The 57,572-nt window shown below is 67.3% G+C and carries 44 protein-coding genes (1 of these 44 only partly in view); 20 read left to right on the top strand and 24 right to left on the bottom strand.

Annotated elements, in window-relative coordinates:
• Positions 1-140: 140 nt before the first annotated feature.
• On the top strand, positions 141-491 hold the full coding sequence (locus M1248_RS06250; protein WP_163733173.1) for a zf-TFIIB domain-containing protein: 351 nt from the start codon (positions 141-143) through the stop codon (positions 489-491).
• Positions 492-500: 9 nt separating this feature from the next.
• On the opposite strand, the gene M1248_RS06245 is transcribed toward M1248_RS06250, so the two are convergent.
• Together M1248_RS06245 and M1248_RS06240 are read right to left on the bottom strand one after the other, a co-directional pair.
• Positions 501-1,259, bottom strand: coding sequence for an aminoglycoside phosphotransferase family protein (locus tag M1248_RS06245; protein ID WP_317147846.1), 759 nt, complete (start codon positions 1,257-1,259; stop codon positions 501-503).
• A 12-nt stretch (positions 1,260-1,271) separates the two neighbouring features.
• Entirely contained in the window at positions 1,272-1,742 is a 471-nt protein-coding gene (locus tag M1248_RS06240) for a carboxymuconolactone decarboxylase family protein (RefSeq protein ID WP_317147845.1), read from the bottom strand.
• Here M1248_RS06240 and M1248_RS06235 point away from each other — a divergent pair.
• The 9 genes from M1248_RS06235 (at position 1,741) to M1248_RS06195 (ending at position 18,553) form a co-directional block, all read left to right on the top strand.
• Positions 1,741-3,210, top strand: a complete 1,470-nt coding sequence (locus tag M1248_RS06235) for a PLP-dependent aminotransferase family protein (RefSeq protein WP_410506625.1) — start codon at positions 1,741-1,743, stop codon at positions 3,208-3,210. The genes M1248_RS06240 and M1248_RS06235 overlap by 2 nt on opposite strands.
• A 24-nt stretch (positions 3,211-3,234) precedes the next feature.
• Positions 3,235-3,633, top strand: coding sequence for a GtrA family protein (locus tag M1248_RS06230; protein WP_163738010.1), 399 nt, complete (start codon positions 3,235-3,237; stop codon positions 3,631-3,633).
• A gap of 64 nt (positions 3,634-3,697) precedes the next feature.
• Positions 3,698-5,098, top strand: a complete 1,401-nt coding sequence (locus tag M1248_RS06225) for an FAD-binding oxidoreductase (protein ID WP_163733161.1) — start codon at positions 3,698-3,700, stop codon at positions 5,096-5,098.
• A gap of 2 nt (positions 5,099-5,100) precedes the next feature.
• Positions 5,101-5,883, top strand: a complete 783-nt coding sequence (locus M1248_RS06220) for a decaprenylphospho-beta-D-erythro-pentofuranosid-2-ulose 2-reductase (RefSeq protein WP_317147843.1) — start codon at positions 5,101-5,103, stop codon at positions 5,881-5,883.
• Between the two features lie 2 nt (positions 5,884-5,885).
• Positions 5,886-7,754, top strand: coding sequence for a galactan 5-O-arabinofuranosyltransferase (locus tag M1248_RS06215; RefSeq protein WP_317147864.1), 1,869 nt, complete (start codon positions 5,886-5,888; stop codon positions 7,752-7,754).
• 11 nt (positions 7,755-7,765) lie between these two features.
• Entirely contained in the window at positions 7,766-10,984 is a 3,219-nt protein-coding gene (locus M1248_RS06210) for an arabinosyltransferase domain-containing protein (protein ID WP_317147842.1), read from the top strand.
• A gap of 188 nt (positions 10,985-11,172) precedes the next feature.
• Positions 11,173-14,445: an arabinosyltransferase domain-containing protein gene (locus M1248_RS06205; RefSeq protein WP_317147841.1), complete on the top strand. Its 3,273-nt coding sequence runs from the start codon at positions 11,173-11,175 to the stop codon at positions 14,443-14,445.
• A complete protein-coding gene (locus M1248_RS06200) occupies positions 14,442-17,645 on the top strand; it encodes an arabinosyltransferase domain-containing protein (RefSeq protein WP_317147840.1) in 3,204 nt (1,067 codons plus the stop codon). Before M1248_RS06205 ends, M1248_RS06200 begins: the two co-directional genes overlap by 4 nt.
• Entirely contained in the window at positions 17,642-18,553 is a 912-nt protein-coding gene (locus M1248_RS06195; RefSeq protein WP_317147839.1) for an MBL fold metallo-hydrolase, read from the top strand. Before M1248_RS06200 ends, M1248_RS06195 begins: the two co-directional genes overlap by 4 nt.
• A gap of 1 nt (position 18,554) precedes the next feature.
• Here M1248_RS06195 and M1248_RS06190 read toward each other — a convergent pair whose 3' ends face one another.
• The 15 genes from M1248_RS06190 to glf form a co-directional block, all read right to left on the bottom strand.
• Entirely contained in the window at positions 18,555-19,994 is a 1,440-nt protein-coding gene (locus tag M1248_RS06190) for a serine/threonine-protein kinase (RefSeq protein WP_163733140.1), read from the bottom strand.
• Between the two features lie 28 nt (positions 19,995-20,022).
• The gene (locus M1248_RS06185; RefSeq protein ID WP_317147838.1) at positions 20,023-21,033 is read right to left on the bottom strand and encodes a DUF4331 family protein; all 1,011 of its coding nucleotides are present in this window, start codon (positions 21,031-21,033) and stop codon (positions 20,023-20,025) included.
• Between the two features lie 16 nt (positions 21,034-21,049).
• A complete protein-coding gene (locus M1248_RS06180) occupies positions 21,050-22,600 on the bottom strand; it encodes an acyl-CoA carboxylase subunit beta (protein WP_163733134.1) in 1,551 nt (516 codons plus the stop codon).
• A 4-nt stretch (positions 22,601-22,604) separates the two neighbouring features.
• The gene (gene pks13, locus M1248_RS06175) at positions 22,605-27,998 is read right to left on the bottom strand and encodes a polyketide synthase Pks13 (protein ID WP_317147837.1); all 5,394 of its coding nucleotides are present in this window, start codon (positions 27,996-27,998) and stop codon (positions 22,605-22,607) included.
• Between the two features lie 17 nt (positions 27,999-28,015).
• A complete protein-coding gene (gene fadD32, locus M1248_RS06170) occupies positions 28,016-29,905 on the bottom strand; it encodes a long-chain-fatty-acid--AMP ligase FadD32 (RefSeq protein WP_317147836.1) in 1,890 nt (629 codons plus the stop codon).
• Between the two features lie 175 nt (positions 29,906-30,080).
• Positions 30,081-31,091 carry a cutinase family protein gene (locus tag M1248_RS06165; protein ID WP_317147835.1) on the bottom strand — a complete coding sequence of 337 codons (1,011 nt, stop codon included), beginning with the start codon at positions 31,089-31,091 and terminating at the stop codon, positions 30,081-30,083.
• Positions 31,092-31,145: 54 nt separating this feature from the next.
• A complete protein-coding gene (locus M1248_RS06160) occupies positions 31,146-31,637 on the bottom strand; it encodes a DUF732 domain-containing protein (protein WP_163733122.1) in 492 nt (163 codons plus the stop codon).
• Between the two features lie 82 nt (positions 31,638-31,719).
• Entirely contained in the window at positions 31,720-32,604 is an 885-nt protein-coding gene (locus M1248_RS06155; RefSeq protein ID WP_163733119.1) for an alpha/beta hydrolase-fold protein, read from the bottom strand.
• Between the two features lie 145 nt (positions 32,605-32,749).
• Positions 32,750-33,835: an alpha/beta hydrolase family protein gene (locus M1248_RS06150; RefSeq protein ID WP_317147834.1), complete on the bottom strand. Its 1,086-nt coding sequence runs from the start codon at positions 33,833-33,835 to the stop codon at positions 32,750-32,752.
• Between the two features lie 129 nt (positions 33,836-33,964).
• Positions 33,965-34,960 (bottom strand): alpha/beta hydrolase, encoded by a 996-nt coding sequence (locus M1248_RS06145; protein WP_174262135.1) that lies wholly within the window; start codon positions 34,958-34,960, stop codon positions 33,965-33,967.
• An 81-nt stretch (positions 34,961-35,041) separates the two neighbouring features.
• Positions 35,042-37,078 (bottom strand): flagellar motor control protein ZomB, encoded by a 2,037-nt coding sequence (gene zomB / locus M1248_RS06140; RefSeq protein WP_317147863.1) that lies wholly within the window; start codon positions 37,076-37,078, stop codon positions 35,042-35,044.
• A 37-nt stretch (positions 37,079-37,115) separates the two neighbouring features.
• Positions 37,116-38,078 carry a decaprenyl-phosphate phosphoribosyltransferase gene (locus tag M1248_RS06135; protein ID WP_410506624.1) on the bottom strand — a complete coding sequence of 321 codons (963 nt, stop codon included), beginning with the start codon at positions 38,076-38,078 and terminating at the stop codon, positions 37,116-37,118.
• Positions 38,078-38,599: a phosphatase PAP2 family protein gene (locus M1248_RS06130; RefSeq protein WP_163733112.1), complete on the bottom strand. Its 522-nt coding sequence runs from the start codon at positions 38,597-38,599 to the stop codon at positions 38,078-38,080. The genes M1248_RS06135 and M1248_RS06130 overlap by 1 nt, the downstream gene beginning before the upstream one ends.
• Positions 38,592-40,526, bottom strand: a complete 1,935-nt coding sequence (locus tag M1248_RS06125) for a glycosyltransferase (RefSeq protein ID WP_317147833.1) — start codon at positions 40,524-40,526, stop codon at positions 38,592-38,594. Before M1248_RS06125 ends, M1248_RS06130 begins: the two co-directional genes overlap by 8 nt.
• Positions 40,523-41,740, bottom strand: coding sequence for a UDP-galactopyranose mutase (gene glf / locus M1248_RS06120; RefSeq protein ID WP_317147832.1), 1,218 nt, complete (start codon positions 41,738-41,740; stop codon positions 40,523-40,525). The genes M1248_RS06125 and glf overlap by 4 nt, the downstream gene beginning before the upstream one ends.
• Before the next feature lie 161 nt (positions 41,741-41,901).
• Between glf and M1248_RS06115 the strand changes: the two genes are divergently transcribed.
• Together M1248_RS06115 and M1248_RS06110 are read left to right on the top strand one after the other, a co-directional pair.
• Entirely contained in the window at positions 41,902-42,843 is a 942-nt protein-coding gene (locus M1248_RS06115) for a hypothetical protein (RefSeq protein WP_163733103.1), read from the top strand.
• A 166-nt stretch (positions 42,844-43,009) separates the two neighbouring features.
• Entirely contained in the window at positions 43,010-44,611 is a 1,602-nt protein-coding gene (locus tag M1248_RS06110; RefSeq protein WP_410506630.1) for an N-acetylmuramoyl-L-alanine amidase, read from the top strand.
• A gap of 1 nt (position 44,612) precedes the next feature.
• Here M1248_RS06110 and M1248_RS06105 read toward each other — a convergent pair whose 3' ends face one another.
• From M1248_RS06105 to M1248_RS06095, 3 genes are read right to left on the bottom strand one after another with little or no spacing between them, the layout of a single operon-like run.
• Entirely contained in the window at positions 44,613-45,434 is an 822-nt protein-coding gene (locus M1248_RS06105) for an HAD family hydrolase (protein ID WP_163733097.1), read from the bottom strand.
• Entirely contained in the window at positions 45,431-46,183 is a 753-nt protein-coding gene (locus M1248_RS06100; protein ID WP_317147830.1) for a lysophospholipid acyltransferase family protein, read from the bottom strand. Before M1248_RS06100 ends, M1248_RS06105 begins: the two co-directional genes overlap by 4 nt.
• Positions 46,184-46,187: 4 nt before the next feature.
• Positions 46,188-46,973 carry a 1-acyl-sn-glycerol-3-phosphate acyltransferase gene (locus M1248_RS06095; protein WP_317147829.1) on the bottom strand — a complete coding sequence of 262 codons (786 nt, stop codon included), beginning with the start codon at positions 46,971-46,973 and terminating at the stop codon, positions 46,188-46,190.
• A gap of 110 nt (positions 46,974-47,083) precedes the next feature.
• Between M1248_RS06095 and M1248_RS06090 the strand changes: the two genes are divergently transcribed.
• Together M1248_RS06090 and M1248_RS06085 are read left to right on the top strand one after the other, a co-directional pair.
• Positions 47,084-48,646 (top strand): MBL fold metallo-hydrolase, encoded by a 1,563-nt coding sequence (locus tag M1248_RS06090; RefSeq protein ID WP_317147828.1) that lies wholly within the window; start codon positions 47,084-47,086, stop codon positions 48,644-48,646.
• Positions 48,643-48,978: a hypothetical protein gene (locus tag M1248_RS06085; RefSeq protein ID WP_163733084.1), complete on the top strand. Its 336-nt coding sequence runs from the start codon at positions 48,643-48,645 to the stop codon at positions 48,976-48,978. Before M1248_RS06090 ends, M1248_RS06085 begins: the two co-directional genes overlap by 4 nt.
• On the opposite strand, the gene M1248_RS06080 is transcribed toward M1248_RS06085, so the two are convergent.
• On the bottom strand, positions 48,975-50,096 hold the full coding sequence (locus M1248_RS06080; protein ID WP_317147827.1) for a dihydrodipicolinate reductase: 1,122 nt from the start codon (positions 50,094-50,096) through the stop codon (positions 48,975-48,977). The two genes, M1248_RS06085 and M1248_RS06080, sit on opposite strands and share 4 nt — an antisense overlap.
• A gap of 87 nt (positions 50,097-50,183) precedes the next feature.
• Here M1248_RS06080 and M1248_RS06075 point away from each other — a divergent pair, with 87 nt between their 5' ends.
• The 3 genes from M1248_RS06075 to M1248_RS06065 are packed head-to-tail and all read left to right on the top strand — an operon-like array spanning position 50,184 to position 52,785.
• Positions 50,184-51,059, top strand: a complete 876-nt coding sequence (locus tag M1248_RS06075; protein ID WP_410506623.1) for an SDR family NAD(P)-dependent oxidoreductase — start codon at positions 50,184-50,186, stop codon at positions 51,057-51,059.
• A 13-nt stretch (positions 51,060-51,072) separates the two neighbouring features.
• A complete protein-coding gene (locus M1248_RS06070; protein ID WP_163733074.1) occupies positions 51,073-52,146 on the top strand; it encodes a dihydrodipicolinate reductase in 1,074 nt (357 codons plus the stop codon).
• 3 nt (positions 52,147-52,149) lie between these two features.
• The gene (locus M1248_RS06065) at positions 52,150-52,785 is read left to right on the top strand and encodes a TetR/AcrR family transcriptional regulator (RefSeq protein WP_197905586.1); all 636 of its coding nucleotides are present in this window, start codon (positions 52,150-52,152) and stop codon (positions 52,783-52,785) included.
• Here the strand turns inward: M1248_RS06065 and serS are convergent.
• Positions 52,782-54,041, bottom strand: coding sequence for a serine--tRNA ligase (gene serS, locus M1248_RS06060; protein WP_317147826.1), 1,260 nt, complete (start codon positions 54,039-54,041; stop codon positions 52,782-52,784). The genes M1248_RS06065 and serS overlap by 4 nt on opposite strands.
• A gap of 115 nt (positions 54,042-54,156) precedes the next feature.
• Here serS and M1248_RS06055 point away from each other — a divergent pair, with 115 nt between their 5' ends.
• The 3 genes from M1248_RS06055 to M1248_RS06045 are packed head-to-tail and all read left to right on the top strand — an operon-like array spanning position 54,157 to position 56,202.
• Positions 54,157-55,590, top strand: coding sequence for a septum formation family protein (locus M1248_RS06055; protein WP_317147825.1), 1,434 nt, complete (start codon positions 54,157-54,159; stop codon positions 55,588-55,590).
• Positions 55,591-55,594: 4 nt separating this feature from the next.
• Entirely contained in the window at positions 55,595-55,948 is a 354-nt protein-coding gene (locus M1248_RS06050) for a metallopeptidase family protein (protein WP_163733063.1), read from the top strand.
• A gap of 59 nt (positions 55,949-56,007) precedes the next feature.
• Positions 56,008-56,202: a hypothetical protein gene (locus M1248_RS06045; RefSeq protein WP_163733061.1), complete on the top strand. Its 195-nt coding sequence runs from the start codon at positions 56,008-56,010 to the stop codon at positions 56,200-56,202.
• Positions 56,203-56,207: 5 nt separating this feature from the next.
• On the opposite strand, the gene M1248_RS06040 is transcribed toward M1248_RS06045, so the two are convergent.
• The gene (locus M1248_RS06040) at positions 56,208-56,894 is read right to left on the bottom strand and encodes a histidine phosphatase family protein (protein WP_163733059.1); all 687 of its coding nucleotides are present in this window, start codon (positions 56,892-56,894) and stop codon (positions 56,208-56,210) included.
• On the bottom strand, positions 56,891-57,572 hold the 3' portion of the coding sequence (gene pheA, locus M1248_RS06035) for a prephenate dehydratase (protein WP_163733054.1). 203 nt of this gene lie beyond the right edge of the window; only the last 682 of its 885 coding nucleotides appear in the window; its start codon lies off the right edge, out of view — the gene reads right to left on this strand; its stop codon occupies positions 56,891-56,893. The genes M1248_RS06040 and pheA overlap by 4 nt, the downstream gene beginning before the upstream one ends.

The following is a 57,572-nucleotide window of genomic DNA, read 5'->3' as shown; positions in this document are numbered from 1 at the left end:
AGTCAGCCAACCCCGGCCCTCGCACCCGAGTAGGAACAAAACCTGGGGTAGTCCAACCACGACCCAGCACCGTTCTGAGCGCAGACACACCGCCTTCAGGCTCCCAGGCACTTCCCAGGTTGCTCTAGCGTTATCGCGATATGAGCATCCCGCCATATGAACCCCCGAAGCCTCCGCCGTCAGCTGGCGCAGGTACCACGCTGCTGTGTCCCAAGTGCGCCGGCATCATGAAGACCTACGAACGCAACGGCATCCACCTGGAGCAATGCGACACCTGCCGCGGCATCTTCCTGGACTTCGGTGAGCTCGAGTCGCTTACGCAGATGGAAAACCGGTTCGTCCAGTCCGCTCCGCCGCCGCCAGCACCCCCGCATCAGGGTTACGGCGGGCAGCAGGGCTACGGCGGCTATGACTACGGCCCCGGCTGGGGTCATCGCGGCAACAAGCACTACCGCAAGCAGGGCTTCGGTCGGCTGTTCTTCTCCAGCTAGCCAACCCGGCTAGCCAACTGAGCTGGCCATCCGTGTGCAGGCCGCCATCAGCAACTCGTCATCGCGATGGTGGGCGGCGGCCTGCACCACCGCGGCCCTGGCGAATGGCTCGAGAACCGGCCACGGGTCACCCTCCGGCAAGGCCGGACCGTCGGCATCGCGATACGCGTCGACGAACGCGCCCCAATCGTCATCGGGGATCAGGCCCGCCGCCCAGAAACCCGCGGGCCGAGCCAGGTCCCACGCCGGGTCGCCGAGCCCGAGATCGTCGACATCGATCAACAACCACGGCGACCCGGCATCCCTTCTACCGAGCTGGCCCAAGTGGAAATCGCCATGCACTACCGACAACGGCCGTGCCGCAGACCCCGCACGCCATACCGCGTCCGGTAGAACGGCCGCCGCCCGAAGCACCGTGGCGTCGCGATCATCCCGCAATTCATCCATCGCGCGGCGCAACCGCTGCGGCCAACCGTGCGGCGGGATCCGCCCCACCGGCTCCTCACGGTGCAGGCGGGCCAGCAGCCCACCCGCCTCGGCCCACGGCAGAAATTCAGGTTGCGGCACAACGGTTTCCACATACGGCCACTCGGTGCGCCACCGGTCACCGACGGCTTCGGGTACCGCCCGCAACGGTGACAGCAGGGCCTCCGACTCCGCGGCGACCCGCAACCGCATGGTCAACTGACGCGGGTCGGTTCCCGGCCGGTGCAGCTTGTAGACCACGTCACCATCGACGCGGATCTCTGCACCGGACCGGGTCTGCACCCCTCGACCGTATTACCGCGTGGGCGGCTGAACGCGGGCGGCGACGTTGATGCGGTTCCACGCGTTGATGGTCACCGCCATCGCGATCACCTGACCCAGCTCGCGGTCGGAGAACACCCGCGCCGCACGCTGGTACACCTCGTCGGGCACATGGCCGTCGCCGAGCTCGGTGATCGCCTCGGTCAGCGCCAACGCGGCCCGCTCGCGTTCGGAGAACAGCGGCCCCGCCTCTTCCCACGCGGCAAGCACGTCGAGCTTCTGCGTACTGACGCCATGCTTGCGCGCATCCCGCGTGTGCATGTCGAGACAGAAGGCGCAGTGGTTGATCTGCGACGCCCGGATCTTGATGAGCTCGCCGAGCTCGACGTCGACGTCCTTGGCCGCCGCATTGCTCAACGCCATCATCGCCTCGTACAACTCCGGCGACGTCTTGTAGATCTTGATTCGTTCCAGGGACTCTGAAGTTTCCAATGTCGTTGTCATGCCCATAACGCTAGTGGGCAAAATCCCATCTTCATGGTTAACTTCAGCCGTGACTTCGTGGGCCAATCCCGGTCGTCGTGACCTGTACCTGGATCTCCGCGAGACCATCACACCCGGCGTCCGCGGCGCCAGGGAACTGCTGCTCACCGCGCTACGCGACGCCGTTCGGTCCGGCCGCCTCGCCGCGGGAACCATGCTCCCGCCGTCCCGGTCCCTGGCCGTCGATCTCGGATTGGCCCGCAACACGGTCGCCGAGGCGTACGCCGAGCTCGTCGCCGAAGGATGGCTCGCGTCGCGGCAGGGGGCGGGTACCTGGGTGGTCAACACCAGCGGCGCCCAGCGGCCCGCCCGCCCCCGCGGCACGAACGTGACGCCGACGCACAACCTGATGCCGGGCAATCCGGACGTCGCGGAGTTCCCGCGCAGCGAGTGGGCTGCCGCCACCCGGCGCGCGCTCACCAACGCCCCGACCGAGGCGCTGCGCAGGGGCGACCCGCGCGGCCGGCCCGAACTGCGCGACGCACTCGCCGACTACCTCGCACGGGTGCGCGGAGTCCGAACCTCACCGGAATCGATCCTCATCTGCGCCGGCGTGCGGCATGCCGTGGAACTCATGGGCCGCGTCTTCGGAACCCACCGCCCGATCGCCGTCGAGGCGTACGGCCTATTCGTATTCCGCGACGCGCTCGCCGCGATGGGAATCTCCACTGTCCCAATCGGTCTCGACGACCACGGCGCGATGGTGGCCGAGCTAGACAACCTCGACGTGCCCGCTGTCCTCCTCACCCCCGCCCACCACAATCCCTACGGAATGCCGCTGCATCCCTCGCGGCGCACCGCGGTCGTCGAGTGGGCCCAGCGCACCGACGGCTACGTCCTGGACGACGACTACGACGGCGAGTTCCGCTACGACCGCCAACCGGTCGGCGCGCTGCAGGCGCTCAGCCCCGAACGCGTCGTGTACCTCGGGTCCGCGAGCAAGAGCCTGTCACCGGTGCTCCGGCTCGGCTGGATGGTGCTGCCCACCGACCTCATCGACCCCGTCATCGAGGCCGAAGGCGGCTCCCAGTTCTACGTCGACGGCATCGCCCAACTGACGATGGCCGAGTTCCTCATCAGCGGCGGCTACGACAAACACATCCGCCGCATGCGCATGCGCTACCGGCGACGCCGCGACGTCGTCGTGCAGGCGTTGTCGCACGCCGACATCGAAATCCGCGGACTGGACGCCGGACTGAACCTGACCCTGACGCTGCCCGACGGCGCCGAACAGGAAGTGCTGCAACGAGCCGGCGAGGCCGGCATCGGACTCCAGGGGCTGTCCATCATGCGTCATCCACAGGCCGGCCGCGAGGTCCCGCGCCCCGACGGCCTCGTCATCGGCTTCGGCACTCCGGCCGACCACGCCTTCCCCGCCGCCATCGACGCGTTACGCGCCGTGCTCAATGCCAGCGGAGTGGGTGGCTAAGCTGCCCGGGTGACCGAGCCCCCGATGCGCCCAGACCTGAGTCTCGCGACCCAGATCTGGCGCTTCATCGTCACCGGCGGCTTCAGCGCGATCGTCGACTTCGGCCTGTACGTCCTCCTCTACAAGGGTGCAGGCCTACAACCCGATCTGGCCAAAGTCATCGGCTGGATCGCGGGCACCACGACGGCATACCTGTTGAACCGGCGGTGGACGTTCCAGGCTCCGCCCAGCAGAGCCCGGCTGGTCGCGGTATGGGCGCTCTACATCACGACATTCGTCGTCCAGGTCGGATTGAACCACCTGTTCCTTCGCCTACTGGACTACACACCGACCGCGGTCGTGGTGGCGTTCGTCATCGCGCAGGGCACGGCGACGGTCATCAACTTCGTGGTGCAGCGCGCCGTGATCTTCCGGCTGCGCTGACGCACCCCAATCCACTCAGCGCAGCCGGCCGGGCCGAACCGGGCCGCACGGTACCCTCGTCACGATGTTTGACAACCTTCCGACGACCTCGCGCGCCCTGACCGGGTTCGGGCGCACCGCACCGTCGGTCGCGCAGGTGCTGTCAACACCCGACGTCGAGCTGATCGCCACGGCGGTCCGTGAGGCCAACGATCCCGGTGCGTCGAGCCCGGCATTCCTGCGTCGCGGTGTTCTCGCGCGCGGGCTGGGCAGGTCGTACGGCGATCAGGCGTGCAACGGCGGCGGCCTCGTCGTCGACATGACCGCGCTGAACCGCATCCATTCGATCAGCGCCGACACGGCGCTGGCGGACGTCGATGCCGGAGTGAGCCTCGATCAGCTGATGAAGGCGGCGCTGCCCTTTGGGCTGTGGGTTCCGGTACTGCCCGGCACCCGGCAGGTCACCGTCGGTGGAGCCATCGCCTCCGACATCCACGGCAAGAACCATCACAGCGCGGGCAGCTTCGGCAACCACGTGCTCTGGATGGACCTGCTGATGGCCGACGGCGAAGTACGCACGCTCACGCCCGACGGGCCGGAGAGCGAGCTGTTCTGGGCCACCGTCGGCGGCAACGGCCTGACGGGCATCATCGTGCGCGCCAGCATCGTGATGACGCGCACCGAGACCGCGTACTTCATCGCCGACGGTGTGGCGACCAAAGACCTCGACGAGACCATCGCCGTGCATCTCGACGGCAGCGAGGACCGCTACACCTACTCCAGCGCCTGGTTCGACCTCATCAGCCCGCCACCCAAACTCGGCCGCGCCGCCGTCAGCCGGGGAAGCCTCGCAACGCTGGACCAGCTGCCCCCCAAGCTGGCCAAGAACCCGCTGAAATTCGATGCGCCACAACTGCTGACGGTGCCCAACGTCTTCCCCGTCAGCGCGATGAACAAGCTGTCGTTCATGGCGATCGGCGAGGTCTACTATCGGCTCGGCGGCACGTACAGCGGCAAGATCATGAACCTGTCGCAGTTCTACCACATGCTCGACCTGGTCAGCGGATGGAACAACGCCTACGGCCCAGCAGGTTTCGCGCAGCATCAATTCCTGGTGCCGCCCGATGCGCTCGACGAGTTCAAGGCGATCATCCGCTGGATTCAGACGCGCGGGCACTACTCGGCCCTGAACGTGTTCAAACTGTTCGGACCGGGAAACCGTGCGCCGCTGAGCTTCCCGATGGCCGGTTGGAACGTCGCGATGGACTTTCCCAACAAGGCCGGAGTCAACGAGTTCCTCAACGAGCTCGACGACCGTGTCATGGAATTCGGCGGGCGGGTCTACACCGCGAAGGACTCCCGCGTCAGCGCGGAGAGATTCCACCAGATGTATCCCCTCATCGACGAGTGGATCGCGGTGCGCCGCAAGGCAGATCCGAACGGCGTCTTCGCATCCGATATGGCCCGACGCTTGGAGCTGCTCTAAACATGGTTCTTGATGCCACCGGTAATCCCCAGACCATCCTGCTGCTCGGCGGTACCTCCGAGATCGGGCTGGCGATCTGCGAGCGCTTCCTGCGCAACGCCAAGGCCCGCGTCGTGCTCGCCGACGTCCCGGGCCACCCCAAGCGTGACGACGCCATCGCCCAGATGGAGGCCGCCGGCGCGAAATCCGTCGAGTGGATCGACTTCGACGGCGTCGACACCGACAGCCACCCCGAGGTCATCGACGCCGCCTTCGCCGGAGGCGACGTCGACGTGGCCATCGTGGCGTTCGGCCTGCTCGGCGACGCCGAGGAACTGTGGCAGAACCAGCGCAAGGCCGTGCAGATCGCCGAGATCAACTACACCGCCGCGGTTTCGGTCGGTGTACTCCTCGGCGAGAAGATGCGTGCGCAGGGTTTCGGCCGCATCATCGCAATGAGTTCGGCCGCCGGAGAGCGGGTACGGCGTTCGAACTTCGTCTACGGATCGACCAAGGCCGGCCTGGACGGCTTCTATCTCGGACTTGGAGAAGCACTGCGCGAGTTCGGTGTTCGAGTGCTGGTGATCAGGCCCGGCCAGGTGCGTACCGGCACGACGATCGCGTACTGGAAAGCCACCGGCGCCAAGGAAGCGCCGTTCACGGTCGACAAGGAAGACGTCGCCGAACTGGCGGTCGCGGCATCGGCCAAGGGCAAGGATCTGGTGTGGGCGCCGGGAGCGTTTCGGTACGTGATGATGGTGATCCGGCACATTCCGCGCGCGATCATGCGCAAGCTGCCGATCTAGCCATGCGGGGCGCGCTGGCCACGCTGGGCCAGATGGCCGTGGCGGTCATCATCGCGGTGACCGTGGCCGCGGTGTCCCTCGTCGCGATCGCGCGCGTGGAATGGCCGGCCTACAACTCGTCGAACCAGCTGCACGCCCTGACCACCGTCGGCCAATTCGCCTGTCTGGCTGGTCTGTTCGCGTCCGGGCTACTGTGGCGGCGAGGTCGACGCGTCCTGGCCCGGCTGTCGACGCTGCTGTTCCTGTCGGCGTTCTCGGTCGTGACGCTGGCGATGCCGTTGGGTGCGACGAAGCTGTACCTGTTCGGCATCTCCGTCGACCAGCAGTTCCGCACCGAGTACCTGACACGCCTCGCCGACAGCCCCGGCCTGCACGACATGACCTACTACGGTCTGCCGCCGTTCTATCCGCCGGGCTGGTTCTGGATCGGTGGCCGGATGGCGGCGCTGAGCGGCACCCCCGCGTGGGAGATGTTCAAGCCGTGGTCCATCATCTCGATCACCATCGCGATCGTGCTGGCATTCGTGTTGTGGGCCGCCATGATCCGCTTCGAGTACGCGCTCATCGTGACGACCGCGACCGCCGCGGCCACGCTCGCGTATTCGCCCGCCGAGCCGTACGCCGCCGTCATCACCGTGTTGCTGCCACCGGTCTTCGTGCTCGCGTGGTCGGGGCTGCGGGGCGGTCATCGTAAGGGCGGGTGGGCGGCCGTCATCGCAACGGGTGTGTTTCTCGGTGTCGCAGCGCTGTTCTACTCGCTGCTGCTCGGCTACGCCGCGTTCACGCTGGCGATCATGGCGTTCACCCTCGCCGCGGTTCGCCGTTCCGTCGATCCACTGCTGAGACTGCTTGTCATCGCAGCGATCTCGGCGGCCATGTGGCTGATCGGCCTTGGCCCGTGGCTGCTGGCCGCATCCAGGGGCGAGCCCGCCGAGTCGGGTACGGCGATGCACTACCTGCCGGAAGCGGGCGCCAATCTCGAATTCCCGATGCTGCGCTTCACCCTGCTCGGCATGCTCTGCATGCTCGGCACGCTGTGGCTGGTGTGGCGCGCCCGCTCGTCGACCCGCGCGGGTGCGCTGGCCGTCGGCGTGCTCGCCGTCTACGCGTGGTCGCTGCTGTCGATGCTCACCACGCTGGCCGGCACCACCCTGCTGTCGTTCCGGCTGCAGCCGGCGCTGACGGTGCTGCTGGCCGCGGCGGGCGCCTTCGGCTTCATCGAAGTCAGCTTGGCGATCGCGCACAGGTATCAACCCGAAACCGCCAAGCGGGTCGTCGCCGCGGCGGCGACGCTCGGCACCCTCGGCGCGCTGACCTTCGCACAGGACATCCCCGACGTGCTGCGCCCCGACATCGTCGTCGCCTACACCGACACCGACGGCTACGGCCAGCGCGCCGACCGTCGGCCCCCCGGAGCCGAGCGCTACTACCGCGAGATCGACGCCAGGATCGGCGAGGTGACGGGTCGGCCGCGCCACGAGACCGTCGTACTCACGGCGGACTACAGCTTCCTGTCGTACTACCCCTATTACGGCTTCCAGGGGCTGACGTCGCACTACGCGAACCCGCTTGCCCAATTCGAGAAGCGCGCGGACACCATCGAGGGCTGGGCCACGCTGACCGACGCCGACCAGTTCATCGACAACCTTGACGCACTGCCGTGGAAGGCGCCCGACGTCTTCCTGATGCGCCGGGGCGGCCCGTCCGGTGCGGCTGACACCTACACGTTGCGACTGGCGTCGGACGTCTACCCTAACCAGCCCAACGTCCGGCGCTACCACGTCGCACTCGACAAGACCTTGTTCGACGATCCGCGCTTCGATGTGTCCGACATCGGGCCGTTCGTGCTGGCAATTCGGCTGCCCAACTAGGATCAACCCCCGTGATCGCCGCCGGGAGTAACCACCGGACTGCACGGCTTATCGCCATCGTCGCCGGATTGGTCGGAGCGGCGCTGGCGATCGCCACCCCGCTGCTGCCGGTGACGCAGACCACCGCGCAGCTCAACTGGCCGCAGAACGGGGTGCTGCAAAGCGTCGACGCGCCGCTGATCGGCTACGTAGCCACCGATCTGACGATCACGGTGCCGTGCAGCGCGGCGGCCGGCCTTGCCGGTCAGGAGAACCGCGGCCGCACCGTGTTGTTGTCCACGGTGCCCAAGCAGGCACCCAAGGCGATCGACCGCGGTCTGCTGATCGAACGGGTCAACAACGACCTGCTCGTCATCGTCCGCAACACCCCGGTGGTCAGCGCACCGCTGAACCAGGTGCTCAGCCCGGCGTGCCAGAAGCTCACGTTCACCGCTCAGGCCGACAAGGTGACCGGCGAATTCGTCGGCCTTAAGAAGGGGCCCGACTCCGATGATCCCGGCGCGCCCCTGCGCGGTGAGCGCGGCGGGTACGACTTCCGCCCGCAGATCGTCGGCGTCTTCACCGATCTGTCCGGCCCGGCGCCGCCCGGCCTGCAGTTCTCGGCGACGCTGGACACCCGCTACAGCAGTTCGCCGACGCTGCTGAAGCTGCTCACGATCATCGTCGGGGTGGCGTTGACGATCGTCTCGCTCGGCTCCCTGCACGTGCTGGACACCGCCGACGGCCGATCGGTCAAGCGCTTCCTGCCGCCGCGCTGGTGGTCGGTCAAGCCGTTGGACGGTGTGGTCACCGCGGTGCTGGTGTGGTGGCACTTCGTCGGAGCCAACACCGCCGACGACGGCTACATCCTCACGATGGCGCGGGTGTCCGAACACGCCGGTTACATGGCCAACTACTACCGATGGTTCGGCACCCCCGAGGCGCCGTTCGGCTGGTACTACGACCTGCTGGCCCTGTGGGCGCACGTCAGCACCAACAGCGTCTGGATGCGGCTGCCCACTCTCGCGATGGCGCTGGCGTGCTGGTGGGTGATCAGTCGCGAGGTGCTGCCGCGACTTGGCCACGCCGTCAAGACCAGCCAGGCCGCGGCGTGGACCGCGGCGGGAATGTTCCTCGCGTTCTGGCTGCCGCTGAACAACGGCCTGCGTCCTGAACCGATCATCGCGCTCGGCATCCTGCTCACCTGGTGCTCGGTCGAACGGGGCGTGGCCACCAGCAGGGTGCTCCCGGTGGCCATCGCCATCATCATCGGTGCACTCACGCTGTTCTCCGGACCGACGGGCATCGCCGCGGTCGGCGCGCTGCTCGTCGCGGTTGGGCCCCTGAAAACCATTGTGGCCGCTCATACTTCGCGATTCGGGTACCTGGCGCTGCTCGCCCCGATCCTCGCGGCAGGCACCGTGACGATCTTCCTGATCTTCCGCGACCAGACGTTGGCCGGCGAACTGCAGGCCAGCACGTTCAAGTCGGCCGTCGGCCCCAGCCTGAGCTGGTTCGACGAGCACATCCGCTACGAGCGACTGTTCACGACCAGCCCGGACGGCTCGGTGGCCCGCCGGTTCGCGGTGCTCACCCTGCTGTTGACGCTCGCGGTGTCGGCGGCGATGTCGTTGCGCAAGTACCGGATTCCGGGGACCGCGCTCGGGCCCGGCCGCCGCATCATCGGCATCACGGTGATCTCGTTCCTGGCGCTGATGTTCACTCCGACCAAGTGGACGCATCACTTCGGCGTGTTCGCCGGGTTGGCTGGGTCGCTCGGCGCGCTTGCCGCGGTCGCCGTCACCGCGGTCGCGATGCGCTCGCGCCGCAACCGCTCGGTGTTCGCGGCAGCGGTGCTGTTCGTGATGGCGTTGTCGTTCGCGACCGTCAACGGGTGGTGGTACGTCTCCAACTTCGGGGTGCCGTGGTCCAACCAGTTCCCCGAGTGGAAGTTCGGCTTCACCACCATGCTGCTGGGCTTCTCGGTCCTCGCGCTGCTACTCGCGGCGTGGTTCCACTTCTCCGGGCGCGATCAATCACCGCCTGGCCCGCCGACCCGGTGGCAGCGGATCATCCAGTCGCCGTTGGCGATTGCGACATGGGTGCTGGTCGTGTTCGAGGTGCTCTCGCTGACGCTGGCGATGGTCGACCAGTATCCGGCCTGGAGCGTCGGCCGATCCAACCTCGAAGCGGTGGCGGGCAAATCCTGCGGGATGGCCGAGGACGTGCTCGTCGAAGAAGACCCCAACGCCGCCATGCTGGAGCCCGTCGACACCCCCGTCGGCGATGCTCTGGGAGCACTGACCGCAGAAGGCTTCGGGCCCAACGGAATTCCGTCCGACGTGTCGGCCGACGAATCCGCGAGCGGTCCCGGCACCGCCACCAACTTCGCCGACACCCCTGAAGCCGAGGACACCGCAGGCGAGGCGGGCACCGAGGGCGGCACCACCGCCGCGGCGGGCGTCAACGGATCCCGGGCGCGCCTGCCCTACGGTCTCGACCCGGCCACCACACCGGTGATGGGCAGCTGGCGCAGCGGCACACAGCAGCCGGCCGAGCTTCGCTCCGCGTGGTACCGGCTGCCCGAAGATCGCGATGACGCGGGCCCGCTGCTGGTGGTCGCCGCCGCCGGCCGCTTCGACCCGGGCGAGGTCACCCTGCAGTGGGCGAACGACGAACAGGCGGCGGCCGACGAGCCGGGCGGCGGCGTCGGGTTCGCCGACGTCGGCGCGGTGCCGGCCTGGCGCAACCTGCGCGCCCCGATGGCCGCGATTCCCACCGACGCCACCCAGGTGCGGCTGGTCGCCAACGACGACGACCTCAACCCACAGCACTGGATCGCCGTCACCCCGCCGCGAATACCGCAGCTGCGCACACTGCAGGATGTCGTCGGCACCCAGGATCCGGTGCTGCTGGACTGGCTGGTGGGCCTCGCGTTCCCGTGCCAGCGCCCCTTCGCCCATCAATACGGCCTCACCGAGGTGCCCAAGTGGCGCATCCTGCCCGACCGGTTCGGCGCCGAGGCCAACTCGCCGGTCATGGACTACCTCGGCGGCGGTCCGCTGGGCATCACGGAACTGCTGGTGCGGGCCACCACGGTGCCCAGCTACCTCAAGGACGACTGGTTCCGCGACTGGGGTGCGCTGCAGCAGCTCACGCCGTGGTACCCGAACGCCGAGCCCGCCCGGCTGGAACTCGGAAAGGCCACGCGTAGCGGGCTGTGGAGCCCGGCGCCGCTGCGACTGTCCTGACGACAACGGCGTCCGACGTGACGGGTCGCGGCCCGCCGGAGTAACCACGTGGCGGAAATTCGAACCGAATCGCGCCATGCCGTTACAAGGGCCGTTACGAGGGGCGCATCGGCCCGCCGGTCAATATCAAGCTGCGCACGGCCCCGCATGGTCGGCGCGGACAGCCCCGTCGCATACCATCGAGCCTCGTGCCACGCGACGAACAAGAGCGGACCTACCGGTTCGCGCGCCTGATCGCGGTCGTCGCAGGCATCGCCGGGCTGCTGCTGTGCGGGCTGGTTCCGCTGCTGCCGGTCAAACAGACCACCGCCACCATTCTGTGGCCCCAGACGTCCAGCCCCGACGGGCTGATCACCGACATCACCGCACCGCTGGTGTCCGGCGCACCCCTGGCCCTCGACATCTCGATCCCCTGCCAGGCCGTCGCCACCCTGCCCGAAGAGGGCGGCCTGGTCGTGTCGACCGTGCCGCCCGCCGGTATCGACTCCAGCCGCAACGGCCTGTTCGTCCGCGCCACCGAAGATGTCGTGGTGGTCGCGGTGCGTGACTCCGTCGCCGCGGTGGCACCCCGATCCGCCGTGGAGTCCGGCGCGTGCAGCACGCTGCACCTCTGGGCCAACCCCGGCGAGGTCGGCGCCGACTTCATCGGCATCCCCGGCGCGGCGGGCACCCTGTCGGCCGAGAAGAAGCCACAGGTCGCCGGCGTCTTCACCGATCTCGAGGTGGCCGCACAGGCGGGGCTGTCGGGCCGCATCGACATCGACACCCGTTTCATCACCTCGCCGACAACGCTCAAGCTGGCCGTGATGGTGCTCGGGGTGGTCTGTGTGATCGCGTCGATGGTGGCGATGGCCGTCCTCGACCGCCGCCGGAGCCGCAGGGTCGCCCACGCATGGCGGCGATTCTGGCGGGTGGGCTGGGCCACCTGGCTCGCCGACATCGGCGTCGTCGGCACGCTGCTGCTCTGGCACATCATCGGCGCACTGTCCTCGGACGACGGCTACAACCTGACCATCGCCAGGGTGTCCACCGAGGCCGGCTACACCGCGAACTACTACCGCTTCTTCGGCGCCACCGAAGCGCCCTTCGACTGGTATCAGTCGGTGCTCGCGCACCTCGCGGCGATCAGCACCGCGAGCGTGTGGATGCGCATCCCCGCGACGCTGGCCGGCATCGGCGCCTGGCTGATCCTGAGCCGCTGGGTGCTACCCCGGCTGGGCGCGCGCCTTGCTGCGAACCGCGTCACCGTATGGACAGCGGGAGCGGTGTTCCTGGCGGCCTGGCTGCCGTTCAACAACGGGCTGCGTCCCGAACCGCTCATCGCGTTCGGTGTCATCGCGGCCTGGGCACTGGTCGAGTACGCGATCGGCACCCGACGGCTGCTGCCCTACGCGGTCGCCATCGTGGTGGCCGCGTTCTCGGTGACGCTGGCGCCGCAGGGCCTGATCGCGGTCGCGCCGCTGCTCGTCGGCGCTCGCGCCGTCGCACGCATCATCCGCGACCGTCGCGCGCTCGACGGAGTCCTCGCACCGCTGGCCACCCTGCTCTCGTCGGCGGCCCTGCTCTTCGTCATCGTGTTCCGCGACCAGACCCTGGCCACCGTCGCCGAGTCGGCACGCATCAAATACGTCGTCGGACCCACGATCGCCTGGTATCAGGACTTCCTGCGCTACTACTTCCTGACTGTCGAGGACAGCGTCGACTCCTCGCTGACACGTCGCTTCGCGGTGCTGGTGCTGCTGCTGTGCCTGTTCGGCATGCTCGCGGTCCTGCTGCGCAGGAGTGCGGTGCCCGGTATGGCGCGCGGACCGGTGTGGCGGCTGATCGGGACGACGGCCATCGGCCTGCTGCTACTGACGTTCACACCGACGAAGTGGGCGGTGCAGTTCGGAGCGTTCGCCGCGCTGGCCGGTGCACTCGGCGCCGTCACGGCGTTCTCGTTCGCCAGGGTCGGACTGCACAGCCGACGCAACATCGCGCTGTACGTGACAGCGCTGCTGTTCGTATTGGCCTGGGCGACTTCGGGTATCAACGGCTGGTTCTACGTCGGTAATTACGGGGTGCCGTGGTTCGACAAGCAGCCGGTGATCGCCGGATTCCCCGTGCTGACCATCTTCCTGGTGCTGGCGATTCTGACGGGCCTGCTCGCCGGTTGGCTGCACTTCCGCATGGACTACACCGGTCACACCGAGGTCGCCAGCACCGGCCGCAACCGGGCGTTGGCATCGACGCCGCTGTTGGTCGTCGCCGTCATCATGGTGGTGCTCGAAGTCGGCTCACTGGCCAAGGGCGCCGCCCAGCGCTACCCCGTCTACACCACCGCGAAGGCCAACGTCGCCGCCCTGACGTCCGGCCTGTCCTCCACCAGCTGCGCCATGGCCGACGACGTGCTCGTCGAACCGGACACCAATGCCGGGATGCTGCAACCGGTTCCGGGCCAGCGGTTCGGTGAGTACGGGCCGCTCGGCGGCGAGGATCCGGTGGGCTTCACGCCGAACGGCGTCAGCGACACCCTCGAGCCCGCCGAGCCCGTCACCGCCAACCCCGGTCTGGTCAACTCCGACGGCTCCCCCAACGAACCGAACGTCGGCATCGGCTACGCGGCGGGCACCGGCGGCGGCTACGGACCCGTCGGCGTCAACGGATCCAACGTCTTCCTGCCGTTCGGCCTGGATCCCAAGCGCACCCCGGTGATGGGCAGCTACGACGAGAACACCCTTGCGGCCAAGGTCACGTCGGCGTGGTACCAATTGCCGCCGCGGACCCCGGACCGGCCGTTGGTGACCGTCGCCGCCGCAGGCGCCATCTGGTACTACGAGGAGGACGGCTCCTTCAATTACGGGCAGTCGCTGAAACTGCAGTGGGGTGTGCATCGCCCCGACGGCAGCTATCAGGCCCTCGGCGATGTGCAGCCCATCGACATCTTCCCCCAAAAGGCCTGGCGCAACCTGCGTTTCCCGCTCGCATGGGCGCCGCCGGAGGCCAACGTCGCGCGCATCGTCGCCGACGACCCCAACCTCTCCGATGACCAGTGGTTCGCCTTCACCCCGCCGCGGGTGCCCGTGCTCGAAACCGCCCAACAACTGCTCGGATCGGAAACGCCGGTGATGCTGGACATCGCGACGGCGGCGAACTTCCCCTGCCAGCGTCCGTTCTCCGAACACCTCGGCGTCGCAGAGCTTCCGGAGTACCGCATTCAGCCCAACTTCAAGCAGATCGTGTCGTCGTCGAACATGTGGCAGTCCGCGCAGGACGGCGGACCGTTCCTGTTCATCCAGGCGCTGCTGCGCACCACGGCCGTCCCGAGCTACCTGCGTGACGACTGGTACCGCGACTGGGGTTCCATCGAGCGCTACCAGCGGGTGGTACCGGCATCGCGGGCGCCGAACGCCAACGTCGAACAGGGCACGCAACGCGTCTTCGGCTGGAGTCGCAACGGACCGATCAGGGCGCTGCCATGAACGGGACCATGACTGAGCTTCGGGACCAGAGGGGCGTGCAGACGGCGCGTTGGGTGGCGATGATCGCCGGGCTCATCGGCTTCGTCCTGTCCGTGGCGACACCGCTGCTGCCGGTGGTGCAGACCACGGCGACGCTCAACTGGCCGCAGGCCGGGCAGATGAACAACGTTACGGCGCCGCTGATCTCGCTGACCCCGGTGTCGATGACGGCGACGGTGCCCTGCGACGTCATCCGTGCGCTGCCGCCGCGCGGCGGAATGGTCCTCGGGACGGCGCCGAAGGACGGCAAGCAGGCTGCGCTGCAGGGCCTGTTCGTCACGGTCTCCGCGCAGCGGGTGGACATCACCGACCGCAACGTTGTAGTGGCCAGCGTGCCGCGGCAGCGGGTGCAGTCCCCGGAGTGTCAGCGCATCGAGATCACGTCGTCGGAGGCTGGCACGTTCGCGACGTTCGTCGGGCTGCGGAAAGCCGATGGGACGGAGCAGTACACGGGCTTCGTCGATCCGAACCTGCGGCCGCAGATCGTCGGCGTCTTCACCGACCTGACGGGACCGGCGCCGCCGGGGCTCTCGGTGTCGGCGGTGATCGACACCCGGTTCACCACGCACCCAACGGCTTTGAAGCTCTCGGCGATGGTGCTGGCGATGGTCGCGACGATCATCGCGCTGGTCGCGCTGTGGAAGTTGGACCAGGTCGACGGCCGGCGGATGCGACGTGTCATCCCGTCGCGGTGGCGCACCTTCAGCGCCACCGATGTGGTGGTCGTCGGCGGCTTCATGCTGTGGCACATCATCGGCGCGAACTCGTCCGACGACGGCTATCAGCTTCAGATGGCGCGCATCGCGGGCCACGCCGGCTACATGTCGAACTACTTCCGATGGTTCGGCAGCCCAGAGGATCCGTTCGGCTGGTATTACAACCTGCTGGCGCTGATGACCAGCGTCAGCGATTCGAGTATCTGGATCCGGCTGCCCGACCTGGTGTGCGGAATCGTGTGCTGGCTCTTGCTGTCCCGCGAGGTGTTGCCGAGGCTGGGCCCCGCGGTGGCGTCCAGCCGCGCGGCGGTGTGGGCGGCGGGCCTGGTTCTGCTGGCGGCGTGGATGCCGTTCAACAACGGACTGCGGCCGGAAGGCCAGATCGCCACCGGCGCGCTCATCACCTACGTCCTGATCGAGCGGGCCATCGCCTCGGGGCGGATGACACCGGCGGCTCTGGCCACCCTGACCGCCGCATTCACCCTGGGCATCCAGCCCACCGGGCTCATCGCGGTCGCCGCGCTGCTGGCGGGCGGGCGGCCGATCCTGCGGATCCTCGTGCGCAGACACCGCCTCGTAGGCACCTGGCCGCTGGTGTTGCCGATGCTGGCCGCGGGAACGGTGATCCTGACCGTCGTCTTCGCCGACCAGACGATCGCAACGGTGATGGAAGCCACTAGAATTCGCACGTCCGTCGGGCCCGCACAGGAGTGGTGGACCGAGAACCTGCGCTACTACTACCTCATTCTGCCGACCGTCGACGGCTCGTTGTCGCGCCGGTTCGGGTTCCTGATCACTGCGCTGGCCCTGTTCGCCTCGTTGTTCATCCTGTTGCGGCGCAAGCGCATTCCCGGCGTGGCCCGCGGTCCCGCGTGGCGACTGATCGGCACGATCTTCGGCACGATCTTCTTCCTGCAGTTCGCGCCGACCAAGTGGGTGCATCACTTCGGACTGTTCGCCGCGGTGGGCGCCGCGATGGCGGCATTGGCGACGGTGCTGGTTTCGCGGTCGGTGCTGCGCTGGTCGCGCAACCGGATGGCGGTCGTCGCAGCGGTATTGTTCCTGCTGGCATTGTGTTTCGCGACCACCAACGGGTGGTGGTACGTGTCGAGTTACGGTGTTCCGTTCAACAACGCGATGCCGAAGATCGGTCCGGTCACCGTCAGCACCATCTTCTTCGCGCTGTTCGCCCTCGCCGCGATATGGGCCGCGTTCCTGCACTTCGCGGACCGGCGCTGGGGTGAGGACCGCGTGACGAGGGCCATCACGGCCGCACCGATTCCCGTTGCGGCGGGATTCATGGTGCTGGTGTTCGTCGGCTCGATGCTCGCGGGTGTGGTGCGTCAGTACCCGACGTATTCCAATGCGTGGGCGAACCTGCGCGCCTTCACCGGCGGGTGCGGTCTGGCCGACGACGTGCTGGTGGAACCCGACCCGAACGACGGCTACCTAAAGGCGCTACCGGGTGACTACGGTCCGCTGGGCCCGCTGGGCGGTGTCGGCGCGACCGGATTCACGCCCAACGGTGTGCCGGAAAAGATTGTCGCCGAGACGATCCGGATGAACCTGCCGATGCCCGGCACCGACTACGACTGGGATCAGCCGACGAAGCGCAAGACGCCGGGTGTCAACCGATCGACGGTTCCACTGCCCTACGGCCTCGACCCGGCACGGGTTCCGTTGGCCGGCAGCTACGTTCAGGGCCCCCAGCAGCAGAGCCGGCTGACGTCGGCATGGTACGAGCTGCCGCCGCGCGAGGATGCTCACCCCCTCGTGGTCATCACTGCGGCGGGCACCATCACCGGCGACAGCGTGTTCAACGGGCGGACCGAGGGTCAGACCGTCGAACTCGAGTACGCGCTGCGCGGCCCGGATGGCAACCCCGTTCCCGCGGGCCGGCTGGTGCCCTACGACCTCGGACCGGCCCCGTCATGGCGCAATCTGCGGTTCCCCCGGGAGCAGATTCCCGCCGACGCGGTCGCGGTGCGCGTCGTGGCCGAAGACCTTTCGCTGACTACTGGTGACTGGATCGCCGTCACCCCGCCGCGGGTGCCGGAACTGCGCTCGGTGCAGGAGTACGTCGGATCGGACCAGCCGGTCCTGATGGACTGGGCGGTTGGGCTGGCGTTCCCCTGCCAGCAGCCGATGCTGCACGCCAACGGTGTCACCGAGGTTCCCAAGTACCGGATCACGCCGGATTACAACGCGAAGCGCAAGGACACCGACACCTGGCAAGACGGTCTCAACGGCGGCCTGCTCGGCATCAGCGACCTCCTGCTGCGCGCCCACGTGATGGCGACGTACCTGTCGAACGACTGGGGCCGGGACTGGGGCTCGCTGCGCAAGTTCGACACCATTGTCGAAGCCCAAGTGGCGCAGCTTGAGTTCGGGACCACCACCCACAGCGGGCTGTACTCACCCGGACACATCAGGATCAAGCCATGACGTCGGACCGGGTTCGCCTCGGCGGCGCAACGCTCACACGAGTCATCGAGACCCAGGTCGACAATCTGCCGACCGAGGTGTTCCCCTTCACGCCGCCGGATGTCTGGCGCGAAGACACGGAGTTCCAGCCGACCTACTGGAATGAGGACGGCTGGCGAATCGCCATGCAGATCTGGGTCATTCAGGTCGACGGCCAGACCGTGCTCATCGATACCGGCGCGGGCAACGACAAGGCCCGCCCGCTGATGTCGGTGCTGGATCATCTGCAGACCGATTTCCTCGGTGCGCTGGGAGGTGCGGGCTTCGAGCCCGCCGACATCGACGTCGTCGTGAACACCCATCTGCACTTCGACCACGTCGGCTGGAACACCAGGCGCGACGGCGAGGCGTGGGTGCCGACGTTCCCCAACGCGCGCTACCTGGTACCCGAAGCCGACTACCGGCACTTCTGCCCCGATGGTCCGGCGCAGACGTCGAAGCCCGAGTCACCCGAAGCGGAAGCGACGCAGCAGCATGTCCGAACGGTGTTCGCGGACAGCGTGTCTCCGGTGGACGGGCAGATCGAGATGTGGTCCGGCGACCACCGGCTCAGCGATTCGCTGTGGCTGCGTCCCGCACCGGGACACACGCCGGGCGCTTCGGTGGTGTGGCTGGACGCGGGTAAGCCCGCGGTGTTCGTCGGCGACCTGACCCATTGCCCGATGCAGTTGCACCGGCCCAACGATCCGTGTGCGTGGGACGAGGACTTCGACGCGGCGGCGGCGACCCGTAAACGCGTGCTGACCGAAGCGGCACGGCGGCGCGCCGCGGTGATCCCCGCGCACTATCCGGGACACGGCGGCGCGACGGTGGTCGCGCGCGGCGACGCGTTCATGGTCGATGACTGGCTGGAACTTCCGCCGATCTGAGCTACGGCGACTCGGTCGGCGTCGCGGAGTCGTCGACCTCGAGAATGTCGCTGTGACAGTCGACGTGTGATTGTCCGGTCTGCTCCATGCACACCAGTACCGGCTGCTGGCTCTCCGAGGGAAGTGCAACAGCGTCGGGCCCGGGAGTGACTGTGGGACTGGAGATCTCACCGGGATACATCGACCAGATCGACGCGCCGGTGGTCGGCAGGTGCGCACAGTACGCGGGAGCGCCGGTCTCGGTGAGCCCGGCCTCACCGAGCGTGCCGCACTCCGCCCCCACGACCACCACCGGCAGGGCCACGCCCCCCGGCGACGCGGGCGCCGGTGCCGACGCGGTCGTCGGCGGTGCCTTGGCCTCCGCCGGGCGATCTCGGCCACGATCGAACAGCACGAAAGCGCCTGCAGCCAGGGCGATCAGCACCACCGCGATGGCCGCCGGCAGCACCCATCGACGCCGGGAAGGGGCCGCCGCCGGTCTGGCATGTCTGGGTCCCGATGCGCCCGTCGCGGCGTGCGCGGACATCGTCGGCTCCGAGTGGGCGGCCACGGCCGCCGGACCGGAGTGCCACACCGGGCCGGAACCGGAGATGGTGGCGTCGGTTCGATGGGCGAGCGCACGGGCGAAATCGACACACTTGGCGAACCGGTCCTTCGGCGACTTCGCGAGCGCCTTCTCGAAAGCCGGTCCGAGGTTGGACAATTCGGGCCTGCGGGCACCGATCGCGGGTATGTCGCCGGTCAGGTGCTGGCTGATGACGACCGCGGGATTCTCATGCTGAAACGGTGGCGTCCCCGTCAGCAGCTGAAAGGCGGTTGCCGCCAGCGCATACTGGTCGGCCCGGCCGTCGATGCCCTCGCCCATGAGCTGCTCCGGAGCGGCGTACGCGACGGTGCCCACGGTCATGTTGGTGGCCGTCAGATTCGTGGTCGCCCCGTCCCCGATCCGTCTGGCGATCCCGAAATCGGCCAGCATGATCCGCTCGTTGTTGGTCCCGTAGTTGGCCAGCAGGATGTTGGCGGGCTTGACGTCGCGGTGCAGCAGCCCGCGGTCGTGCGCGTAGTCGAGGGCGTCCGCGACGGCGGTGATGATGCGCACGACGTCGTCGGGAGGCATCCCGTTCGGGTAGCTCTCCGACAGCAGTCGGTGCGCGTCGGTGCCGTCGACGTAGTCCATCGAGATCCACAGCTGGCCGTCGACATCGCCGCGGTCATGCACCTCCACGATGTGCTGGTGCCACAGCGTGGCCGCGATGTCGGCCTCCCGGTTGAACCGCTGCCGGTACTCACTGTCGGCGCAGACGGTGGCCGAGAGCACCTTCAGCGCGTCATAGCGCGGCAGCCGGGGATGCTGGGCCAGGTACACCTCGCCCATCCCACCGGCGCCGAGTGAGCGCACGATGGTGTACCCGGCGAGCTCCTGTCCGTCCGCGAGCGGCATGGCCGAATAGTAGTTGTCTGCGGGACCGTCAGTGAGGTGTGCCGAGGTAAGGGAACTCCGACAGGGTGTCCGTATGCGGGCTCAACCCGCTGGGCGGGCACTCACCCTTGGTCAGGAAGGCCAGGCGATAGTCGATGACGTCGTCGGTGAACGTGCGGCCGTTCGGGTACTTCGCGGGTTTGGCCGGGTTGAACGTCAACATGTCGGGCAGCGTGCCCTCCCGGTCGATCGCGGCGATAGCCTGCTCGCGCGAGTAGCCGCCGGTATGGCCCATCAGGTGGATGAACTGCTCGATCCAGCGTTCGCGGTCGCGGACCGGCTCGCTGGCGTTGTACTCCAGCTTGGTGTCGTCGGTGTTGAAGAAGCTGCTGACCGACGGGTGGCCGGCCCGATCGACGTGGTTGAGCGTGCCGTTCTCCCGCAGGCTGCAGCGGCCCCAGATACGGATGTCGGGATCGGCGCCGAGGTATTCGGTGGGCAGTTCGAGCACGGTGGAGAACACGTTGGCGGTCGTGTTGGAGTCCTGACCGGTCCACGGCGACTTGCCGCCGAGCTCGGCGAGGTGGGGTGCGGTGAAGTTGCGCGTCCCCGACGTGTCGAACAGATTCTTGATGCCGTCGAAGTCGAAGAAGAACGCATCGCTGCGCGCACCCGCGAAGAACGTGAACCCACCCGACTGGTGTACGTCGGGGGTCTTGCCGAACGACACCTCGACTGCGTCGAAGATCTTCTCGCCGACGGCTTCTGGTTCCTTCGCGTCGTCACCGTGTGCGAGGTAGACGTCGACGCTCTGCCGTCCCTCCTGCGGTGTGGAGAAGACGTAGCTGAAAGCGATGTCGTTCTGCAGGTCGCCGTCGTTGTCGACGGCGAGCCGGTAGATGGCGTCGGGGTGCAGCGCGTCGGCGTTCGGATTCGCGTTCAGGATCAGCACGGTGCGCGCCGGGTCGGCGGGCGACTGGAACGCGTACAGGTCGCACAGATCGAGACGCTGATCACCGAGGGGCGGGCCGAGGCTGAGCCCCGTGAAGTGGTTGGACACCAGCCGATTATCGCCGCTAGATCGGTGTCAGGCCGTGCTTTCGCTGCACCCGGGTGATCTGCTTCTGCCGCAGCAGGCGCAGCGACTTGCGCAGCAGCAACCGGGTTTCGTGCGGCTGGATCACCGCGTCGATGTAGCCACGCTCGGCGGCGATCCACGGCGTTGCCATGTTGAGGTTGTAGCCCTCGATGAAATCGGCGCGGATCTTCTGCACCTCGGGCGCAGTGGGATCCGGGAAGCGTTTCACCAACAGCTGGGCCGCGCCCTCGGCGCCGATCACCGCGATGCGCGCGGTCGGCCAGGCGAAGTTGAGGTCCGCCGCCAGCTGCTTGGAGCCCATCACCGCGTACCCGCCGCCGTAGGCCTTGCGGACGATGACGGTCATCTTCGGCACGTCGGCCTCCACGAGCGCGTTGAAGAACCGGCCGCCGCGCTTGATGATGCCGCCCTTCTCCTGTTCGACACCGGGCAACGCGCCAGGAGTGTCGACCACGAAAACCAAAGGGGTGTTGTAGGAGTCGCAGAACCGAATGAACGCCGTCGCCTTGTCCGAGGCTTCGGTGTCGATCGAGCCCGAAAGGTACATGGGCTGGTTGGCGATGACGCCGACCGGACGACCGTCCACGCGCGCAAAGGCCGTGATCATCGCCTGCCCGCGTTGCGCGCCGACCTCGAACACGTCGCCGTCGTCGAAGATCCGTAGCAGGATCTCCATCATGTCGTAGGCCTGGTTGTCCGCGTCCGGCACGATCGAGTCGAGCTCGTAGTCGTGCGGTGTGAGGTCGGGTTCCATACCCGGGTTGACGATCGGCGGATCGTCAAAAGTGTTGGAGGGCAAGAAGCTCAGATAGTCGCGGACGTACTGGAACGCCGCCTCCTCCGACTCCACCACCTGGTGGATGTTGCCGTAGCGCGCCTGATTGTCGGCGCCGCCGAGTTCGTCGAGTGTGACGTCCTCACCTGTGACGTCCTTGATCACGTCGGGACCGGTGATGAACATGTAGCCCTGATCGCGCACCGCCACCACGAGGTCGGTCTGGATCGGCGAGTACACCGCGCCGCCCGCGCACGCGCCGAAGATCAGCGAGATCTCGGGCACCAGGCCGCGCAGCATCTCGTGCCTGCGGCCGAGCTCGGCGTACCACGCCAGCGACGTCACCGCGTCCTGGATCCGCGCACCCGCGGAGTCGTTGATGCCGATGATCGGGCAGCCGACCATCGCCACCCACTCCATGAGCTTGGCGACCTTGCGGCCGAACATCTCGCCGACCGAACCCTGGAACACCGTCTGGTCGTGGCTGAACACGCCGACCGGCCTGCCGTTGATGGTGGCGTGGCCGGTGACGACGCCGTCGCCGTACAGCGCGTTGGGGTCCCCCGGCGTCTTGCAGAGTGCGCCGATCTCGAGGAAGCTGCCCGGATCCACCAGCGAGTGGATGCGGGCGCGGGCGCTCGGGATGCCCTTGCGCTCACGCTTGGCGATGGCCTTCTCTCCACCGGGTTCCTTCGCCAACTCCAGCTTCTCGTGAAGATCGGCCAGCAGCTCCGCGGTGGTTTTGTTGGTCACTCGCCTACTTCTCCTGAGACTCGATGCGGTTGAGCGCCTCGCTCATGTGTGCGCCGACCTTGGCAATGTACGGCTCGTCGATGGCCTGGATGTGCTCACCCCCGATGGGCACCACCTCCAGCTCCGACACGAACTCGCCCCAGCCGCCGTCCGGTTTGCGGGTGGCGTACGCGGGCTCGAAGTAGATCGCGTCGTCGTGGTAGCGGTCGGCCATGTACAACGTCACGTGGCCGTCGTAGGGCTGGATCTCCGCGAGGTCGATGGCCCGCTGATCCAGGTACGACGTGCGCTGGTGCTCGATGATGCCGCCGGGGATCTGCACCCCGCTCTGGCTCACGACGTCCAGCACGAATCTCACCTGACCCTCGTCGTCGAGCGCCTCGAGCTCCTCGTACGGGATCTCGGGCACCTCGACATTGAAGGTGCGCTCGGCGAACCGTGCATAGCGGTCCCAGCGCTTGCGGGTCTCCTCCTTGGTCTGCAGGATCGGTTCCCCGGGCCGCACCGCGTCGATGAGGCCGACGAAGCGCACGTCGGCGCCCGCCTTCTTCAGCCCGATCGCGCACGCGTAGGCCAGCACACCACCCAGTGACCAGCCGGCCAGCACGAACGGACGGTCGCCGTTGATCTCCAGCAGCTTGGGCACATATTCGCTGGCGCGCTCCTCGATCGAGCCCTCCACGCGCTCAATGCCGTACATCGGAGTGGTCGCGGGCAGCCGCTTCAGCAGCGGCTCGTACACCACCGTCGATCCGCCGGCGGCGTGGAACACGAACACCGGGATGTCGTCTGACCCCTCCTGCGGGGCCCGCAGGGTGCGCACGAAACCGTCGACCTTGCCGCCCTCCAGGTAATCCCTGACGGTGGTGGACAGCTCTTCGATCGTCCCGGCGCCACGCACGTCGTCGGCGGTGACGGTGCCCTCGTCGACGCGCTCGGTGAGGCGTTCGGCGATCTTGGCCGCGGTGTCGTCGTCGACGGTCGGGAGCTCGTTGAAAATGCCGCCCGGGGACTTACCGGTCACGATCGCCCACGTCGCGAACGTCACTCGTTCGGCGGCGTCGCGCGGCGGCACGTCCGAGCCGAGCGCCTCGGTCACCGCCTCCTGGGTCAGCACTTTGGACGCGGCGGCCACCGTCGACTGCGATGGTCCGGACGCCGACGGGCCGCGAGGGTCGGTCGGCGGCGGCGGGATGGTCGGTGCCACCTGGGATTCCACGGCATCCGTGGCGATGGCCTCCGCGGCCCCCGTCTGCGTGGCTTCGGCAGCCTCGGTGGCTTCCGTGGCGATGGGATGCCCGGCCTCGGCCAGCTTGGCCTCCAGCTCGGCGACCGTCGTGGCGCCGCCCATCAACTCCGCCTGCGCGGCGGCGATCTCCTCGGCGGTCTGCCCCTTCTGCGACTCGGCGAGCTGGTCGACCTCGTCGCGGTGCTCGATCGCATACTGGATCAGCTTCTCCACCGCGTACAGGTTGGCGTCGCGCACCGCGGTCAACTGGATCGGCGGCAGGTCGAAGTCGTACTCGACGCGGTTCTTGATCCGCACGGCCATCAACGAGTCCAGGCCGAGCTCGATCAGCGGCACCTCCCACGGAAGGTCCTCGGGCTCGTAACCCATTGCGCCGCCGACGATCGCGCCGAGCCGCTGACCGATGGTCTCACCGGTGTCCGGTGACCACTTCGCGAAGCTCGCGGCCAGGCCTGCGCCTGCGGTGAGGTTGTCCTGCAGGATCGCGACGTCGTCCTGCTCTTCCTCGACAGGCTGCGCCGTCGAGACCTGCTCCGCGACAGTAGCTGCGCCGCTTGCGACGGGCAGTGCGGCCGTCTGGCCCCCACGGGTGACGACGGCGTCGTACACGAGAGTGAAGGAAGACTCAGCCCCATTATCGGAGCGCGCATGCACCTGCACCGTCGCGCCGCCGGGGTGGCGGGTCAGCGTGGTGACCAGCCGCGCATCGTCGGCGGGGACCGCGCGTTGCTCGAACGCCGTGATCTTGGCATCCGGAAGCACCTGTGCTGCAGCGGTTTTCACCAGTGTCACCAGGTCGGTGGCACCGCGAGGCGCGTACTCCCAGACGTGCCTGCCGTCCGGTGTCGCGACGTGGCCGCCGGGCAGTATCGCGGCGCTGTCACCGGCGAAGTGCACGTCGAGCCAGTGCGGCTTGCGTTTGAAGCGGGTGGGCGGGATCGCGGCGTAGTCACCGCGTTCAAAGAGCGTGCGGAAGTCCAGATCGTGGCCGTAGACGAACAGGTGCGCCATGGCCGTGGTCATCGAGTCGACCTCGTCCTGCTTGCGGGCCAGGGTCGCGATCAGTTGGGCGTCGTGCAGACCGGCGCTCGCCGTCGTCAGCCCAACCTGCATGAGCGCCACCGGGTTCGGGGCCAGCTCCAGGAACGTGGTGTGCCCGTTGTCGACGGCGTTGCGGATGCCGTGCGTGAAGTACACGCTGTGCCGCAGACCCTTCTTCCAGTAATCCACGTCGTGGATCGGCTCGCCACCGGCGCGGATCAGCTGACCCTCGTGCACAGTCGAGAAGTAGGCCGTCTGCAGCGGGTGCGGCTCGATGCCCTGGATCTCGGCGGCGAGTTCTCCGAGCAGCGGATCCATCTGCTGGGTGTGGCTGGCGCCCTTGGTCTGGAACTTGCGCGCGAACCGGCCCTCGGACTCGGCGCGCGCGATGATCGCGTCGACCTGCTCCGGCGGACCGCCGATGACGGTCTGGGTCGGCGCGGCGTACACGCAGACCTCGAGATCGGGGAAGTCGGAGAAGACGGTCTTGATCTCGTCGGTCGAGTACTCGACAAGCGCCATCAGACGGATGTACTCGCCGAACAGCATGGCCTCGCCCTCGCCCATCAGGTGAGCGCGCGAGCAGATGGTGCGCGTCGCGTCCTCCAGCGAGAGCCCGCCGGAGAAGTACGCCGCGGCGGCCTCGCCGAGCGACTGGCCCACCACCGCACCGGGTTTCGCGCCGTGCGCCTTCAGCAGCTCACCGAGCGCCACCTGGATCGCGAAGATCACGGTCTGGGTGGTCTCGATGCCGTAGTCCTTCGAGTCGTCGAGGATCAGCTCGACCACCGAGTAACCGCGCTCGTCCTGCACATAGGCGTCGACCTTGTTGATCCACTCGGCGAACGTCTCGTTGCGCAGGTACAGGCTCTTGCCCATCTTGCGGTGCTGCGCGCCGAAACCGGCGAGCACCCACACCGGGCCGTTGGTCACTGGACCGTCGGAGCTGACCACCAACGGGTTCGGCTTGCCGTCGGCGATGGCGCGCAGACCCTTGACCGCCTCGTCGTGGTCGTGCGCGAGAATCACTGCGCGCGAACGCCCGTGGTTGCGCCGCGACAGCGAACGGCCAATGGCCTCCAGCGACGTGCCCTGACCGGCGGGGCTCTCGATCCAGTCCGCGAGCTCGGCCGCCGTCGCCTTCTTACGCGACGTCAGGAACCCCGAAACCGCCAGTGGCACGATCGGCTTGACGGGGTTCTCGGCCTGCTCGGCTTCGAGTTCCTCGCGCGCGATCTCCAACAGACGCAGCGCCTCGTCGGTCAGACCGGGCAGCTCATGCTCGGCTTCGGTTGTCGCACCGTAGAACTCGGGATCGCGCTCGACATCGCCGTAGTCGTTGTCCTCGTCGTCGTCCTCGACCAGCACCCCGCCGACGTACACCGCGGGCTTCTCCGGCGCCGCGGTGACGGCGACGGGCGCCTCCTCGGGCTCGGGCTCGATGAGATCGGTCGGCAACACCTGGCGCAGCACCAGGTGCGCGTTGGCTCCGCCGAAGCCGAAGCCGGAGACACCGGCGATGGCGATGCCGCTGTAGCGCGGCCAGTCGGAGACGACGTCGTTGACCTTGAGACGCTCGCGCTCGAAGTCGATGTAGGGGTTGGGCCCGGTGTAGTTGATCGACGGCGGCAGCTTGTCGTATTTCAGCGCCAGCGCCATCTTGGCCAGACTCGCCGCACCCGCGGCTGATTCCAGGTGGCCCACATTCGATTTCACCGCACCGAGCAGCGCGGGCTTGTCCACCGGCCGGCCGCGGCCGATGACGCGGCCCAGCGCGTCGGCCTCGATCGGGTCGCCGAGGATGGTGCCGGTGCCGTGGGCCTCGACGTAGTCGACCGTCCTCGGATCGATACCGGCGTCCTTATAGGCCTTGCGCAGAACCGCTTCCTGCGCATCGGGATTCGGTGCGAGCATGCCGTTCGAACGGCCGTCGTGGTTGACGGCGCCGCCGGCGATGACCGCGAGGATGTCGTCACCGTCGCGGCGGGCGTCCTCGAGACGCTTGAGCACGACCATGCCGCCGCCCTCGGAGCGGGCGTAGCCGTCGGCGTCCTGCGAGAAGGACTTGATCCGGCCGTCCGGCGCCAGCACGCCGCCGACCTCGTCGAAGCCCAGCGTCACCAACGGCGTGATCAGTGCATTGACACCGCCGGCCACCACGACGTCGGCGTCCCCGGCGCGCAGGGCCTTGATGCCCTCGTTCACGGCGACGAGCGACGACGAGCACGCGGTGTCGATGGCCATCGACGGCCCGCGGAAATCGTAGAAGTAGGACACCCGGTTCGCGATGACCGCGCTCGAGTTACCGGTGATGGCGTACGGGTGCGCCACCGAGGGGTCGGCCACCGACATGAACATGTAGTCGTTGACCGAGCTGCCGATGAAGACGCCGACATTCTCGCCGCGCAGGCTGGACGCGGGAATCCTGGCGTGCTCCAACGCCTCCCACGTCAATTCGAGGGCCATCCGCTGCTGCGGATCGATGTTGTCGGCCTCCATCTTCGACAACGCGAAGAACTCGGCGTCGAAGCCCTTGATGTCCGAGAGGTAACCGCCGCGGGTACGTGCCTTCTTCACCCGCTCGGCGATGCGGGGCTCGCTGGTGAATTCCGACCACCGGCCCTCGGGCAGATCGCTGATCGCGTCGCGGCCCTCGAGCAGCGCGCGCCACATCTCGTCCGGAGTGTTGAGGTCACCGGGGAAGCGCGTGCCGATGCCGATGATCGCGATGTTGGTGCGGCCCTCGTCGACGGTGCGTGACCAGTCCTCATCGCCGGTGAACTCCGGCTCGGGCTCACCCTCGACGATGACCGTCGCGAGCGACTCGATGGTGGGATGCCGGAACGCCATGGTCGCGGTGACGACGACGCCCGTGTAGTCCTCGATATCGCTGGCCATCGCGACGGCGTCGCGGGAGGCCATGCCCAACTCGATCAGCGGCGCCGACTCGTTGACGGAGTCCGGCGACGTGTTCGTCGCGTTGGCCACCCAGTTGCGCATCCACTCGCGCAGCTCGGGCACCGAGATGTCAGTGCGCGGAGCCGCGGCCTCGAAGTCGGGAGACGGGGTCTCGGGTTGCTGCTGCGAATCGTCTTGTGTGTCAGCCATGTTCAGGAGGTCAGCCGTCAGTCTTTTTCGTCGGGGAAATCGTTGGGGATCTTGCCCGCGCGCAGACTGCCGTCCAGATACGCCGCGCGGCAGGCCCGCCGGCCGATCTTGCCGCTGGAGGTGCGCGGAATCGCACCTGCCGCGGTGAGCAGCACGTCGCGCACGGTGACACCGTGACGCATGGCGATGGCGGTGCGGATGTCGTCGGCGATCGGCCCCATGTCCAGCTTGTGCGCGCCTGGCGCGCGCTCGCCGACGATCACCAACTGCTCCGACGAATCGTCGGGATCGCGCTTGAGACCGGCATGGGCGTTTTCGAACACCTCGTCGGGCAGCTGGTTGGCCGGCACCGAGAACGCCGCCACGTATCCCACCCGCAGCGCCTTGGTCGCCTCCTGCGCGGAGTACTCCAGGTCCTGCGGATAGTGGTTACGGCCGTCGATGATCACCAGATCTTTCACGCGGCCGGTGATGAACAGCTCTCCGTCGTGGAACGCGCCGAGGTCACCGGTGCGCACCCACGTCGCGTCGTCTGTCGCGCCCTCGGCGTGCGACGGGCTGGTCCGCGACTTCAGGATGTTCTGGAAGGTCTGGCGAGTCTCTTCTTCCTTGCCCCAGTAGCCGGTGCCCATGTTCTGGCCGCTGATCCAGACCTCACCGATCTGTCCGTCGGGGAGCTCGGTGGCGGATTCGCCGTCGACGATCACGGCCCACTCCGCGATGCCCACCTTGCCCGCACCGGCCTGCGCCACGGCGGTCGGCGAATCGGGGGCGACCTCGACGAAGGTGCCGGTGTTCAGCGCGGCGCGGTCGACGGAGACGATCCGGGGGTGGTCACCCATCGGCGTGGTCGAGACGAACAACGTCGCTTCGGCCAGTCCGTAAGACGGCTTGATGGCCTGTGGCTTGAAACCGTACGGCGCGAACGCGTCATTGAACCTCTGCACGGTCGCGGCCGAGATCGGCTCGCTGCCGTTGAGGATGCATTTGACGACCGACAGGTCCAGCGGCGGCTCATCGTCCTTGGGCACCCCGCGCGCGGCGGCGTGATCGAAAGCGAAGTTCGGAGCCACCGAGATCACCCCACCGGTGTCCTCTGGCTTGCGTGACATCTCCCGAATCCAGCGGCCGGGCCTGCGAACGAACGCGGCCGGGGTCATGAACGTGATGTAGTGCCCGAGCATCGGCGCCAGCATCGCCGTGATCAACCCCATGTCGTGGAAGAACGGCAGCCACGACAGGCCGCGGTCACCTTCCTCGCCGTCGAGTGCCTCGATGATCTGGACGATGTTGGTGGCCAGGTTGAGGTGGGTGATCTGCACGCCGGTCGGGACGCGGGTCGACCCGGAGGTGTATTGCAGGTAGGCGATCGTGTCTGCGGAGACGGGCACCTGCTCCCAGGTGGCGCCGACGTCGTCGGGCACGGCGTCGACCGCGATGACGCGCGGACGCTCCTTGGCGGGCCTGGTGCGGAAGAACTTGCGCACACCCTCCGCGGCCTCGGTGGTGGTGAGGATGGCCGACGGGTGGCAGTCGTCCAGGACGGCGTGCAATCGCCCGACGTGACCGGGCTCGTTGGGGTCGAACAGTGGCACCGCGATGCGGCCCGAGTACAGCGTGCCGTACATCGCGACCACGTACTCGAGGTTCTGCGGGCACAGGATCGCCACGCGGTCGCCCGGCTGGGTGACCTGCTGCAAACGAGCGGCGATCGCGCGGTTACGTGCGCCGAAATCCGCCCAGTTCAGCTCGCGCGCCACACCGTCGCGTTCGACGGAGAAGTCGAGGAATCGGTAGGCGACCTTGTCGCCACGGACCTTGGCCCACTTCTCGACGTGCTTGACCACGCTGCCGTTGTCGGGGAACTTGATCAGTCCGTCTTTCAGGAACGGGTTGTGGAACCCCATTCTCACTCTCCTGTCGAAGCCTCGTTTTTGAAGCCGCTAGCACCTCAATGTGGACGGGCGCGCCGCCGCGTGGGTCCCTGCCCTGCGCGTTTCGGCTTCGCGTCCCTCACCGCTCTTAGTTTTCTCTTAATGTTAGGCGACCGGTGGACGCAGTCCAAATCTCCGCGGTTACAGGTCAGCCATGTTTCGGGCGCGGGGCGTTATCGATCACACTCTGCGCCCAACCCAGTGTCCACTGCGGGGCAGAGGCACCATCGAGATTCCAGAATTGCGGCGTGTTGTACATCGCGTGGATCGGCTGGCCGGCGCCGCCGCTGAGCACCTCGAGCGTCCGAGGCAACTGGGTGATGTTGAAGGCCGACTCGGGCGCCGAACAGATCAGGTCGCCCGCGGCACATATCTCGAAGACGCGGTTGTTGAGCATCCCGAAACCGCCCGAACGCGGACCGGTCATGTCCAGACCTAGCTCACCCAGCATCGGGACCTCGTCCAGGGTGATCTCCGCACCCTGGCCCGGCGCGTTGGGGCCGACGTCCTGACCGACGCCGGGCTGACGGCGACCGTCGGCGATCAGCACCGCCCCGAGCACCAGATCCTCGTCGACCGGGCCGCGGCCGTTGCCGATATCGCTGGCGATGTCACCGGCGATCACCGCGCCCTGCGAGAAACCGACCAGCACGTAACTGGTCAACGGGCAGCGGTTGTTCATGTCCGTCATGGCCCGCACCGTCGCGTCGAAGCCCTCGGCGCGGCTCTGGTCGTAGGACATCTGCTTGTCCGCGGCGAACGGATTGTGGAACTGCGCGGTGTAGGGAACCGTGTAGATCTCCAGCCGGCCCGCGTCGAACTGCTGACGCAGCGGGTTGGTGACGTTGAGGAGCAGCGCGATGGGGAACTGCGTCGGGTTGAACGGGTCGAGCTGAGGCGACGACTCCCAGGTGCCGGGGACCGAGATCATCTGCACGTCGGGGCAGCTGGCGTCCTGGAATTCGGGACGCGGTTTCCTACCCGTCGGCGGAATGCCGCCGGGAACCGATGTGGGTGGCTGCGCGCCCGGGACCGGGGTGTCAGGTGATCGCTGCCACACCCAGACCAGCACCACGACCAGTACCACCACGAGTGAGACCGCCACCGCTGCGACGAGCCCCAGAATGCGGTGACGTTTCCGCCGAGTGGTCTTGGACATGGGTTCTCTGTTACTCCTCGCGTGCTGTGGTCTGGTGCGCGCCGTAGGCGACTACTAGCAGAGTCGCTCGGTCGCGATGCGAATGTACTCGGCGGTCGCGGTGTCGATGTCGGCCGCCGACGGCGCAGCCGACGATAGCCCGTCGCCGTCGACGTCGCCGCGCACCACCGGCCGCACGAAGTCCCACACCGCGTGGTCGTTCTGTTTTGCGGCCCTGGCCTGGCAGACATAGGACCCGATCGACAGGGCGGCCAGATTGCTCGACGGCTTCACGCCGGCGGCGGTGAGCGCATCGAGGTATTCGCGTTGCTTTGCCGTCACGACCAGAGCGTTGGACTGTCCGCCCGCCTGCTGGGGTCCCGGAGGCGCCGCGCCGGCGTCACCGTGCGCGGTTTCCGTTTCGGAGGTCGGCATGCCGATGGTGGCCATCACGTCGTTGCCCGAACATCCGGTCATCAACGCGGGGACCGTCGCCACCAGCAGTGTTGTTGCTGAAGTTGCCAACCATCCGGTCGAAGCGACCCGCCGCCGTACCGAAAGCTGCACGTTTCCAAGGTACCGGCTGAAACACAGAAGAAACTGAGAGCGCATGGCGTGCCGCGCTCGGTTGCTGCCTACCTGATACGCGCTATTTGATGGTGGCGACTAGTTCGCCAGACATCGCGGCGAGCTGCCCGCTCCAGGCACCCCAGTCATTGCCGCCGCTGGCCGGGAAGTCGAAGTGGCCGTTCTTACCGCCGACCGAACGATAGTGCTGGTAGAACTCCTTGTTCGTGCCCGCGGCGATATCGCAGTAGCCGATCATCGCGGGCACATCGCAGCCACCGGTCGTCGGGGAGTACACCCACAGCCGGGTGTTGTTGTCCGAAAGCAGCTGCACGTGGACGTTCGGTGAATGCCATTTCCACCGGCCCAGCTGTGGCAAGCCCCACATGTTGCGGATGTCGACACCGCCGAACTGCTGCAGGCCGGCGGTGATGGCGCCGTCGACGCCGGTGCGCTCAGGAGCCAGGAAACCGGACAGCGATCCCGCGAAGCGGTACCGGTCCGGGTGGAACGTCGCCATCGCCATCGCGCCGTATCCACCCTGGGACGCCCCGACGATGCCGTGCCCGCCGGGTGCGAGGCCCTTGTTGGCGGCCAGCCAGTTCGGCAGCTCGGTCGCCAGGAACGTCTCCCACTGCTTGCTGCCGTCCTGCTCCCAGTTGGTGTACATGCTCCAGGCGCCGCCGGCGGGTGCGGCGACCGAGATGCCCTGCCCGCCGAGGGTCGCCATCGCGTTACCCGCCGTGACCCAGTTGCTGACGTCGGGGGCCGCGTTGAAGGCGTCGAGCAGGACGACGGCGTGCGGCCCGCCGCCGGAGAACGCGACGGGGATATCGCGGCCCATTGCCGCCGAGGGGACCATCAGCATTTCGACGTCGGCCTTGGCAGACGGCGCCAATGACGTGCCGGCACCCCAGAGGCCGGCAGCCAGCACCACGGTCAACAACGTCCGGATCACGACATGCATCAACAGCCCCATTCCACGTTCGTCTCGCAGTCCCCGCGCGAGCAGTCAACCACACCTGCACGAGGAGATGCCCCGGAAATGGCTGACGGCGGCAACCCCGAAGGATCGCCGCCGCCAGTCATGTCGTTTCCGACGAAGCGGTCAATTAACCGCCGGATACAGCCGACGCCGGCTGTGCCTCAGTCGCACCCTCGGCCGGGGCTTCGCCGCCGACCGGTGTGCTCGGCTGCGGGGTGGCGCCCAGCACGCGCTGGATGTCCGGCTTCATCTGGTTGAGCTGCTGACCCCAGTACTCCCAGCTGTGAGTACCGGCCTCGGGGAAGTTGAACACGCCGTTCTTGCCGCCGGCGGCGATGTAGTTCTCCTGGAACGTCTTGTTCGTCCGCAACGTGAACTTCTCGAGGAACTCCGCGTTGAAGTTGTCGCCGGCCGCGACTCCGGTGCCATTGATGTCGGCGGGCTTGCCGTTACCGGCATAGACCCAAATGCGCGTGCCGTTGGCGACCAGCTGACCGATGTTGACCATCGGATCGTTGCGCTCCCACGCATTGTTCGGATCTTCGGTCTTGCCCCACATGTCGTCGGCGTCGTAACCGCCCGCGTCGCCCATCGACATGTTGACCAGCATCGGCCACCAACCTTCGGAAAGGTTCAGGAAGCCAGAAAGCGAAGCCGCGTACTGGAACTGCTGCGGGTAGTAGATCGCCAGCGTCATCGCGGCCGAACCGGCCATCGACAGACCGACTGCCGCATTGCGGTTCGGATTCACACCCTTGTTCGCGGCCAGGTAGGACGGCAGCTCCTGGGTGAGGAACGTCTCCCACTTGTAGGTGGAGCAACCCGCCTTACCGCAGGCCGGGCTGTACCAGTCGCTGTAGAAGCTGGACTGCCCGCCGACCGGCATGATCACCGCGAGGCCGGAATCGACGTACCACTCGAAGGCAGCAGTCTCGATGTCCCAGCCGTTGAAGTCGTCGCGGGCGCGAAGGCCGTCTAGCAAGTAGACGCCAGGAGCGTTCGGCCCACCGTTTTGAAACTGAACTTTGATGTCACGGCCCATCCCTGCGGACGGAACCATGAGGTACTCGACCGGCAGACCCGGACGAGAGAAAGCGCCCGCAGTCGCCGAGCCTCCGACGGCGCTGACGAGGGCGGGCAACACTGCTGCGGCCATCGCCACAGCCGCGAGCCGGCGCACCCACGCGCCACGGATCTTGCCAACGAACTTCATGCTTCATCTATCCCATCTGTCGTATGCCGCACGCGGAACTTGTCCGACGGACCCCGCCGCGTTGCTCGTGCAGTCAACCACAACTTGCTGTGGTACCTCTATTCGGCGTGTATCGTCCCTGGTCGCTCCTCAGCCTTTGAGGGTTGCGATCAGGTCTGGTTTCAGGGCTTGCAGCTGCGCTCCCCAGTACGGCCACGCGTGATTTCCCGCCGGCGGAAACTGGAAAGTCGCGTTGGTGCCCCCGGCCGCCACGTAGGCCTTTTGGAAGTCCAAATTGCTCTTGAGAGCCATTGATTCAAGACTGTTCGCGCTGAACGCCTGGTTCGGATCCGCGTTCACGTCCAGCGGGGTCGTGCCGCCGGGTGCGCAGTAAACCCACAGCCGCGTGCCATTGGCGACGATGCGAGAAACCTGTCTGATCGGGTCGTTGCGCTTCCACGCGTTGTCCCACGGCGCGCCCCACATGTTGTCGACGTTGTAGCCGCCCGCGTCGAGCATCGCGACACGGATCGCCTGCTGCATGAACAGGGCCGACGGGTTCAGGAAGCCGGAAAGCGATGCGGCGTAACGGAATTGCGCCGGGTGGTACGCGGACAGGATCAGTGCGGGCCCGCCCGACATCGACAACCCGACCACGCCGTTGCCGGTCGGGGAGATCTGTTTGTTGGCCGCCAGCCACGACGGAAGCTCACTGGTGAGAAAGGTTTCCCATTTATAGGTGAAGGGCTGACTGTTGAAGCTCGACGGCGAATACCAGTCGGTGTAAAAGCTGGACTGCCCGCCGACCGGCATCACGGTCGCGACACCGGAGTCCAAAAACCATTCAAAAGCCGGGGTTTCGATGTCCCAGCCGTTGTAGTCGTCGCGTGCACGCATGCCGTCGAGCAGATAGACGGCCTTCGAGGGACCGGTCGTCGGCGCGCCTGTCGCGGGCTGGAACTGCACGCGGATGTTGCGGCCCATCGCCGTCGAATACACGTCGAGGTACTCGACGGGCAGGCCCTCGCGAGAGAACGCGCCCGCGGGCGGTGTGACATTGGACACAACGGCGATCATCGGCATCGTCAGGACCGCGGCGCCCGCCGCGATCGCACGGCGAAGCCAGGTTCGCACAGGTCGTACCATCCTTCGTGAATCAAGCGCCAGTTCCCAACGCGCTTGTGTATCGCCGGAGTCGCCTATCGCGTTACCGCCGGCCGTCCGCGGCTATGGCCCGGTGGCGGGCATGCCGGTGTACGGGTCGCGAGTCGGCTCCGGCACCTCGAGCCCGCAGCGCTGCAGCTCGTAGAGCGGCACTCGGTCAATCCGATACTGCGTCAACGAATACGCATGCATCAGATTCGACAGGAACCGGCGCGGCCCCATCTCGCCCCTGATGGCGTTGAGCATCGCGTCGGTCGCCGGGCACTCCAACGCGGCCTCGGCCTGCGCGATCCAGTCCTCGTCGAGGTACGCCGGGATGAAGGGCCTGGTCTTGAGGAACGGACCCTCGGCCACCGCCCAGTCCGGGAACAGGTTCTTGTCGTGACCGATGCGGCCGTCTTCCAGACGCGCGGTGTGCGCGGCAAGCGGATTGGCAAGCCCGATCTGGTCGATCACCCGGACATCGAGTCCGACGTTCATGCCCAGCATGCCGAGATTGGTGAAAAACACTGTGTGCGGGCCGGTTCGATTCTTGACGTCCGGTGGTGCGTCCGGCGGCGGCGGGATGGCGGGCACGACATCCCACTGGTCGTAGTTGCCGGACGGCAGCAGCAGGGCACCGTCGGGCGTGTTGTCGATCGCGGTCATCACCGCACGCATGCGGGGATAATCGAGGTAGTCGGCTGCGGTCAGCGGATGCGCGTTGCCCGTGGCCTGGGCGTAGAACCGACGTTCGTCGACGATGCCGCTGTAGGTCACGCGGGTCGCGTCAGGTCCCATCCCGCTCGAATTGGCCACCCACAGCGACCAACCGGCGATCGACACCCACAGCAGGCTCGTGGCTCCGACGAACAAATAGCCTGCGCCACGGGCCATTCGGCGCCCATCAGGCAGCACCAACGGAATCACCGCGATGGGTGCGAGCAGACAGAACAACGGGGTCAACAGGACTCGACCGTGCATGAAATCGCCGCCCTGGCGGATCCAGTAGAGCGCCTGCAACAATCCGCTGACGAGCATGAAAGCCACCACGGCCTGCGGGCTCTGCACCGTCCGAGCCAGCCATCCCTGGCCGGGGGCGGTCGCATGACGAATACCCCACGGGCGGCCGCGCGTCACCATCACCACGGCCGCCAAGCCGATCAGCAAGATGGCGGGCGCCCACAGCAGGTAGGGACTGTTGAAGTTGGACAGGTACACGAAGCCCTGCGACCACTTGGAACCGGAGGCGTCCTTGGCCAGTGCGGTGCCGGGAAATATCAAGCCGTAGTAGCCCATTCGGAAGATCTCATACGCGACCGGTACCAGACCGCCCGCGAGGACGATCAGCCCTCGGCGTCGCCAATCGCGCGCGGCGATCAGCATCATCACCAGAGCCAGCCCGCCGATCAACGCCAACTCGGGCCGAATCAGCACGCTCATGCCTGCGACGAAAGCCAGTGCACCGTCGAAGAATCCGCTGACCGTGCGTGCGTCCGGCGCCGGTCCGACCGGCTGTCTGCGAATGGTCGGTGGGCCGCCGCGGAACACCGGCGCCGCATTCGCCGGACCGGGTGGGCGCAGCCCCTGCGACCAGCACACCATCATCCACCACAGCAGGCCGAGATATGCCAACACCAAACCGTTTTCCAGCCCCGAGGTGGCGAAGTCACGGGCCGGCGGAACAGCGATGTAGACCAGCGCACCCGCGGGCAGCATCAACGCGCGTCGACCTCGCAGGCTCGGCGCGTACAGCCGGGCGGTGCCCAGCATGGTGAACACGACACCCAACACACTGAGCGTCAACGCCAGGTACAGCGCCACGTACTCCAGCTGGACAGGCCCGCCGACCCACGCGGCGACATAGATCAGATAGGTCCACACCGTCGACGTGTTCGCCTCGACACGCTCGCCGGCGTTGAACACCGGACCGTTGCCCGCCAGAAGGTTTCGCACGGTCCGCAGAACGATGAGGCCGTCGTCGGCGATCCAGCGCCGCTGCCACGCACCCCAACCGAACAGAGCCGCGACGACGATCACGCTCGCCCACAGGCTGATTCGCACTGTGATGTCGTAGGGAAAGGCGGGCGCGCGCGACAAGCGATCGCCGAGACCGTCCATGAAGCGGCTCCGGCCGGCGACCGAGAAACTCACCTTGTCAACTGAGGAAGATGGCGGCACCGATGGTTCCGATCCACGCCAGGGCCAGCAGCTGCAGAACCCGGTCCTTCAACGCGATCTCCTCGGGCTCGCCGGCCATGCCCCCGTCGACGTCGACCGCGTACCGCAAAATCGCGATGACGAACGGGATCATCGACACCACGAACCAGGACGTGCCGCCGGTGTCGTCGCGCTCGAACGCCCACAGGCCGTAACACAACACCAGCGCCGTCGCCGACAACGTCCACACGAAGCGCAGGTATGAACTGGTGTAACTCTCCAGCGACTTGCGGATCTTGGCCCCGGTACGTTCGGCGAGCTGGAGTTCGGCGTAGCGCTTGCCCGCCGCCATGAACAGCGAGCCGAAAGCCATCATCAGCAGGAACCATTGCGACAGCGGCACATCCGCGGCGACACCACCGGCGATGGCACGGATCAAGAAGCCCGAGGAGACGATGCAGATGTCGATGACGGGCTGGTGCTTGAGGCCGAAGCAGTACGCCAGCTGAATGACGATGTAGATCGCGATCACCAGCGCCAGGTTCGGCGTCACCAGCCAGGAGATCGCCAGCGAGGCGACACCGAGCGCGACCGCCAGGGTGTAGGCCAACCACTCCGGAACGACGCCTGCGGCGATGGGGCGGAACCGCTTCGTCGGGTGCGCCCGATCGGCCTCGACGTCCCTCGCGTCGTTCACGAGGTACACGCACGACGCGGCGAGGCTGAAGACCACGAACGCCAACAGCACCTGAACCAGGACTTCGCGGTAGTCGTAGGCGTACCGCGCATCGCCCAGTGCGGCCACCGGTGCGGCGAACACCAGGACGTTCTTGACCCACTGCCGCGGCCGAAGTGCCTTGATGATCCCGGTGACGAGGTTGCGCGGTGGGCCCTTCTCGGGCACCGGCTCGTGATTCACCTGCGGGGTGCTCTCTGCACTGCTCTCGCTCGAGATGCTCATCAGACTCCTTCGGCCCGCTCTGTGACCATGGTGACCGCCTTCGCGACGGCCGCGCCGACCGCCACGCCGGTCAGCACGTCACTCGGGTAGTGCACACCGAGCACCAACCGCGACAACGCCATTGGCGGCACCAGGATCGCAGGCAAGGGCAGGCCGGTGGCCCGCCCCAACAGGATCGACGCCGCGGTGGTTGACGTCGCGTGCGCCGAAGGGAAACTCAGCCGGCTCGGGGTGCCCACGTTGACGGCGATCGCCGGGTGGTCGGGCCGTTCGCGCCGCACGACGCGCTTGATCACCACGGCGGCCGCGTGGGCTCCGAACGCGCCCACCCCGGCGGTCAGGAATGCTTTTCGCCGCGCGGGCCGCAGCAGCGCGCCGAGCGCCGCGACCGCGAGCCACCCGATGCTGTGCTCGCCGAAGTGCGACAGGGCACGCGCGCCCGTCAGCACGCCGGGGCGATCGGCGAGCGCAGACTGGACGGCGACCAACACGGCGTCCTCGCCGTGCGGGGCTTCAGCCATCGGCCGACGGGAGCAGGACGGTCTCCCATTTCTGCTTACTCGTGAGCACCGGCAGCGCATCGCGGTATACCCTGCGCATCCGATTGAACTTGCGGGCGAGCTCCGCCTGCCGTTTGAGCGATTCGCGAAGCAGCTCAGCGGCCTTCGCGCGATCGCGTTGCCGGTAGACAACACCGCGGCCGTCGGCGGTGGTGACGGTGACGCCGTCGACCTTGCACAGCGAGAACCACCGGGCGTCCTGGGTGGCGACGTTGACCTGCGGACGGCGGTGGTGCTCGGGGTCGTGCGCCTTGAGCTGGTGCAGCACCCCGCGGGTCAGCCGCCACGAGATCGACAACGGGTTGGTGGGGATCGCCACCTTCTTGCGCCATTTCTTGTCCGATGGAGTCGGCAGGGACGTCGCGCTCGGCAACACCACGGCGTCCGGGTACTTCTGGCGCATCGCGCGCACCTCGGGCAGCGCGGACTCGAGGATCGAGAAGATGTGCTCGGGTCCGGCCAGGAAGTCGTCCATCGCCTTGTTCTGAATGGCGACGGTCGAATACTCAAGGCACATCAGATGTTTGATGGTCGCCTTGAAGTGGCTGGCGATCAGCCCGCTGACATTGCCGTCCCAGTGCATGGCCGCGACGACGAGCCGGTTGCGCAGATGGAAGTACGCCTGCCAGTCGATGGCGTCGTCCTTGTCACTCCACGCCATGTGCCAGATCGCGGCGCCGGGCAGCGTGACGGTCGGATAGCCGTGCTCGCCGGCCCGCAGGCCGTAGTCGGCGTCATCCCACTTGATGAACAACGGCAGCGGCTGGCCGAGTTCCTCGGCGACCTGCCGCGGGATCATGCACATCCACCAGCCGTTGTAGTCGACGTCGATGCGGCGGTGCAGCAGTCGGCTGCGGTATTCCTCTTCGTCGCTCAGCGCGTACTTCGCGAAGTTGTGGTCGTACTCGGTGTTGACCGCGTTGGTCCACATGAAGTTCTCGGCATCGACCATCTCGCCCATCACGTGCAGATGGCTCGGCTCCTGCAGGTTGAGCATCTGGCCGCCGACCAGCGTCGGTGTCTTGGCGAACCGGTTCAGCGCGAGGGCCCGCAGGATCGAATCCGGCTCGACGCGGATGTCGTCGTCCATGAACAGGATCTGTTCGCAGTCGGTGTTCTTCAGCGCCTCGTACATCACCCGGCTGTAGCCGCCGGAGCCTCCGAGGTTGGGCTGGTTGTGCACCGAGAGCCGGTTGCCCAGTGCGGCGGCGGCCGCCTCGAACCCCGGGTGGTCCTTGACCTTGCTGGTGCCCTGGTCGGACACGATCACCGCGCTGATCACCTTGTCCACCAACGGATCCGACGTCAGCGCGGTCAGCGCGTTGACGCAGTCCACCGGGCGGTTGAAGGTCGGGATTCCCACTGCGACGTTGGCGCGTCCCGGTGCGACGTCCGGTGCGTACCAGCCCGCACCGTGCAGCGTGGAGTTCGTGTCGGTGGTGATGTCGAACCAGATCCACCCGCCGTCCTCGAACGGTGACAGGTCGATCTCGAACTCGACGACCGCCGGACTGCCGGAGTCACCGCTGGCGATCGGTTCACCGCCGACGGTGATCCTGGCGCCGGTCGCCTTGGAGCGGTAGACGTCGACGCGCCCGCTGCCGGTGAGCTCGACGCGCAACACCACCGACTCCAGCGTCGACCAGCGCCGCCAATAGCTGGCCGGGAAGGCGTTGAAGTACGTCGCGAAGGACACCTCGGATTCCGCGCCGATCTCCAGCGTGGTGCGCGTCTGCGCATGGGCGCGACGGGCGTTGGTGTCCGACTCGTCGAGGTAGAGCTTGCGGACGTCGAGCGGTTCACCGGGACGCGGCAGGATGACGCGCGCCAACAGGCTGACCGCCTTGGTGTCTCCGGCGTCTAGCGCGCCGGACGGGATGTCACTCATGCGCTACTGCTTTCTGTGCCAGGTTCGGCAAGCGGCGCGCCGTCACGCAGGTGCGGCGCGAGCGTGTTGTCATACATATTCAATGCGCTGGCGATCGCCATGTGCATGTCGAGGTACTGATAGGTGCCCAGGCGTCCGCCGAACAGCACCTTGGCCGAGGCCGTCTCGGCCTTGGCCCGCGCCCGGTAGGCCGCGAGCAGGGAGCGATCGGTCTCGGTGTTGATCGGGTAGTACGGCTCGTCGTCGTCATCGGCGAAGCGCGAAAACTCCCGCATGATCACGGTCTTGTCGTCCGGATACTTCCGCTCGGGATGGAAGTGCCGGAACTCGTGGATCCGGGTGTATGGCACGTCCAGGTCGTTGTAGTTCATGACGGGGGTGCCTTGGAAATCCCCGCAGTCGCTCAGTACCTCGAGTTCGAAATCGAGTGTGCGCCAACCCAGCCGGCCTTCCACATAGTCGAAGTACCGGTCCAGTGGGCCGGTATAGACAACCGGTGCGTCGGGGTTCGCGGCACGCAGTTCGTCGCGCACGTCGAACCAGTCGGTGTTCAGCCGCACCTCGATCCGGTCGTCGGCGGCCATGTTCTCCAGCCACGCGGTGTAGCCCTCGACAGGAAGGCCCTCGAAGGTGTCGTTGAAGTAGCGGTTGTCGAACGTGTAGCGCACCGGCAGCCGGGTGATGTTGGCCGCGGGCAGTTCCCTGGGGTCGGTCTGCCACTGCTTGGCGGTGTAGCCCTTCACGAAGGCCTCGTAGAGCGGGCGACCGATCAGCGAGATGGCCTTCTCTTCGAGGTTCTGCGCGTCGTCGGTCTCGATCTCGGCGGCCTGCTCGGAGATCAGCTGCCGTGCCTCATCCGGCGTGAAGTACTTGCCGAAGAACTGCGACACCAGACCCAACCCCATCGGGAACTGGTAGGCCTGCCCGTTGTGCATCGCGAAGACGCGGTGCTGATAGCCGGTGAAGTCGGTGAACTGGCGCACGTAGTCCCACACCCGTTGGTTCGAGGTGTGGAAAAGGTGCGCGCCGTACTTGTGGATCTCGATGCCGGTCTGCGGTTCGGCTTCCGAGTAGGCATTGCCGCCGATGTGCGGTCGGCGCTCGAGCACCAGGACACGCTTGTTCAGCTGCGATGCCACGCGCTCGGCGACCGTCAGGCCGAAGAATCCGGAACCGACGACAAGGAGATCGAAACGAGCTGTCATCGGCAGCAAGGGTATCCGACGGCCGCCGTGCGCCCGAATTGCGACAGAGTGCTCAGGTCAAGATTGGCTCACAATTCCGTATCGTCACTTCAGTCTCATTAGTCACACCAGTACCGTCGAACGCGTACGAACACATAGCCAGACGTAGTCCATATATTGAGGAGACTTCCGTGCCGAACCGACGTCGACGCAGGCTCTCGACAGCCATGAGCGCAGTCGCCGCCCTGGCAGTCGCGAGTCCAGCCGCTGTAGTCGCCGTATCCGAATTGTCCGCGAGCATCGATCCGCAGCCCCAGAAGCGCGAGTTCGTCCAGGCCGCGACGATCACCGACCTGCCCAACGAACTGATGTCGGCGCTGTCACAGGGTCTCTCGCAGTTCGGCATCAACCTGCCGCCCATGCCCACGGGTGTGCTGACGGGTACCGGCGCGAGCACGCCGACGACGCTGACCTCACCGGGCCTGACCTCGCCTGCGCTCACCACCCCCGGCCTCACCACGCCGGGCCTGACCTCGCCGGGCCTGACCACGCCAGGGCTGACCACGCCGGGGTTGACCACGCCGGGACTGACCACACCCGGTCTTGATGTCCCGAGCGCGACCGTCCCCGGTCTCACCGCGACCGGTCCGTCGTTGACCGATCCGGCGCTGGCCAACCCCGCACTGACAAGCCCGTCGCTGTCCAGCCCGGGTCTGACCAGTCCCACGGCTGACGCCGGCGGCCTGACCACGCCCGCCGCGTCGCTCACCGATCCGGCGCTGGCACCGCTCGCGACCAGCGCCCTGCCCGCCCCCGGCGAGGTGCCGATCTCGGCGCCGATCGGGCTGGATCCCGGCGCGGGCATGTACCCGATCCTGGGCGACCCGTCGCTGGCGACCATGCCGGCGAGCACCGGCGGCGGCAGCAGCGGCATCATCGGCGACCTGTCGAGCATGGCCAACCAGCTCGGCGCCGGTCAGGCGATCGACCTACTCAAGGGCATGGTGATGCCCGCGATCATGTCGGCGGTCAAGCCTGCGGGTGCCCCGGCAGTCGCAGGTGCGGCCCCCGCGGCCGCGGCTCCGGCCGCCCCGGCCGCAGCGGCAGGAGCCTCGACGGGCGCCGGCGCTTAAGACCTGTCACCGAACGGCACCGCAGAAGCCTTCCCCCGGGCTCTGCGGTGCCGTTGCGTGTGGATTCGGCGCCAGATTTGGTACCCGCCGGCGCGTGTCGAATCATTGGTAACAACTGACACATACGTAACATCAGTCCGTGCTGTATCGCCGCCCGCTGCCGTCGATGCTGTTCACCGCCGTTGCGGCGACGGCAGTCGTCCTTCCGATGGCGATCTACGGCATCCCCGGTGTCGGCGATGACGACCCGCAAGCCCGTGCCCCACAGCTCGCCCAGCAGCCGCTGACCGGTCTCGGCGGCGGGGAGACGATTCGCGAGATCCACCAGGCCACCCCCTTCTCACTGGTCGCGCTGACCGCGGAAAAGAAGGGCGACCTGGCCGGCACGTCGGCCCGGATCCGCGCCAAGAAGCCCGACGGCAGCTGGGGCCCCTGGTACGAGGCGGAAGCCATGGAGGGCCTCGGACCCGACACCCCGGCGCCGGGCGCCCCCGACGGCACCGAACCGGTCTTCGTCGGCCGCACGACGACAGTGCAGATCGCGGTCACCCGGCCTGCGCAGGCGCCGAAGCCGCCCAAGCCCGCCGACAATCGGCCCGAGCTGGGCTACGTGCCTGCCAACGTCGAGCAGCCGTTGCCCCAGAACATCAACGCGGTGCTGATCAGCCCACCGGAGGCGCCGGTGGATACGTTGCCGCGGCCCTCGGCGGTCACGGCGCCGGGATCGCCGCCACAGATCATCAACCGCGCGGGGTGGGGCGCCGACGAGGGAATGCGATGCGGAAACCCTGTGTACGACAGAGGGATCCGAGCCGGAATCGTCCACCACACCGCAGGCAGTAACGACTACGCGCCAGCGGATTCGGCCGGCATCATCCGGTCGATCTACGAGTACCACACCCGCACGCTGGGCTGGTGCGACATCGCCTACAACGCGATGGTCGACAAGTACGGCCAGGTCTTCGAAGGCCGCGCGGGCGGCATCGACAAGCCCGTCGAGGGCGCCCACACCGGTGGTTTCAACCGCGACACCTGGGGTGTGGCGATGCTGGGCAACTTCGACCAGGCGGCGCCGACACAGGTTCAGTTGGAGAACACGGGCCGACTGCTCGGATGGCGCCTCGGACTCGATCACCTCGACCCCAAGGGCACGGTGATACTCGCCTCTGCCGGCGGCTCGTTCTCCAAGTTCCCGTTCGGCGCCACCCCGAGGCTGCCCACGATCTTCACCCACCGCGATGTCGGCATCACCGAATGCCCGGGCAATGCTGCGTATGCCGCGATGGGCCAGATCCGGGACATCGCAGCACGATTCAACAGGCCCCCGGGTCCGGCCGATCTCGCGGACACGCTGCGCGGCGGTGCGATCTTCATGCGCTGGGAGTCGACGGGCGGCCCGAACGGTGCACTCGGCGCACCGCGGTCACCGGAGGCGTCGGGTGAGGGCCCGACGCGGTACGCGAACTTCGAGCGCGGCGCGATCTACTGGTCGCCGACCAGCGGAGCCGAACCGGTCACCGGCGAGATCTACAAGGCGTGGGGCTCACTCGGCTTCGAGCGCGGCGCCCTGGGCCTGCCGACGAGCGGCGAAATCCACGAGCCGCAGTGGATCGTGCAGAACTTCCAGCACGGCACGCTGAACTTCGACCGCCAGAACGGAACCGTCACCCGCGTCATCGACGGCGTACCCACCGAACTGCCCAAGGCCGATACCGCCAAGACTCCGATTCAGCTGGAGCGGTTCACGCCGCCCATCAGCCCCGCCTGAGTCACCACCACCAGCGCTCGAGCACCCGCGCCACCCCGTCGTCGGCGTTCGTCGCGGTGACCTCGTCGGCCGCCGCGAGGGCCTCCGGATGCGCGTTGCCCATCGCGACCCCGAGCCCGGCCCATGCCAGCATCGGCACATCGTTGGGCATATCACCGAAAGTGACCACCTCTTCGGCCGTGATGCCCAATGGTTCTGCCACCTCGGCGATTCCGGTCGCCTTGCTGATACCCAGCGGCATGATCTCGATCAGACCGTTGTTGGTCGAATAGGTGATATCGCCTTGCAGACCAACATGTTTCGCCAACTCCTCGGCCATGTCCGCACTGCGCACCCCCACCTTGCGGATCAGCAGCTTGATCGCGGGCGCACTCAGCAGGTCGTCGATCGACACCTCGGTGTTGTCGGGGTTCAGCCACGCGTGCTCGTAACCCGGCGAGCTGACGAACTGCGGGGTGGCGGCGTCGTGTGCACTGCGGCCCACCCGCTCGACGGCCAGGCCGGCGCCGGGAATGACTCGCGTCGCGATCTCGGCGAGCTCGCCGAGCAGGTCAGCGGACAGGGTGCGCGCCGATACGATGCGATCCGTCGACGGGTCATAGATCACCGCACCGTTGGCGCACACCGCCATCGGCGCAAAACCCAGGGCATCGACGACCGGTGAGATCCAGCGCGGCGGACGTCCCGTCGCGAGCACGAACTGGGTTCCTGAGTCCACGGCCGCCAGGACCGCGGCGCGAGTGCGGTCGGAGATGGCGTCGACGTCGTCATCGGTGAGCAGCGTGCCGTCCACATCGGAGGCAACCAGGCGGGGCAGGGTCACCGAGACTGCCGCTCAGCCTGCTTACGAGCGCGCTCGGCCAATTCGGCCTCGTCCAACGCCTTCGCTTCGGCCATCGTGGGAGCCGAGCCGCCCAGCCGCCGCGGCACCCAGTAGGCCCCGGGCGGGTGTTCGTAGGATTCCTGCACCTGGTGGAGGAGGTCGGTCATCGCGTTGCGCATCGCGGTGTCGGTCAGCTCGATCGTCTCCGCCGGTGGTATCGGCGTACCGACCTCGACGGTCATCGGAATCTTGGCGCGGCCCAGCTTGCGCGGATGGCCTTTCGTCCAGCGTCGCTGCGCACCCCAGACGATGAGCGGAACGATCGGTACCTGAGCCTCCACCGCCATGCGCGCAGCCCCGCTCTTGAAGTCCTTCAGCTCGAAGCTGCGGCTGATGGTGGCCTCCGGGTAGACGGCGACGAGCTCGCCGGCCCGCAGCTGCTCGACGGCGACCGCGTAAGCACCGGCGCCGGCCTTGCGGTCGACAGGGATGGTGCCCGAGTGCTTGATCAGGAAGTTGACGACCTTCACCTCCTGCATCTCCGACTTGATCATGAAGCGCAGCCGGCGCCGCACCTGGTAGGCGGACAGCGCGGCGGGCATCCAGTCGATATAGCTGGTGTGGTTGATGGCGACAACCGCACCGCCGTGCTTGGGGTAGTTCTCGAGTCCGCGGTAGGTGATGCGGCTCCCGGAAACCGCGACGCCCGCTGAGCAGGCGATCTCGAGCATGCGGAAAACCGGCTCCATCGCGCTACTCCGGCGCTCCCGTAGGGCCCCCCTGTGCGCGACGGGCCGCCTTCGCCTGCGTCTTCTGGACAGCCTCCTCGGCGTCCATCCGGTTCGCCTCGGCCAGCGTCGGCGCTCCGCCACCGAGGCGGTGCGGAACCCAGAACTCACCCGGTGGGTACGGCCCGTAGTCGTCCTGGACCCGTGCGAGCAGATGTTGCATCCGCGAATGCAGCAGCGCGGTCAGTTCGGCAGGCGGCAGCGTCGGATAGATCGGCTCCCCCACCGCCACGGCGATCGGCACCTTGGGACGTCGCATGTTCTTGGGGTGTCCCTTGGTCCAGATGCGCTGTGCGCCCCAGACGATGTGCGGGACGATCGGCACGTCGGCGGCGATCGCCATGCGCGCCGCGCCGGACTTGAACTCTTTGATCTCGAAGCTGCGGCTAATCGTGGCCTCCGGGTAGACGCCGACCAACTCGCCTTCCTTGAGCTTGCGGCACGCCTCGTCGAAGGACGCGGCGCCGCTGTCACGGTCCACCTCGATGTGGCGCAGGCTGCGCATGATCGGGCCGGTGATCTTGTTGTCGAAGACTTCCTTCTTCGCCATGAACCGCACCTTGCGGCCGCGCTTCTGCCGGTAGGCGGGCAGGCCGGCGAACGTGAAGTCCAGATAGCCGGTGTGGTTGATGGCGATGACCGCGCCGCCTTCGGCCGGCAGGTGCTCGACGCCGGTGACGGTGAACGTCAGACCCTGAAAGCGCCAGAGCATCCTGGCGAGTTGGATGACTGTTCCGTAAACCGGCTCCACATACGGCAGCCTAGTCGCGTAACGCGTCTCACCGAACCCGCGTATCTGCGGCACCCGTTTGCGTCCGGCTAGTCTTGATGCCGCACATGCGGTAGTCAGAAAGGGTATTAGTGCAGGTCACCAGCGTTGGACATGCAGGCTTCCGGATAGATACGAACGCCGGAAGCGTCTTGTGTGATCCGTGGGTCAACCCGGCGTACTTCGCGTCATGGTTCCCGTTCCCCGACAACAGCCAGCTGGACTGGGGTGCCCTCGGTGACTGCGATTACCTGTACGTGTCGCATCTGCACGCCGACCACTTCGACGCGAAGAACCTGAGCGCCCACGTCAACAAGGACGCCGTGGTCCTGCTGCCCGACTTCCCCGTGCCGGACCTGCGCCGCGAACTGGAAAAGCTCGGATTCCACCGGTTCTTCGAAACGACGGATTCGGTCAAGCACCGGGTCAGCGGCCCCAAGGGCGACCTCGACGTGATGATCATCTCGCTGCGCGCACCTGCGGACGGTCCCATCGGAGACTCTGGCCTGGTGCTCGACGACGGCGAGACGGTCTGCTTCAACATGAACGACGCCCGACCGGTGGACCTCGACGTGGTGCACGCCGACTTCGGCGCCGTCGACGTCCACATGCTGCAGTACTCCGGGGCCATCTGGTACCCGATGGTCTACGACATGCCCGCCCGCGCCAAGGAGGCGTTCGGCACCCAGAAGCGGCAGCGGCAGATGGACCGGTGCCGCCAATACATCGCACAGGTCGGGGCGACGTGGGTGATCCCGTCTGCAGGCCCGCCGTGCTTCCTCGACCCCGCGCTGCGTGACCTCAACGACGACCATGGCGACCCCGCCAACATCTTTCCCGACCAGGTGGTGTTCCTGGACCAGATGCGAGCCAACGGCCACGACGGCGGTCTGCTGATGATGCCCGGGACGAAAGCGGATTTCACTGGCGCACAGATGAATTCGCTTGTCCACCCGCTGCCCGAAGACGAGGTGCTGGCCATCTTCACCACCGGTAAGGCGGCCTACATCGCCGACTTCGCCGAACGGATGGCACCGGTGCTGGCCGCGGAGAAGGCCACCTGGGCCCCCGCGGCCGGCGAACCCTTGCTCGAGCCGCTGCGCGCGCTCTTCGAGCCGATCATGCTGCAGAGCGACCAGATCTGCGACGGCATCGGCTATCCGGTGGAACTGCGGCTCGGCCCCGAGACGGTGGTGATCGATTTCCCCAAACGTGCTGTGCGCGAGGCTATTCCAGACGAGAAGTTCCGGTACGGCTTCGCCATCGCGCCGGAACTCGTACGTACGGTATTGCGGGACAACGAGCCCGACTGGGTCAACACCATTTTCCTGTCCACCAGGTTCACGGCGTGGCGGGTCGGCGGCTACAACGAGTACCTCTACACGTTCTTCAAGTGCCTGACCGACGAACGCATCGCCTATGCCGACGGCTGGTTCGCCGAGGCGCACGACGACACAGCGTCGATCACGTTGGACGGATGGGAGATTCAACGACGTTGTCCACATTTGAAGGCCGACCTGTCGAAGTTCGGCGTGGTCGAGGGCTCCACATTGACGTGCAACCTGCACGGTTGGCAGTGGAACCTCGAGAACGGCCGATGCTTGACGACCAAGGGACACGAACTGCGCTCGGCCCGCGAGGGAGCGCAGTCGTGACAGGGCCGCGCCAGTACTACGACGACGGCCTCATCCAGCTGGACCGCGAGGCGATCACCCTGCGCCGCTACCACTTCCCGTCGGGCACCTCGAAGATCATCCTGCTGCGCGATGTTCGCGGGTACAAGGCCGAATCACTGAGCTTCCTCAACGAGCGGTTCCGGCTGTGGGGCAGTTCGAGCCTGAGTCGGTGGCTGCCGCTGGACGTCTGGCGACCGATCAAATCCACGCTCATCACCCTCGATGTCGCCGGTGCGCGCACCAACCCGGCGTTCACGCCGCAGCGGCCGACGGAGTTCCTGGCCAAGCTCGACGAACTGCTGGAGCGCTAGAACGCTGGCACGCCGTCGCGATGCGGATGCAATGCACCGATCGCCGAGGTGAGGGGCAGGTGCAGCGCGTCGACAATGCCGGGCGCGGCCTCGCACACCCAGGGAATCGCGTTGACCGCGCGCATGCCGGTGGCGAGTAGTCCGTGATCGCTTGCGCTTTCGCCGTCGCGGTGACCCACTTCGAACTCCCCGTCGAACGACGGCTCACCGTCGATCAGCACCCGCCAGATACCGTCGGTGGCTCCGGTTCGACCCGTCGGCCAGTCCGGGGCCAGATCGTCGGCCATCCGGTCGACATGCTCGAGGCTCACGACCTCCTCGCCGTCGACGACCCCGATGCACTTGGCGTACGTGGCGCCGACTGTGCCCGCCGGGATGAGACCGCACGCAGTATGCAGATCGCGCGGGGTCGGAAGGAATTCACACGTCTCACGGATCTCGTCGAACTCGACACCGAGTGCGTCGGCGACCATTGTGATCGCCGCGCCCCAACCCCACCTCAGGACCCCCGGCTGCTTCAAACCGCCCTGATAGTCGAGCGGCTGACCGAACCCGAACAACTCGCGGACGTCCCACTCGACGGGATACTCCGAGTAGTTCGTGATCTCGATACCGCGTACCGCATACACCTTGTGCGACATCGTCATCAGCGCGATCGGGAAGAGGTCGCAACCGAAGCCGGGTTCGATGCCCGACGAGAAGATCGAGCTGCGACCGGCGGCCGTCGCCTCGCGGATCGGGTCGAGAAAGCGCTTTGAGAGCGAACCCTTTTCGTAGACGAGACCGGGCAGCGACGTGGTGACGACGTTGGTGCCCGACGACAGGACGCGGCAGAAGTCGGCGAGCGCCTCAGCCGGTCGCGGGCCGGCGGGCGCCGCGTACATCACGCAATCCACGCCCGAGGCCAGCAGCGCATCCGCGTCACGAGTGGCCGTGACGCCGACCGGATCGATGCCCGCCAGCACCCCGACATCCTGGCCGTCCTTGGCCTCCGAATGCACCCACGCACCGGCGAGTTCGAGGTTGGGCCGGTCCATGATCGTCCGGATCGCGTAGCGCCCGACCCCGCCGGTGGCCCACACCGCGACGCGGTACCTCTTGTCCGATGGCTGCGCCATTGGTTTCTCCCTCGACTCGCCCTTGCGCAAAAACATTACATCTGTAATGTCTTTCCGGGGTCGAACTCCGCGGGAATGGAGACGAAGGTGGGCGAACTCGATGGCGTACTGAGAGGCAAGGTGGCCATCGTCACCGGCACCAGCCGCGGCGTCGGCGTCGGCATCGCACACGAGCTGCTGCGGGCCGGGGCGACGGTGGTCGGCTGCTCGCGGTCGGCACTCGACGCGATGCCTGGTACGGAAGACAACCCCGACTGGGCGGCGCGATCCGACCAAATGGTCTGTGACCAAGCCGATTACACGGCGATCGACGCATTCGTTCAGCGCGTCGTCGATCGCTTCGGCCGGCTGGACATCCTGGTCAACAACGCGGGTGGCACCGTACCGTCGCCGTCGGTCGACGAGGTTCCGGCGTTGGTGTCGCGTATCCAAGGCGCCCCGGCCAGCGACGACGACTACGAGCGGAGCGCTCTCTTTCACGCGTTCGCCGTTCAGATGAATCTCATCAGCCCGCTGTGGTTCGCGATTCGCGCGTACCGACAGATGAAGACCCAGGACGGAACCGGCTGCATCATCAACGTCTCCAGCGGAGCCGGCCATCCCGCCGGTTCGCCGACCCTGGTGTCCTACGGGGCCGCGAAGGCGGGGCTGAACCAGATGACCCGCTCACTAGCCCAGGAGTGGGGTCCCGCGGTCCGGGTCAACTGCGTCGCCCTCGGCCCGACGATCACCGAGAACTTCCGGTCGTTCGTTCTGCCCAAGGACGATCCCACCGGGGCCAAGTATTTCGTCAACGTCCCGATGCGCCGCGGCGGCGAGCCGGCCGAGGTCGGACGCACCTGCGTCTTCCTCGCCTCCGGCACAGCCGATTTCGTCAACGGAACCACGATCGAGATCGACGGCGGAATGCTGCCCGGCGTGCTGTACGACGCAGGGCTCAAGACCATCACCGATCTGCTCTGAAGGACACAGCGAAATGACGCGGCGCATCATCCAGTTCTCCACCGGCAATGTCGGCATACATGCACTGCGCACGATCATTGAACGTCCGGACCTCGAGTTGGTGGGCCTGCACGCGGCTAGCCCCGACAAGATCGGCCGGGACGCGGCGGAGTTGTGCGGGCGCGCCGAACCGACCGGTGTGATGGCCACCGACGACATCGACGCACTGTTGGCGCTCGGCGCCGATTGCGTGGTCTACACGTCGCAGGCCGAGACCCGCCCGGCGGAGGCGATGGACGACATCGCGCGCTTCCTGCGCGCGGGAACCAACGTCGTCGGATCGTCGTTCGTCTGGCTGGTCGCGCCGGAGTTCACCGACGAATGGCTACGGAAACCTCTCGAAGAAGCCTGCCGGCAGGGTAATTCGACGCTGTACATCAATGGCATCGATCCCGGTTTCTCCGGCGATACGCTCGTGTACACGGCGCTGAGCCTGGCCGGTCGCGCCGACTCGATCACGGTTCAGGAGATCTGCGACTACGCCACCTACGACGACGCCGAGTTCACCGGCGTCACCTTCGGTTTCGGTACCGACCCCGAGCACCAACCGATCCTCTTCATGCCGGGCGTGCTCGCGTCGATGTGGGGTATCCAGGTGCGCAGCCTGGCCGCGGATCTCGGTGTGGAGCTCGACGAGGTGCGCGAGCGGCACGAGAAATGGGTTACGCCCGAACCGATCTCGTGCACGATGATGGACGTCGAGGTCGGCAAGGTCGCCGCGGTGCGCTTCGGTGTCGAAGGCGTTCGGGACGGCAAGGTCGTCATCACCATGGAACACGTGAACCGGTTGACCGAAGTCGCCGCCCCGCACTGGGCCGTCCCGCCGGACGGTCGCCCGGGAGTGCATCGCGTTGTCGTGGAAGGCGACCCCGGTGTCGAGATCAACACCCATGTCGGCCTCGGCGGCACTGACCACAACCAGGGCGGCGTGATCGCCACCGCGGCGCGACCGATCAACGCCATCGAAGCGGTGTGCAGGGCACCCGCCGGAATCCTCGCCGCTCACGACTTCCGGCCGCTGGATCACATCCGCGGTGTCATGTGGTGAAGTCTGTCCATGGCAGGTGCAGTCCAACCGCGGCGTCCCCCAGGGGGTAACCAGCTGCGCGCCGAGCGGACCCGGCAGATGGTGATCGACGAGACCGTCCGCTACATCCTCGACGAGGGCTTCGCCGCCCCCAGCGTCCGTCGCATAACCGAGCGCGCCGGGGTGACGTGGGGAGTGGTGCAGTACCACTTCGGCGATCTGAACGGACTTCTCATCGCGGTCGTCGACGAGGGTTTCCGTCAGCTCACCGAAATTCTCGCCGCAGTACCCGCCACGACCGCGGAGCTCGCTATCGAACAACGCACCCAGGTGGTCGTCGACGCGGCATGGTCGGCGTTCTCGAGCCCGACGTCGATGGCGGCCATCGAGATCCTGATCGCCACGCGTTCGGGCAGAAGCGATGCGGTCAACATGCGGCTGGCGGACACGATGCGTCAGCTCACCGAACTCGGCAGGCACCTCGGCGAGGGCCTGGATCCGAAGCACGCGAAGGAAATCGGCAACCACATCTGGGCGTGCCTGCGCGGAATTGTTGTGGCACAGATTATTTCGTCACAACCACTGGACACGTCCAGGGACCGGCGCGCCCTGGTCGACGTACTGACCGCCTACGTCCTCACGCACAGTTTGGAACGCTAGGACTTGGGCTCGAGCACTTCGGTTCCGACGAAGGGCACCAAAGCTTCTGGCACCCGCACGCTTCCGTCGGGCTGCTGGTGATTCTCCAGGATGGCCACCAGCCACCGTGTCGTGGCCAGCGTGCCGTTGAGGGTGGCAGCGGTCTGGGGCTTGCCGTTCTCGTCGCGATAGCGCACCGAAAGACGTCGCGCCTGGAACGTCGTGCAGTTCGACGTCGAGGTCAGCTCTCGGTACGTCTGCTGCGTCGGGACCCACGCCTCGCAGTCGAACTTACGCGCGGCCGATGAGCCCAAATCCCCTGCGGCGATATCGATTACGCGATACGGGACATCGATCTTCGCCAGCATCTCGCGCTCCCAGCCGAGCAGCCGCTGGTGTTCGGCCTCGGCCTCGTCGGGCTTGCAGTAGATGAAGCCCTCGACCTTGTCGAACTGGTGCACCCGGATGATGCCGCGGGTGTCCTTACCGTGACTACCCGCCTCGCGACGAAAGCACGACGACCACCCGGCATAGCGCAGCGGACCGTCGGACAGGTCGAGGATCTCGTCGGAGTGATAGCCGGCCAAGGCCACCTCGGAGGTACCGACGAGGTACAGATCGTCGGACTCCAGGTGGTAGACCTCCTCGGCGTGCGCACCGAGAAAACCGGTGCCCGCCATGATCTCCGGGCGCACCAGTACCGGCGGGATCATCAGCGTGAAACCGTTGTCCTGGGCCAGTCGCGCGGCCAGCTGCAACAGGCCGAGCTGGAGCAGAGCTCCCGCACCGGTCAGGAAGTAGAACCGCGCGCCGGAGACTTTCGCCCCGCGCTCGAGGTCGATGAGCCCCAGCGATTCGCCGAGCTCGACGTGGTCCTTCGGGTTGTCGATGGCGCGGGGTTCGCCGACGGTGTCCAGCACCACGAAGTCGTCCTCACCACCGGCGGGGACACCGTCGATGATCACGTTCGCGATGGCCATGTGCGCCGCGGTGAACGCCGCTTCGGCCTGGCTCTGCTCGGCTTCGGCGGCCTTGACTTTGTCGGCCAGTTCCTTGGCCGCCGCCAGCAGCGCGGGCCGCTCGTCCGGCGAGGCCTTGCCGACCTTCTTACTGGCCGTCTTCTGCTCGGCGCGCAGATTGTCGCCGGACGACACCGCGGAGCGCCGCGCGGCATCGGCGTCGAGGAGGGCATCGACGAGGCCAGGATCTTCTCCGCGGGCGCGTTGCGATGCGCGCACCACGTCCGGGTTGTCGCGCAGCAGTTTGAGGTCGATCACGGGCGCAACACTACTTTTGGCGACCGGTGGGCAACAGCCGAGGTCGGTGCCCCAGCCACAACCTCGTAACGTTACAACTGCATCACTTGTCACAGGGCCCGACACGCCTGTCACAATGGAGCAGATGTCTGACGCACCCACCCTGGAATACCCGCACGACGACGAGGCAGGCCGACCCTCGTCGCGGGCGCCTTGGTGGCGCAGCCTGCAGGCGGCCTCGACCCGCCGCGCACTGCTGCTGACCGCGCTCGGCGGCCTGCTCATCGCCGGTTTGATCACCGCGATTCCGCAGACCGAAAGCTCGGGCCTGACGGCCAGCACCATTTCACTGGGCCCCCGCGGCAACGACACCTTCAAGCACGCGAAGGCCGGCGACTGCCTCAACTGGCCCGACCGCACGCCCGATGCCGCGGAGATCGTCGACTGCAAGGACGAGCACCGCTTCGAGGTCGCCGAATCGGTGGACATGCGGACGTTCCCCGGCAGCGAGTACGGGCCCGACGCGGCCCCGCCGTCGACCGCACGGATCCAGCAGATCAGCCAGGAACAGTGCTCGGCCGCGGTCAAGCACTACCTGGGCACCGACTTCGACCCGAACAGCCGCTTCACCATCAGCATGCTGTGGTCCGGCGACAAGGCGTGGAAGCAGTCCGGCGAGCGGCGAATGCTTTGCGGGATGCAGCTGCCCGGCCCCAACAACCAACAGTTAGCGTTCAAGGGCAAGGTCGCCGACATCGACCAATCCAAGGTGTGGCCCGCGGGCACGTGCCTGGGCATCGACCCGTCGACCAATCAGCCCACCGACATTCCGATCGACTGCGCAGCGCCGCACGCGATGGAGGTCACCGGCGCGGTGAACCTGGCCGAGAAGTTCCCCGCCGGCCTGCCCCCCGAGTCCGAGCAGGACAGCTTCATCAAGGACGCGTGCACCCGGATGACCGACGCCTACCTGGCGCCCATCCAACTTCGCAGCACCACCCTGACCCTCATCTACAGCACGATCTCGCTGCCGACGTGGTCGGCGGGCAGCCGCCAGGTCTCGTGCAGTATCGGGGCGACCCTCGGAAACGGCGGCTGGTCAACGCTTCTCAACAGTGCCAAGGGCCCGTTGATGATCAACGGTCAGCCGCCGGTGCCGCCGCCGGACATCCCCGAGGAGCGGCTGAACTTCCCGCCGATCCCCATGCCCGACGAGCCCGAGGAGTCGTCCTCCTCGTCCTCCTCGTCCTCGTCGTCCTCGTCCTCGTCCTCGTCGTCCTCGTCGACCACCGACGACTCCGACTACGGCAACCAGACCCAGCACATGCCGGGCTCCGCGCAGGCCACCGAAACTCCTGAGCCGACCACAGACCCGGCCGCACCGGGCAACACCTTCCTCAACGCACCGCCCCCACCACCGGGTGCGCCACCGCCGCCGCCCCCACCACCGGGCGCGCCGCCACCGCCACCGCCACCGGGTGCGCCGCCACCGCCGCCACCACCCCCGGCGCCCGCGCCGGCACCACCGCCACCGGCGGTGCCTCCTCCGCCACCAGCGCCGGTGCCGTAGCCGCGTGACCGTGCGGATGAGCCCGCAACGGTTTGACGAGCTGGTCTCCGACGCGCTCGACCTGATCCCCCAAGAGCTGACGAAGGCGATCGACAACGTCGTCGTCCTCGTCGAGGACCGCAACGCCGACGAACCCGACCTGTTGGGGCTCTACGAGGGGGTCGCGCTGACCGAGCGGGACAGTTGGTATGCCGCGGGATCGCTGCCGGACACCATCACGATCTACCGCGGCGCGCTGCTGGACTTCTGCGACACCGAGGCGGAGGTCGTCGACGAGGTGGCCATCACCGTCATCCACGAGATCGCGCACCACTTCGGCATCGACGACGACCGCCTGCACGAACTCGGCTGGGGTTAGCCCGCCGACACGCCGCGCTGTTGGAGCACATGCGTGCACTCGCGCGAGAAACTGGGCACATGAGCAGCCGATGCCGTGCCTGTGTGGCGGGGGTCGAGCACTGCCATGGCACCGTCATCCACCACGCACTGGCCCGTACCGAATGCACCGAGCCGGACTGCCGAACTCCTGAAGTGGTGCACGGTTTCGCGATCGACTGCGAGGCGGTCGGCTGCACGTGCGGCCGCGACGCCTCCATCGCGACGGCGATCTGAGGCTGTCAGCCCATCGGGTCGGCCGACTCGAGCGCGTCCTGAACGGGATCGACGTCGGGCTCGGGATAGAACGGCGGCAGTATCGTCCCCCACTGCACACAGCTCCAGCGTCCATCGGTGATCGGCGCCAGCACCACCGCCTCCGTATTGCCCAGATGGTGGTCGAGGACGAAGCTGCTGTCCACGCCGGCCAGCACGGCCGAGGCCAGCCGGATCGCGGCGCCGTGGCTGACCACGACGATGTCGCCGGAGAACGAGTCGTCGTCGAGGTAGCGGATGCGCAACTGGGTGACGACCGGCAGGTAGCGCTCGAGCACCTGGCTGGCCGTCTCCCCGGCGGGCAGCGGCAGGTCGACATGGCCCTCGTGCCATCGCTTGTAGATGTTGTTGAACTCCTCGATGGCCGCGTCGTCGTGACGATCTTCGAGGTGACCCACCTGAACCTCGTGGATCCCCTCCAGCTCGTGGGTGTCCACGCCGAGTTCGTCGGCGATTTCACGCGCGGTCTGCGAGGCCCGCACCGCGATCGAATGCGCGACGAGGCCGGGTTTGTCGGGGAGTCCGCGCGCGAATGTCCGGGCCTGGTCGCGACCGAGATCGGTCAGTTCCGCCCCCGGCGGCCTGGTGTCGAGCCGACGCTCGACGTTGGCGTGTGACTGTCCGTGCCGGACCAGCACCAGCCGTCCACTCACCCTTCGCCCTCCCGCTCTTGGTCCTCCCGCACCGGCGTCCGGGTGGCCGGGCCCATCGGCCACGAACCGAGATATCGCACATCCACACAACGTTCGACCAGCGCCTTGAGTGCCTCGGCGACCGGCGCATCATCGACGTGACCGACGCAGTCGAGGAAGAAGATGTAGGTACCCAGTTCGGTTCGGGTCGGCCGTGATTCGATGCGGGTCAGGTCGATGTCGCGGACGGCGAACTCCCCGAGCGCCGACGCGAGTGCCCCGGGAACGTTCGCGAGCCGGAGCACCACCGATGTGCGGTCGGCGTTGGTCCGCCGCGGTGGTGGGCCGACCGGTCCTGCCAGCACGAATCGGGTGCGGGCGTTCGGTTCGTCGATGACGCCGGAGGCGAGCACGTCCAGACCGTGGCGTTGCGCGGCGAGCGCGGTGGTGACGGCGGCATCGGCGCGTCCTTCGGCGACGTCGACGGCCGCCGCGGCGTTGGAGTTCGCCGCCTGGAATTCAGCGTCGGGATAGTTCTTCGCGACCCACTTCGCGACCTGGGCGCGCGCCACCGGAAACGCGGCGATCGTGGCGGGGTCGGCCACTCCGCTGCGCGCCGCGATCGTGAATGCGATGTCGAGGGTGTATTCGGCGAAGATCTGCAGTGGCGAACCGGTCGCCAGACTGTCCAGTGTCGGG

It is taken from the genome of Mycobacterium sp. 29Ha, assembly GCF_032883055.1.
Taxonomy (GTDB): Bacteria; Actinomycetota; Actinomycetes; order Mycobacteriales; family Mycobacteriaceae; genus Mycobacterium; species Mycobacterium gallinarum.
The sequence above is the reverse complement of the archived record's forward strand: the minus strand, read 5'-3'. Positions and strand labels throughout refer to the sequence as shown.

What these genes read in the sequence shown, in the direction of transcription:
- M1248_RS06250 (WP_163733173.1), top strand. Translation starts at nt 141, where the DNA reads ATGAGCATCCCGCCATATGAACCCCCGAAGCCTCCGCCGTCAGCTGGC.
- M1248_RS06235 (WP_410506625.1), top strand. Translation starts at nt 1,741, where the DNA reads ATGCCCATAACGCTAGTGGGCAAAATCCCATCTTCATGGTTAACTTCA.
- M1248_RS06240 (WP_317147845.1), bottom strand. Translation starts at nt 1,742, where the DNA reads ATGACAACGACATTGGAAACTTCAGAGTCCCTGGAACGAATCAAGATC.
- M1248_RS06230 (WP_163738010.1), top strand. Translation starts at nt 3,235, where the DNA reads ATGCGCCCAGACCTGAGTCTCGCGACCCAGATCTGGCGCTTCATCGTC.
- M1248_RS06225 (WP_163733161.1), top strand. Translation starts at nt 3,698, where the DNA reads ATGTTTGACAACCTTCCGACGACCTCGCGCGCCCTGACCGGGTTCGGG.
- M1248_RS06220 (WP_317147843.1), top strand. Translation starts at nt 5,101, where the DNA reads ATGGTTCTTGATGCCACCGGTAATCCCCAGACCATCCTGCTGCTCGGC.
- M1248_RS06215 (WP_317147864.1), top strand. Translation starts at nt 5,886, where the DNA reads ATGCGGGGCGCGCTGGCCACGCTGGGCCAGATGGCCGTGGCGGTCATC.
- M1248_RS06200 (WP_317147840.1), top strand. Translation starts at nt 14,442, where the DNA reads ATGAACGGGACCATGACTGAGCTTCGGGACCAGAGGGGCGTGCAGACG.
- M1248_RS06195 (WP_317147839.1), top strand. Translation starts at nt 17,642, where the DNA reads ATGACGTCGGACCGGGTTCGCCTCGGCGGCGCAACGCTCACACGAGTC.
- M1248_RS06190 (WP_163733140.1), bottom strand. Translation starts at nt 19,994, where the DNA reads ATGCCGCTCGCGGACGGACAGGAGCTCGCCGGGTACACCATCGTGCGC.
- pks13 (WP_317147837.1), bottom strand. Translation starts at nt 27,998, where the DNA reads ATGGCTGACACACAAGACGATTCGCAGCAGCAACCCGAGACCCCGTCT.
- fadD32 (WP_317147836.1), bottom strand. Translation starts at nt 29,905, where the DNA reads ATGGGGTTCCACAACCCGTTCCTGAAAGACGGACTGATCAAGTTCCCC.
- M1248_RS06165 (WP_317147835.1), bottom strand. Translation starts at nt 31,091, where the DNA reads ATGTCCAAGACCACTCGGCGGAAACGTCACCGCATTCTGGGGCTCGTC.
- M1248_RS06155 (WP_163733119.1), bottom strand. Translation starts at nt 32,604, where the DNA reads ATGCATGTCGTGATCCGGACGTTGTTGACCGTGGTGCTGGCTGCCGGC.
- M1248_RS06150 (WP_317147834.1), bottom strand. Translation starts at nt 33,835, where the DNA reads ATGAAGTTCGTTGGCAAGATCCGTGGCGCGTGGGTGCGCCGGCTCGCG.
- M1248_RS06145 (WP_174262135.1), bottom strand. Translation starts at nt 34,960, where the DNA reads ATGGTACGACCTGTGCGAACCTGGCTTCGCCGTGCGATCGCGGCGGGC.
- zomB (WP_317147863.1), bottom strand. Translation starts at nt 37,078, where the DNA reads ATGGACGGTCTCGGCGATCGCTTGTCGCGCGCGCCCGCCTTTCCCTAC.
- M1248_RS06135 (WP_410506624.1), bottom strand. Translation starts at nt 38,078, where the DNA reads ATGAGCATCTCGAGCGAGAGCAGTGCAGAGAGCACCCCGCAGGTGAAT.
- M1248_RS06130 (WP_163733112.1), bottom strand. Translation starts at nt 38,599, where the DNA reads ATGGCTGAAGCCCCGCACGGCGAGGACGCCGTGTTGGTCGCCGTCCAG.
- M1248_RS06125 (WP_317147833.1), bottom strand. Translation starts at nt 40,526, where the DNA reads ATGAGTGACATCCCGTCCGGCGCGCTAGACGCCGGAGACACCAAGGCG.
- M1248_RS06110 (WP_410506630.1), top strand. Translation starts at nt 43,010, where the DNA reads ATGCTGTTCACCGCCGTTGCGGCGACGGCAGTCGTCCTTCCGATGGCG.
- M1248_RS06100 (WP_317147830.1), bottom strand. Translation starts at nt 46,183, where the DNA reads ATGGAGCCGGTTTTCCGCATGCTCGAGATCGCCTGCTCAGCGGGCGTC.
- M1248_RS06080 (WP_317147827.1), bottom strand. Translation starts at nt 50,096, where the DNA reads ATGGCGCAGCCATCGGACAAGAGGTACCGCGTCGCGGTGTGGGCCACC.
- M1248_RS06070 (WP_163733074.1), top strand. Translation starts at nt 51,073, where the DNA reads ATGACGCGGCGCATCATCCAGTTCTCCACCGGCAATGTCGGCATACAT.
- M1248_RS06055 (WP_317147825.1), top strand. Translation starts at nt 54,157, where the DNA reads ATGGAGCAGATGTCTGACGCACCCACCCTGGAATACCCGCACGACGAC.
- M1248_RS06045 (WP_163733061.1), top strand. Translation starts at nt 56,008, where the DNA reads ATGAGCAGCCGATGCCGTGCCTGTGTGGCGGGGGTCGAGCACTGCCAT.